Origin of the sequence: uncultured Ruegeria sp. (assembly GCF_947497005.1) — a bacterium.
Classification (GTDB): Bacteria; Pseudomonadota; Alphaproteobacteria; order Rhodobacterales; family Rhodobacteraceae; genus Ruegeria.
The window spans coordinates 1-57005 of record NZ_CANMFF010000011.1 but is presented as its reverse complement, the minus strand read 5'-3'; the positions used below and the strand labels follow the sequence as shown (position 1 = coordinate 57005).

The window sequence follows — 57005 nt, the reverse complement described above, 5'->3', positions numbered from 1 at the left end:
ATCTGAATGCAGTTCGAACCCCTGAAATGCGATGCCCTGTTCCTTGAGCACCTTGGCCGCGGCCAAACCCATCGGCCCCGCCCCGATCAGGGCGAATGCGTCGCGCGTCTCTGTCATGAACCCTCCCAAAGTTCGTGAGGCTTAACTTGAACGAACGACCAAAGTAAGGCAAGATGAATTTCATGACGCTGAAAAACCCAGAAAAACCAAGGCAAAGGGCACCGTCCAAGCGGTCTCTGGAAACCAGGGCACGGATCATGAATGCGGCCGAGACCGTCTTTGCCGAACGGGGATTCGAAGGCGCGTCGATCCGGGATATCGCGGCGCTTGCGGGGGTTCAGATCGGCCTTGTGCATCACCACGGCGGCGGCAAGGAGGAGCTTTTCTATCGCACCGTCGCGCGGCGGGCGGGGGAGCTGGCGCAGCTTCGGATCGACGCGCTGAACAGGGCCAAGGCAGCAGGTCCGCTGACGCTGCACAGCATCTTGGACAGCTTTATCCGCCCCTATGTGGAACTGGCTGAAACGGGTGGATCAGGATGGGTGGCGTATGGGCGGCTTGTGGCCCATGTGTCGGTCGACCCCAGATGGCGAGGTATAGCAGCCGAATGCTTCGATCCCACCGCGCAGCTTTTCATCACCGAGATTGCCGCGCTTTACCCGGATGTCGATCCGGCCGTGTTGGCCAGCGGTCAGGTCTATTCCGTCTCGGCGATGCTGGCCCATCTCAACAGTGGCTGGCGGGTCGAGGCCCTGTCGCAGGGCGGTGATCTGTCGGGCGTCGAGCGTCTGGTGGATTTCTGCTGTGCCGGGATCGGCGCGATGGTTCGATCCGGCCGCGATTGAACGCGGCTCATGACCCGCCCCGCAGTTCTCTTGGCTGATGGTAGAGACATCCTTTGGTTTCAGGACTGACCATTTTTCCAGCAGCAGAGATTAACGGAGGCACGGCCGTAGTTTCCAAATCGGCGGCAATGATCGCAAATGACGCTATTGTTTTGAATTTTGCTGGGTATTGAGTGGAAACTGCCTTGATTGCGGTGAAAACGTGGCGTCAATGTGGCGCTCTTCATTAAGGTGTGATTAGTTTGGATGGCACTCGTAAAGGGTGTGAGTTGTAAATGGTGTTTCTGTTTTGAGGGTTGGGGACATGGTATTTAATCGAAAGATGGCGGCGATTGCAGTCGCAGGTATGATGGCGTCAAGCGGCGCTTCGGCACTGACTATTTCCGGCATTACACCGTCCTGGCAAAATGTCACCCCGACCAGCGGCGTTACCGAAAGCGCCTCAGGTTCGACGATCTCTCTTCGTTGGGGAAGTGGCAGCAGCCCGAGTGGTTATGATTTCACCCCTATTGGCACACCGATTTCCGGCCTGTTGCCCGACACGGCATTTGCACTCGGACAATTCACCCACCTGAATTTTCCAATCAGGGGCACAACTCTAAGTTCCGTTGACCTCATGGTCGACATTCTCATCAATGGCGGACCTCTTGTGTCATCGACGTTCGCGATTACACATGATGAAACGCTGAACCGTCCGAGCAACTGCCCTGCAGATACAACGCCGTGCGACGATATCGTGACCATTACCAATACGCTGGGTTCAGAAACTTTCAGCTTCGGTGGGCAGAATTATGTGTTCTCGGTGCTTGGATTTTCTCAGGACGGCGGCTCTACAATTTCCAACGGCTTCATGACGGTGGAAAACATGCAAAATCAGGCATTGCTTTACGGCCAATACACGATTGCCCCGGTACCGTTGCCTGCCGCTGGTTGGCTGCTTCTTGGGGGCATTAGTGGCCTATTCGCAGTAGGTCGTCGGAAAAAACGTGCAACGGCTTAACCTGGCTTTATCGTGCCCTAGCCATTTCTGGTGGTGTGACATTCCAGGAAGCTTGTCGCTCTGATAAAACCTCATGCCTTCGCTCTCGTAGGGCATGATCCTCAGGAATTTTCACGTGCTAATGACTCGCAACGATACGTGTGATCGTTGCGAGCTTTGCGCTGCGGGCGCTCGGCATTCCTCTTGAACGGTCAGAGTGAGAATTCCCGGCTTCTTCCCGGCCAACCTTTCGACGCAGCCGCAAGTCGAGGCAGGGCGAATAGAATTGGTTCTCGTGATTTTCAAAGGAAAGCTTAAGCCGCCGGAGGATAAGCACAGCACGTCTGACCATTCATCAGTTTTGCTGCAAGTGTTCGAACAATATCTTGCTGAACACGGATGGCGGAGACGTTCGAACAGCACTGGGCGAGACAAAAAACCCGAACATCACGATCAGCAAGATCATGGCGGCACCAGCAAGACACACTGCCGAGAGGTGAAAGACCGAACGAACCATTGTGATAATCCCTGTTCTGAGTACCGCCTTCAAGTGAGATCTGACGCGTCAACCGGACTTGGCCAGCTCTTGCTTCAGCTTTTCGTTTTCCGCCTGCAACTGCGCCAATTGCTGCCCCAGTTTGTTCAGATGGGGGCGTAATTCGGCCTCGGTGAAGCGTGGAGTGATGTGGCGCGGGCAGTTCCAGTCCAGCGCCTCGACACGGATGATCGCAGCGCGTTCCGCCGGAGCTTCGGCCCCCTCGGGGTAGAGACTGGTGGCCGCCGTTTCGCCTTCTGTAAACTCGACCCGCCCCAGGATCTTAAGGCGGCGTTGGTTGGCGTAATCCATCAGGATCATCGCAATGCGATCATTGCCGTCCAGATTCCCGCGCGAGATGTATTGTTTGTTGCCCGAAAAATCCGCGTAGCCGATGGTCTGCGGCCCCAGCACCTTCAGAAATCCCACCGGACCGCCGCGATATTGCACATAGGGCCAGCCGGTTTCCGAAACGGTGGATTGATAAAATCCGTCCCGCGCCTGAATGAACTCTTTCTCTGGCTCTCCGATCAGATGGCCTTGCTGCGGGCCGCCTTCGATGAACTTGGCATAGGTTTTTGCCGATCCCATCCGTTCCTGATGGTCACGGACGGTAGGGGTGAAGGTCAGTTCTGAAAAAGCACGTGGCATGAAGTGTCCTTTCAGAGACCCAGTTCGGACAACCCGGGATGGTCATCGGGGCGTTCACCCAAAGGCCAATGGAACAGGCGGTCGTCTTCGGTAATGGGCAGATCGTTCAGCGAGGCATGGCGATGTGACATGCGCCCGTCCTCGGCAAATTCCCAGTTCTCGTTTCCATACGACCGGAACCACTGGCCGCTGTCATCACGCCACTCATAGGCATAGCGCACTGCGATCCGATTTCCGGCAAAGGCCCAAAGTTCCTTGATCAGGCGATAGTCCAGTTCCTTTCGCCATTTTCGGGTCAGAAACGCGTGGATGTCAGAATGCCCGGACAGGAACTCCGCCCGGTTACGCCATTGACTGTCGTCGGTATAGGCCGGCGTCACGCGGTCGGGATCGCGGCTGTTCCAGGCATTTTCAGCCATGCGCACTTTTTGAGTGGCTGTTTCGAATGTGAAGGGGGGCAGAGGGGGGCGAGACATTATGCAGGGGCTTTCAGGTGAGTGAAGCGGCCAGAAGGGCCATGGTCAGAAGGAACGGGACGTACTGAGGTGGAAAAATGCTGGCGCGGCGTTTCATCAGTCAAATCCTCGGGTGTACAGATCGGTAAACTCATGAACTCAAAGTGTACTGATCTGTTAACTTAAGCAAGGGGAATTTTGACAAAATTTCACAATGAGACCGAGTGGTTCAAAAAGTTTAATTAAAACAGCAAGTTGAATGGATGCCATTGTACTTCGCGCCCCAGGATAATATGTACAGAACGGTACACCATGGAGCCGAATCATGCGCCCAAACAAAAGGGATGAACTGGTCAGCAAGGCCCTGAAGGTCTTTTACCGCGATGGGTTTCACGCGACCGGCATGGACAAGCTGGTGGTGGAAACGGGCGTGTCCAAGACGTCGATGTACAAGCACTTCCGCACCAAGGAAGACCTGATCGTGGCTGCGCTTCGTCTGCGGGATGAGAATTTCCGCAACTGGTTTTTTCAGCGCGTCGACGCAATGGCGGAAACACCGGCCGAGCAAATCATCGCCAGCTTTGATGCCCTGAAAGAATGGTTCGAGGAAGACGGCTTCCGGGGCTGTCTGTTCATCAAGGCCGGGGCCGAGTATCAGGATAAGGATCACCCGATCCATGTACAGGCCGCGGAACACAAACAGCTTTTGCTGGAACATTTTACGATAGTAGCCCAACAGGCCGGCGCGCATGATCCTCAAAAACTCGCGTGTCAGATCGTGCTGTTGCAAGAGGGAGCAATCGTATCCGCCGTTCTGCTCAAGAACTGCGATCCGGCTGAAGACGCCAAGGATGCGGCCAAACACCTGTTGGCCAAAGAACTGGCTTAACCCCGCCAGTCAAAAGGATTCTCTGACATTGCAGGCTGAGGAACGTTGCGTTGTTCCTCAAAGGGACGCCGCGTCACAAGGATTGGCGTGAATCGAACACAGCGCTAGCCTTTCAGGAAAGATTGATTGGAGAGCGTAAGATGTCACTTTTCACTTCGACTGCGGCATGGGTCACTGACGAACACCGCATGTTCGCGGATATGGCGGGTCGGTTCATGGATGACGAAATGTCACCCAATATCGATACCTGGGTCGAAAACGGTGTTGTGGATCGGGATTTTTGGCGCAAGGCGGGTGAAACCGGGCTGATGGCCGGGGCGATCGCCGAGGAATATGGCGGTGTCGGTGGTGGCATGGGCTTTGACGCCATCACCGCTTACGAACAGGGCGCGCGGGGAGATGCCGGTTGGGGATATGGCATTCAGTCGATCGTGACGCATTACCTCACTGCCTATGGCAGCGAAGACCAGAAGCTGAAATGGCTGCCCAAACTGGCCACGGGCGAAATGGTCGGTGCGCTTGCGATGACCGAACCCAGCACCGGCTCGGACGTTCAGGCGGTTCGAACCATGGCCGAGAAAGACGGAAACTCTTACCGGTTGAATGGCTCGAAAATATTTATCACCAATGGACAGACGGCAGATCTGATCATTGTCGCCGCCAAGACGGACAAGTCCTCTGGTGCCCGTGGTGTTTCATTGATCGTCGTAGAAACCGACGGGTCCGAAGGATTTCGCCGGGGGCGGAACCTCAAGAAGCTGGGCATGAAAGGCAACGACACGGCCGAGCTGTTTTTCGAAGATGTCAAAGTGCCGATGACCAACCTTTTGGGGCCCGAGGAAGGGCAGGGCTTTTACCAGCTGATGAAACAGTTGCCCTGGGAACGGCTGAACATCGCGATTATGGCGCTAGGCGCGATTGACTTCGCCATCGCTGAAACGGTGAAATATGTGCAGGAGCGCAGAGCTTTCGGGCAGCGGGTGATGGATTTCCAGAATACCCGGTTCAAGCTGGCGGAATGCAAGACCAAGGCCGAGATTCTGCGCAGCTTTGTCAATGATTGTATCGGCAAGCTGGAAGCAGGTGAGCTAGACGCGGCCACGGCCTCGATGGCCAAATACTGGGGCTCGGAAGTGCAGAACGAAATCATGCATGAATGCCTGCAACTGTTCGGTGGTTATGGGTTCATGATGGAATACCCGATCGCGCGCCTTTATGCGGATGCGCGGGTGCAGATGATTTATGGCGGCACCAATGAGGTCATGAAAGAGTTGATCGCGCGATCACTCGACGTCTGAGGGTATCTGGGCGGCCTCCCGCCCGTCGTCATCATTCCTGACGGAATGCTTCCTCCGGTTGGGCCGGGCAGGCCCGGGCAAAGCCTGCGCCTGCGGGGTCTTTTTCTTCGTGACCACCCGGATAAATGGCCGCTTGCAAAGGGGTGGTATCGGTATGATGATCCGCCGAAAAGATTCAGAGGCCCAACGTGAACGATCCCGAACATGCCCTGTGGCGGACCACTTGCGCCGAGGCGGTTACAGCTCCGCCTCTGACCGCTGACGCTACGGTTGATCTGGCCGTCATTGGTGGCGGATACACCGGATGTTCAGCGGCTTTGGCGGCAGCCCGCGCCGGTGCCTCGGTCTGTTTGCTGGAGGCTCAGGAGATCGGGTATGGCGGATCGGGTCGCAATGTGGGTCTGGTCAATGCCGGGTTGTGGCTACCACCAGTCGACATCCGCGCGCATATCGGTACAGAGGTGGGAGACCGCCTGATCGATTTGCTGGCCAAAGCTCCGTCAGACGTTTTTTCCTTGATCGAAGAACACGGCATCGCATGTGAGCCTGTGCGCAACGGAACACTCCATTGCGCGCATTCCGCCTCTGGGTTGAAGGACCTGCAAAAGCGTCATGAACAGCTGAGAGTGGTCGGTGCGCCGGTGGAGTTGGTGTCAGCGGACCAGGCCTTTGAACGGACCGGCAGCGCAGCTTTTCACGGTGCCTTGTTCGATCCGCGTGCAGGAACAATACAGCCTCTGGCCTATGCGGTGGGTTTGGCGCGTGCGGCGTCACAGGTGGGGGCCCAGATACATGCGCAAAGCCCTGTACAGGCGATGCAACATCAAGGCAGTCAGTGGGTCCTGACGACACCGGGTGGGAAAGTTCGTGCCAAATCGGTCATCCAGGCAACAAATGCCTATCATCTTGCGTTACCGGATACCGCGCCTGCCTATGTGCCGGTCTACTACTTCCAATACGCTACGACCCCTTTGTCCCACAACTTGCGCGCCAGCATTCTGCCGCAGGAAGAAGGGTGCTGGGACACCGGGCTGGTCATGACGTCTTTCCGACTGGATCAGGCGGGCCGGATGATTATTGGTGGCATGGGCGATCTGGGAAATGCGGGCCAAGGTGCACATTCTGGCTGGGTTCGACGCAAGCTGGCCGAGCTCTATCCGCAGCTGGCTGATCAGCCATTTGAACAGGGATGGCACGGGCGCATCGCGATGACTTCAGATCACATCCCGAAGATCACGCAGATTGGCCCCAACGCTTTGGCTGCGCACGGGTATTCAGGGCGCGGCATCGGACCGGGCACGGTGTTCGGTCGCATGATGGCCGAAAGCCTTCTGGCGGATGACCTCTCTCTCTTGCCGGTTCCAGCCGTGTCCGAGCATCACGAAAGCTGGACACGCGTGCGCCGCGCCTTTTTCGAATCCGGCGCGGCACTGACACATCTGATAAAGGCGCGGTTCTGAGTTCAGACAGACCGGGTGATACCCCCATCCACCCGGATATTCTGCCCGGTGATATACCCGCCCCCTGCTGATGCCAGCAAAGCGACGACCGAGGCAATCTCGTCATAGCTGCGCCCATAGCGCCCCATCGGGATGCGGCTGCGGAACTCTTCTTTTTCGGGCAGGCTGTCGATGAAGCCCGGCAGGACATTGTTCATGCGGATATTATCGGCAGCGTATTTGTCCGAGAACAGCTTGGTGAAGGCGGCCAGTCCGGCCCGAAAAATGCCCGAGGTTGGAAATACCGGGTCGGGCTCAAACGCGGCAAAGGTTGAGATATTGATGATCGAGCCGCCACCTTGTGCCTGCATGATCGGGGTCACCAGCCGTGTCGGACGGACCGCGTTCAGGAAATAGACGTCCATGCCGGTGTGCCAGTCCTCATCCGTCAGCTCAAGGACCGGGGCACGGGGACCGTGACCGGCGGAATTGACCAGAACGTCAACGCGCCCCCAATGGGCCATAGCTGCATCGACAAGCTTCTGTAAGTTCTCGGTGGATTGGTTCGAGCCGGTAACGCCGACGCCACCCAGCTCATGCGCCAAGGCTTCGCCTTTGCCCGAGGCGGACAGAATGCCCACTTTATATCCGTCCGCCGCCAGCCTCCGCGCGGAATCCGCACCCATGCCGCTGCCGCCTGCGGTAATTAGAGCTACTTTTTCCATCTGATCTCTCCGTTTTCATTTGATCCCAAGATGGCTGCCGAAGCCCGGTTTGACCAATCAGTTCTGCTAGCTTTATGCTGTAGAAAATCTACAGGACAAAACCATGGCAGCCCTTCCACCCCTGAACGCCTTGCGGGCTTTCGAAGCTTCCGCACGTCACTTGAATTTTCGACTGGCCGCCGAGGAATTGGGCGTGACCCAAGGTGCCGTCGCGCAGCAGGTGCGCGGGCTTGAGGCGCGACTGGACGAAGTGCTATTTGATCGTCTGCCACGCGGCTTGAGGCTGACCGAAGCCGGGCGCAGGATTCATGCTCCTTTGCGCCGGGCCTTCAGATTGATCGAAGAAGCTGTAGAAGAATTATCTCCGGATCGTCGGATCATTTTGTCAGTCACACCCAGCTTTGCCTCGAAATGGTTGGTGCCGCGATTGTCGGGGTTCACCGACCTGCATCCGGATATCTCGGTTCAGGTGGATGCGCGCGAACGTCTGGCAGATTTCAAATCGGACGGGGTTGATCTGGCGGTCAGGCAGGGCAGGGCACCCTTTGGGTCTGAACTGGATGCTGTGCCATTATTCTCAACCGAATTCATCCCGGTGTGCAGCCCTGCCATCGCTCGGCAAGTCACCAATCCCAGCGATCTGCTGGGACAAGTGCTGCTGAATGATACTCACGGGCTGTGGCCCTTGTTTCTGGAACGGGTGGGCGTAAGTGGCAAGCCTCGGATGATGAGCTTCAGTCAAACCAGTCTGGCTATTGATGCCGCACTTTCGGGCCAGGGAATTGCGCTGGCCAACGCGCCGCTGGTCGCGCCTGAGGTTGTCGCAGGACGCCTTGTCCAACCGCTGGAGGACGTCTTGATTGAAGATCTGGGATTTTACGTTGTCGCGCCGCGCAAGCCGCGTCAGCCACAACTGGTCGATATCATGCGCAGCTGGCTGTTGTCTCAGGTCTGAAGGGTGGCCGCGATGGCTTCGATTCGGGCGCGTAACCAGCGGTGCGCGGGGTCGTTGGTCGATCTTTGATGCCAGACCATGTAGATGGACACAGGTGCGCACTCGAAAGGCAGTGGCGCGCAATCCAGCGCAGCCAGCGGACCTTGCTTCATTAGTGCGGTGTCTGTCGAGATCAGGTCGCTGCCCTGCACGAAGGCCGGGATTGCGTTGAAATGCGGCAGGGTCACAACCGCTGGCCTGATCTGGCTTTGATCAACGCCGCGCATGACGGCGCGGGCGTTGCGGCCATCAGCAAAGCGCACCTCGACATGTTCGCTGTCGCAATAGGCCTGCCAACTGTCCGGCGGTCTTCGTTGTGCGGCGTCATAGAACACCATCAGAGGGCTGGTCATCAGGCGTTTCTGAAAGATATCCGGCCCGTCCGGCGGCAGCGGCGTCAGCATCAACTGGCACCGGTCACTGCGCAGCAGATCGAGGCCCGGCACGCCGGAGGCGATGAATTCCAACCGCAGACCTGCGCCTTCAGCGCGGGTTTCGCGAAGCAGCTGCGGAAAGATCAAATCGCGCGGCATGTCATTGGTGGCAATGCGGAAATCGATCTGTTCAGACAGTAGGTCGAATGGCCGTCCTTCGGTTAGCGCGCGCATCCCATCCAGCACTTTCTGCGCAGGCTCTTTCAGGGACAGGGCGCGTTCAGTCGGGGTCAGGCCTTGTCCGGAACGGACAAACAGTGGGTCGCCCAACACTGTTCTCAGTTTAGCCAGTGTATGGCTGATCGCCGATTGCGTGACACCTAACCGGTCCGCGGCTTTTGAGACAGAGCTTTCCTCGAGAATGGTAAGAAACGTGCGCAGGACTTTGCCGTCCAGATCAGTGAAATCAATTCTTCTCATATCGTTTATGATTAAGCATGAATGGTTTTGCTGTCCATGGCGGGTTAGGGGTCGTGCAGCATCAGGAGGCATACGATGGGGATCCGCTTTTTCTCGGATAAAAACCGACCCGTTCACATGGGTCGTTACCCACTGGAACGGCTGGCCCGGCAGGATGACATGCCTGACCTGTCGCTTTTACCTTCAATGCCCGACCTGAGTTTTCACCGTCCGGAACAACCCGACAGCATCGTCAACGCGATGGGAGAGTTTCAGGCGATGATGGACGCCATCCGCGACGGGCTGGTGAACCCGGTTGCGTCAGAGATTCCATCAGACCCACTTGAGCGTGCCAACCATATGAAAGCATTTGGATATTTCAACGATGCGTCGATGATGGGCTGCGGACATTTGCCTTCTGATGCATTGCTGAATGAACCGCGCCGCAATCCCGATATCGATCGGCTTGCCCATGCGTTGCGCACCCGGCAGACCAAAACACTGGCCTCCGGGATCGACATTATCATGGCCGATCTAAAAGACAGTATGGAGGCCGCGCCCAAGCCGATGGGCAGCCATCGACACAGCATTGTCTTTTTGTATGAACACAATCGCGACCCCGACCCGTCTGAACCCGGTGCGGATTGGATAATCGACGCGCAGGATCACCGGGCCTGCCTGCTGGCGACCGAGAACGCGGTGGTTATTGCCAACTATATCCGCCTGCTGGGTTTTGATGCACGGGCGCATAGCATGATGTCGACCGAAGTTGATCTGGGCAAGCTGGCTGTGGCCAGCGGGCTGGCCTCAATTGAAGGTGGCGAGATCGTCGCGCCATGGCTGGGCAAGCGTTTTGGTCTGGCCGCTGTGACAACCGAGATGCCGATTACCCATGACCGACCGCTTCAGCCTATGGCGCAACAGCCGTGGTTTCAGACGCAGGGCCCAGCCTGGTGGTTGGGAGCGGGCTTTGCCAAGAATGCCCTTAACCGCGATCCTTATACAAAACGGCGCTATGTGGATGGGGCGCATCCCTTCGAGAAGCTCAAGCGGGTCGAGACCCCTACTACTTATATCGACGAAGCCAATGTCGCTCGCGTTCCCAAACGCGCCGATATGTTCGCCCGTGCCCAATTCGGGGATATGGGCAGATCGCTGCAAGACGCTGCGAAAGGTGGATATTACGTCCGCAAGGCCGCGCCCAGCTTTGCGCAACGCCGCGCTTTGGGGGCCTTCGTGCTGTTACAGGATGGCGAAAGCACGGATGTGCCCCTGCCAACTGATGCCCAACGAAATGCAGCAAATATCAAGGCAGCGACCTATTTCCTGGGAGTCGATGCCGTGGGCCTCAGCCGGTGTCCCGAATGGGCGTGGTATTCCCATGACGCAACGGGCGAAGAAATCGTGCCGCCCCATGATCAGGCCATCAGCATGATCATCGATCAGGGCTATGAAACGATGGAAGGTGCCAGCGGCGATGACTGGATCAGCGTCGCCCAATCCATGCGTGCCTATCTGCGATTCTCGTTGCTCGGGGGTGTGATTGCCCAGCAAATCCGTAACCTGGGTTACAAGGCCAAGGCTCATACGGTGATGGATGGCGAGGTTCTGCAACCTCCGCTGCTGTTGCTGTCTGGTCTGGGTGAGGTCAGCCGGATTGGTGAGGTCATTCTGAACCCCTACCTTGGCCCACGCCTGAAATCCGGTGCAGTGACTTCAGATATGCCGATGGATCATGACCAGCCTATTGATTTCGGCCTGCAAAGCTTTTGCGAAAGCTGCAACAAATGCGCGCGCGAATGCCCCTCGGGCGCGATCACCGCCGGGCCGAAACTGATGTTCAACGGCTATGAAATCTGGAAATCCGACAGCCAGAAATGCGCCACTTACCGCGTAACAACGCCGGGTGGCGCGATGTGCGGGCGATGCATGAAGACTTGCCCATGGAACCTCGAAGGCATCTTCAAGGAACGCCCGTTTCGCTGGGCCGCGATGAACATCCCCTCTGCTGCGCCTGCACTGGCCAAACTGGACGACGCAGTCGGCAACGGTGGCCTGAACGACATCAAGAAATGGTGGTGGGATATCGAGCTTCAGCCCGACGGTGCCTATCGCCCAACATCTCATCCGCTGAACCGGCGCGATCTGCAAAAAGACCTGGACCTGAAATACGAGAATCAGACGCTGGCTGTCTATCCGGCCTATCTGGCGCCGCACCCGTGGCCTTATCCGTTCGCAATGGATCGTGAGGCCGGGATTGCCGCCTACGAGGCCATGGTCACGGCCGATGAGTACAAGGCGCGCAAAGCGACTGGCGATATGACGATCATCCACCGTTACCAGATTGCCGGTGACGCGCCGGTGATGCGGGTTGCGGTGACCAAAGTCGACAAAATGACTGCGGATGTAACGAAATATGAATTCTCACCACTGGACGGTGCGCCCCTGCCGGGATGGACAGCGGGCGCACATCTGGACGTATTGGTCGCACCGGAATTCCTGCGGCAATATTCCATGTCCGGAGATCCGTCGGATCGCGCAACCTATCAGATCGGAGTGCTGCGCGAGGATGAAGGGCGCGGCGGGTCGGCCCTGCTGCATCGTATTTTCAATGAAGGGCGCAAGGTGTTCATCTCGAAACCGATCAACCACTTTGAACTGGATGAAACGGCAACCAAAACCTTCCTTATGGGCGGCGGCATCGGCATCACTCCGATGATTGCCTTTGCCCATCGCCTGCACGCTTTGGGTCAGGAGTTCGAGTTGCACTACTCAGCCAGCACCCGGGACGGGGCAGGGTATCTGGCGGATCTGGCCGCGATGCCTTGGGCAGATCGCGTTCACTACCATTTCTCGGATGAAGGTACCCGCGCCGATATGGATGCGATCTTGTCGGGGCACAAGGAGGGCTGGCACGTCTACACCTGCGGTCCCGACCGTTACATGGATGGGGTGATACAAGCGGCAGAGCGGCAAGGTTTCCCTGAGGAGGCGCGGCATCTCGAATATTTCTCGGTTCCCGACACGCCCGAATATGAAAACCACCCGTTTTCTCTGAAGCTTTCGCAATCGGGCCGGACATTGCCAGTACCAGCCGAGAAAGATGCCGCGCAAGTTCTGAATGAGGCCGGTTTTCACGTTGATGTGAAATGCTCGGACGGCATCTGCGGGGTGTGTAAATGCAGTGTTCTTTCAGGTGAGGTCGAGCACCGGGATTTCGTTTTGTCCAGAAAACAGCGCGAAGGAGCCATGATCCTGTGTCAAAGCCGCGCTGCGGAACCGGACGGGGTGATCGAAATCGATCTCTGAACCCTGCCTAAAAGCGACATCTGAAAATTGAATTTTGGTCGTTCGGCCCATGGACGCCGGGTGAGGCGTGAATTAACGTCGCCGCGAACCCAGATATTCCTGACAAACAGGTACGAGGTAGCTTCATGAATTATCACAGCCCCGCCAGCTTTGCCGAAGCTTCGGCTCTGGCCGCAAACGCGACGGGCATCACACGCTTTTTGGCAGGCGGTACCGATGTACTGGTGCAGCTGCGCTCGGAACTGGTGACGCCTGACACACTGATCGATATCAAGAAAATCAACGGGGTACACGACATCACCCGCAATGCCGATGGCAGCTGGACGCTGGGCGTGGCCACAACCGGTGCAGAGATGAGCGAGCACCCAGAGCTCGGCAAGGATTGGCCCGGCGTGGTCGAGGCGATGGACCTGATCGGCTCGACGCAAGTGCAGGGACGTGCGACGCTGACCGGAAACCTGTGCAACGGATCACCGGCGGCTGATTCCGTTCCTGCCATGGTTGCAGCTGGTGTGACAGTCACGGTCACCGGACCGGATGGCATGCGTGAGGTCGCGGTCGAAGACATTCCGACCGGTCCCGGCAAGACCTCATTGACCAAGGGTGAGGTGGTCTCGGCCGTCAACATCCCCGCCCGCGGCGACAATGCAGGCGATGCGTATTTGCGCTTCATCCCGCGCACCGAAATGGACATCGCAGTGGTCGGCGTTGGTGTAGACTTGCGGCTGGACGGCGATACTATCACCGAGGCCCGCGTTGCGCTGGGCGCGGTCGCTCCGACCGTTCTGCTGGTTGAGGACTGCGCCAAGGCCATCCTTGGCAGCACTTTGGACGATGCGGCCCTGGATGCACTGGCCGCTGCCGCGTCTGCGGCCTGCAACCCAATTGACGACAAGCGCGGCACGATCGAATTCCGTACCGAAGTCGCTGGCGTTTTGGCCAAACGCGCCGCGAAAATCGCCTATGCCCGCGCAAAGGGAGAAAACGCATGAGCAAGCTCCACGTATCCACCACCGTGAACGGAGACGCGGTTGAATACCTCTGTGACCCGCGCGAAACCCTGCTGGACTGTCTGCGCGACAAGCTGAACCTGACCGGCGCGAAAGAGGGCTGCGGCACCGGTGATTGCGGTGCCTGTTCTGTCACAGTTGATGGCCGTCTGGTCTGTTCCTGCCTGATGCTGGGGGTCGAGGCCGAGGGTAAGCAGATCGCTACTGTTGAAGGCATCGCCGAGGGCGACGTTCTGCATCCGCTGCAACAGAAGATGATCGAATACGCCGCGCTTCAATGCGGCATCTGTACACCAGGCATTCTGGTGGCGGCCAAATCGCTGCTGGAAAAGAACCCGAACCCGACCGAGGAAGAGACCCGGTATTGGCTGGCAGGCAATCTTTGCCGTTGTACCGGCTACGACAAAATCATTCGCGCCGTAATGGATACGGCCGCTGAATTGCGGGAGGCGTCATAATGGCTCTGGACGATCGTAAATCGGATTTCACATTTGTTGGCACCCGTCCAAACCGTCCTGACGGTCTGGATAAAGTCACAGGTCGCGCCAAGTTCGGTGCGGATATCTCGGCCCCGGGTATGTTGCACGGCGCTGTTTTGCGATCCCCGCATGCCCATGCGCGGATCGTGAAGATCGATACGTCGAAGGCCGAGGCACATAAGGATGTCAAAGCCGTCGTGACCCGCGCGGATTTTGCGGAAGTGCCTTTCAAACCCGGTCTGGAAGGCGAATTCTGGAATGTTCTGGAAAACGTCATGGCTGGCGAGAAAGCTCTTTACGACGGCCACGCGGTGGCTGCGATTGCGGCATCCTCTGCCCTGGCTGCGCGTGACGCACTCAAGCTGATCGAAGTTGAATACGATGTGCTGTCACACGTCACCGATGTGGACAAGGCAATGGCCCCAGACGCGCCGGTGATCCGTGAAGGTGCTGCGGACTATTCCGTGCCGGAAGGGATGCATCCCAATGTGGTTCGCTATCACGAAAGCGGCCATGGTGATGTCGAGGCTGGCTTTTCAGAGGCCGATCTGGTGACCGAAGACAGCTTTGTCACCGAGGCGACCCATCAGGGCTATATCGAACCCCACGCCTGTCTGGGTATGCTGGGCAATGACGGCAAGGGTGAGCTGTGGTGCACCACACAAGGCCACTGGATTGCGCAGAAGACCTGTGCTGCGTTGCTGGGCATCGAAACGTCGCAGCTGCGCGTTACTGCGTCCGAGATCGGCGGTGGGTTTGGCGGCAAGACGACTGTGTTCATCGAACCTGTCGCGCTGGCGCTGAGCCGCAAGGCCAACCGTCCGGTCAAGATCGTGATGACCCGGTCCGAGGTGTTCCGCGCCACCGGACCGACCTCATCTGCGTCGATGGATATCAAGATCGGCATGAAGAAGGACGGCACCATTACGGCGGCCCAAGGCGTCTTCCGTCTCCAAGGCGGGGCCTTTCCGGGTGCGCCCGGTGATATGACTGCGATGTGCGCCTTTGCGCCTTACAACCTGACCAACGTCAAGCAAATCGGATACGACGTGATGTCGAACCGGCCAAAACAGGCGGCGTACCGAGCTCCGGGCGCGCCGATGGGGGCGTTTGCGGTTGAATCGGTGATTGATGAGCTGTGCAACAAGCTGGGTCTAGACCCGGTCGATGTACGCCTGAAGAATGCCGCGCATGAGGGTACCAAGGCCAGCTATGGCCCGACTTATGAGCGTATCGGTCTGGTCGAAACGCTGGAAGCCGCCAAGGCGCACCCGCATTACACGGCACCGCTGAAGCCGGGGCAGGGGCGCGGGATTTCCTGTGGCTTCTGGTTCAACCATGGTGGTGAGACCAGTGTGTCCTTGGCCTTGTCCGAAGATGGCTCGGCACAGCTGATGGTTGGTACACCGGACATTGGTGGCTCGCGCGCATCCATGGCACTGATGGCGGCCGAAGTGTTGGGCATCCCGTATGAGAATATCCGGGTCACCGTCGCTGATACCGCTTCGCTGGGATATAACGACGTCAGCCATGGTTCCCGGGTGACTTATGCGTCGGGTCTCGCGACTATCAAAGCGGCCAAACACGCGGTTGAACGGCTGTGTGAACGTGCAGCGACCAAGTGGGGTATCCCGACTGATGCGGTGAAATGGGAAGACGGCTGCGCGGTGCCTTCGGGCCCCAACGCAGGTGATTTCGATCCGATGCCGCTGGCCGATATCACTGCCGATATGGGCTCCACCGGCGGCCCGATCTCGGGCCATTTCGAAGCGACCCCGGAAGGTGCTGGCGTGTCCTTTGGCACCCATATTGTCGATGCCGAGGTCGATCCGGAAACCGGGAAAACCTGCGTCACACGCTATACGGTCATTCAGGATGCCGGTAAGGCGATCCACCCGACCTATGTCGAGGGCCAGTATCAGGGTGGCGCCGCGCAGGGTATCGGCTGGGCGTTGAACGAGGAATATGTCTATGGCGAAGATGGACGCCTACAGAACTCGATCTTCCTCGACTACCGCATCCCGGTCGCAAGTGACCTGCCGATGATCGACACGGTGATCGTCGAAGTGCCAAACCCCGGCCACCCGTTTGGTGTGCGCGGTGTGGGCGAGACGGGTATCGTGCCGCCTCTGGCCGCCATCGCAAACGCGGTGTCGAACGCAGCTGGTGTGCGGATGAAGCAACTGCCGATGTCCCCGCCGCGTATTCTGGCCGCGCTCAAGGGTAATGGTTGAGGTCCATCTCTGGTCCGGCCTCCGGTCACTGACCGGGGGCCAGCAGGTGGTTGAGGTCAAAGCCAAAACCACCGGAGAGCTGTTGCGTGCCCTTGTCCACGCTCACCCGCAACTGCAGGCGCCCATTGATGCCGGGGTCTCCATCGCGATTGATGGTCGTGTAATTGCGACGGGTTTGACCGAACCGATCCCCGAAGGCAGCGAAGTCTATCTGATGCAACGCCTGAGGGGCGGTTAGGCTCTGGGGAACCACGGCTCACGCCCGACCATGCGATCGGCTTCCGCGGTGATGTCGTTCATGTGCTGTTCAAGGTTCAGGCGTAGCGCTTCGAATCCCTCTTCGCTCGCTTTGCGCGGAACCGCTTCGGTCCACTCGCGGCAGAGAAACACTCCTTGATTGCGCCAAGGGCGGGGCATCAGCAGGCGATCCCATGTTCCCGCTTCGCGACCGTGTGTCGCGGAAAAAGTAATGCAGAACACTCGCTTGCCTGATGTGCGGGCCCAAACCAGTGGCACGGTTGACAACACCCGCTCTGGCCCGCGTGGCCCGTCTGCGGCGATACCGATGGAAATACCCTGTTTCATCTTCCCCAGCACTTCGCGTGACAAAGCAACGTGCCGCTTGTGGCTGGACATGGCAATCGTATCCATGCCGAACAGTTGCTGCACCCGGCCCACCATGCTGCCCGCTCGTGCGGAAGACGTGATCGAACAGATACGACCCTTGTCCAACGGAAAAAAATACGGCGATTGCGCCAGCCGTTGGTGCCAGAGCACAACGATGACCGGTTCACCCTGTTCGGCCAATTGGTCCAGCTCTTCATACCCGATGCGCTGCCAGCGCGTGTTGCGGTGGACCAGCCGGATGTAACTGGCAATCCAACGTGCCACCCAGTTCAGCACGATTTCGCTGTCTGCGATTTTCTTGCGGAGGTTCACGCGGGGTTCCTTTTGCTGACCGGACCTTGTCTTATCGCACTGCACATTTTGCGCAACTTGTTTGTCGGATCAGATAGTGGTGTGGAATCTAAAAAAGCCTCTTGAGTCCGCCGCGCGGCTGGCATATCTGGGGCGCACCACAGGGGTATAGCTCAGTTGGTAGAGCGACGGTCTCCAAAACCGTAGGTCGCGGGTTCGAACCCTGCTGCCCCTGCCATCCAAATCAAAATGTTAATCGGCAATCGTACATAGCGCGGCTTTGGGTTGCGCCGATTCTGATCGCGGTTTGGACAGGTCGGTTACTTCAAACGCGACGCGCATCGTCTTTGAGAGTCGCGGTGCAGAGCTATCAAGTACAGTAAACCGGTAACAAAACTGCCCTGAATGTGAACAGCGTCACTGAATGTCTTCGGGACGTCTGGTTAACTCGGGGTATTAACGAGTTGGCGCTCAGGTTCGGTTCAGAGCGCAAGTTTTTCAGTCTCTCCCTTGTGACTAGGGCGCGCTTGTGGTTGGGCGCGCCCTTTCTGTTTCTGGCCAATAGAGCGATACGGTTGAGACCTGCAAAATGTGGCAAAGCCTCAACCTTCCGCAAGAGATCGTTTCTGTTCAACAAAGTCAGAAGCAAACGGCGGGTCCAAACGATTGAATTCGGCCAACTGGGGTTAGAAAACAGAGTAAATCTGTCAACGTCCGATTTCGCGCAAAACCCGTCAATACAGGCCGTGCGTCAGTGACCGGGCGTTGGCTGAGTGGTCTGTCAGGCCAGCAGCGCCTGATCCCCTATGTTTGTCTTGTGCCGGGTCGGCATTGTTTTTGCCGGATGGCCGTCGATCGTCAGGGCAACGTCTTGGTAAAACCCGTCGCTGTCGAACCACCAGCGATGGGATTTCATCATCTTGCGCTGTCCCTTGGGCACGTCTCGCATGTATTGGTCGTCGCAATAAATGTCCCAATGACCTTTCGAAGTCAGCTTTGGCATTCCAACACGACCCGCACGCCGACGCCCGCCGTGAACAAGCCCACCGGCCAGGGCCAGAACCTTGTCTTTGCGGCTGTAATAGTTGGTAAACCGCTTGCTGCGTTTCTTCAGAACCAGATCCCCCCAAGCGCCTTTTTCCAGCCAGTCCGCATCGACATCGCCCGATGCGAACATGACCTGATCCGCGGACCAGATCTTGTTCCCCGGTCCGGCCGAATCCCCGAATTCCGAGAAGGCGCGCAGCACAACAAGCGCGCCCATGGAATGCGCGATGATGTGAACCTTGGGTCTCGGAGACATGCTCAACAGTGGCAGAATCCCGTCCCCCACCAGATGAGGGGCCACCGCCTTGGCATCGGAGCGATCCGAGTCATAGGTGTGGACAGACCCGTCGCTTGGCCAATCAAAGGCGACAACAGCCCCCTGAAACCCTTGGGCCCTTACGCCGTTTTCAATTTTCCCCAGCCGGTCCAGCATGTCCTTCTGGCTGGTGTTGAAACCGTGGACATAGATCAGGATGGCCGAATCTCCGCCCTCCTGGCGCACAAGATCCAGCCATTTTGCCTTTTTGACGATGCTGCCCTTGCGGATTTTACCACCCGGGCTTTGATGGGTGATGTGCACATATCTGGTTTTTGCTGCCGGCTTTAAAGTGAATTTCTTCTTTTGCGCGTTATAGGTACGGCGCGAAAAAAACAGTGCCATGTGAGAAACTCCTTTCTAATCAATCTTTGAAATGTGGCACGAAGCGCCATTTCCACAAAGATCTATCTTGCAGCCCACTGTGTTCAAAGAGGCAGGCCTGCGATTTGAGAACCCATCGCACACAGACAGTCCGTGGTGCCTGATCACTGTTCCCTCTGCTGGCGGAATACCCTAGTGTCCGCTGCAAACGAACACACGCACGAGGGCCCATGTCGCGTTTTGATGGATATTTCCTGCGGCAATTGCTGATTCTGTTTGGCTTTTTCACCCTCGTACTGGTCGGTGTCTTCTGGATTACCCGTTCGGTCAGCTTGTTTGACAGGGTCATCAGCGGTGGTCAGTCGGCGATGGTGTTTCTGGAATTCACGGCACTGACCCTTCCGACCCTGATCCGCACGGTCATGCCCATGGCAGTGTTTGCCGCAGCCGTCTATGCCACCAACCGACTGAGTCGCGAAAGTGAGCTGACTGTAATGCTGGCCACCGGGTCCAGCCCCTGGCGGCTGGCCCGTGCGGTTATGCTGTTTGGGATGATCACCGGGGTGATGATGGCGATCATCAGCGTGTTTCTGCGTCCGGCCTCGGTGGAACAGCTTGAATTCCGGCAGGCCGAGGTTGCGGGGGATGTCACCGCGCAGCTGCTGAACGAAGGTGAATTTCTGCACCCTGCCGAAGGTGTCACAGTTTACATAGGCAATATCGATCTGGACGGCACACTTCATGAGGTCTTCGTCTCGGACCGGCGCGATCCTGAAAACGTGGTCAGCTATTCCAGCGTGACGGCCTATCTGGTCAACAACGGAAGCGGCATCCACCTTGTGATGGTTGACGGGGTTGCGTTGCGACTGAACCAAGAGGGCAAAGTATTGTCCTCGACGCTGTTTCAGGATGCCTCCTACGACATTTCGGAACTGACGAACTCAAGCCCGATGGCCCGTCGCAGTCTCGAGGCGATCCCAACCGTCGATTTGATCCGCGACCGCGAAGCGATTTCAGCCGAGGAAGGGTTCAGCCCGGGGAAACTGATTGAAGAACTGCACCAGCGGTTTTCGTGGATCGCAATTTGTATTGCCGTGGCTCTGGCCGGATATTCGACCCTGATGCTGGGCAGCTTTTCCCGGTTTGGATTATGGCCTCAGATTTTGGGTGCCTTCACCATTCTCGTGCTGCTCGAAGGTGTGCGCGGGTTTGTATCCCCAGTGGTGATTGACGACCCGGAGCTTTGGATCCTGCTTTATCTTCCCGCAATCATAGGCGTGCTGATCTCGGCTCTCTTCCTGCTTGTTGCCGGCCGCCCGCTTTTGCGAAAACGCGCGCGCGAGTCGCAAACCATGCCGACACCGGCCTGATTCCTAGCTCCGAAGATCCTCCAGGCAGCTACGAATGTCGTCAAATTCCTCGTGATCTCCGCGAGCGACCAGATACATCGGCAGCGGCAGGCTGACACTGTTCCTGACCCGGATAAGCTCGCCCAGGGCCAGATGCTCGGAAATGACGTAGTCGGGAAAATAGCCGCTTCCGCCTCGTTGCAGGACATATCGCAGCGCCATCATGCAATTGCCCAGAAACACGGTCTGCCCAGATGCCCGTCGCGCAGCCGATCTAACGTGGTCCTGATAAACCTCGCCCAGTTCAAGGTTGGCGAAGACCAGATTATCTTCCGCCGATACAGCTTGCGGCGTTCGCACCAGAGACAAAAGCTCCGGTTCCAGCTCGTGCCACGTGACACGTCGATCCGATGGCTTCTCATGCGTGATTGCCGCGTCCAGCACATGGGTCGCCACAGCCTCAACCATGTTCAGATCGTGATCATAGTTCAGCGTCAGCAACAATTTGCCAAAGCGCTGTTCAAACCGAACGGCCAGGTCCACCAGCAACGGGTCCCAGATGCTGAGCTGGGCGCCCAACCGCAGCGCCGGGCGGTTCTGTGCCTGCAGCGGCAGGTCGCGCGATGCAAATTCCCAAAGGGACAGCATCTGTTCCGCGTAGGGTTTGAACTGTCTGCCAAACTCTGTCAGCCCAGTGCCCCCTGCACCGCGCGTGAACAGCGCCCTGCCGGTTTCCTCTTCGATCAGACGAATACGCGCGCTGACTGCCGTCTGGGTGACATTCAGCTTACGGGCGGCGGCATGAAAGCCACCAGCCTCAGCCACACAGAGAAAAGTTTCCAGAGCTTTGGTTTGCATGTCGAAAGTATTTTTTGATCAGAGCGATAAAATCAATTCATTTTTTTCCAGACCAGACTCAGAGTATCCTGAAGACAAGGAAACCCGCCAAAGGATCAGTCATGCTGGACAAAAACCACAAACCCACCTGGACCAGTTTTGAAAACGCCACCAAGGAAGATTTCCTGGCGGTCATGGACTACGAAGACGCCTATAATGCGGCCCTGCCGGATCGTATTCTGGACGCCATCCGGTCTCTGGACGAAGAGTGGACGCCGTATCCGGTCAACCGGTATCAGCACAGCCTGCAGGCCGCGACCCGAGCCCATAATGATGGTGCGGACGAAGAGATCATCATCGCAGCCCTGGTACATGACACCGGCGATATCCTGTCGCCCTATAACCATGGAGAGCTGTCAGCGGCTATGATGAAGCCTTATGTCAGCGAGAAAACCTATTGGATCCTCAAACACCACTGTGTGTTCCAGGGGTACTATTACAACCACCATCTGGGCGGTGACCGCAATGCACGGGATAAATATCGCGACAGCCCCTATTGGGAAGATTGCCGCTATTTCTGCCACGAGTATGATCAATGCGCCTTTGACCCGGATTACCCGACCAAACCGCTGGAATTCTTTGAACCGATGCTGCGACGGGTGCTGACCAAGGGCGGCGGCCATATGGAACTGAACGAAACCGCCGATGATGGCAAAACCGACTAGGAACCAGATCAGGCGGGCCAGTTCGGCCCGCCAGCCCGTTCAGCAGCTTGCCATCAGGCGATAGACGATTTGCGCTGCGGTAAAGTCCCAAGCGGCATTTCCATTCGGAGCCAGTTCGACCACGTCAAAGCCCACGCATTTGCGCCCTTTCAGCGCATGTTCCACCAGACGCAGCGCTTGATAATAACCCAACCCGCCGGGGACCGGTGTGCCGGTCGCGGGCATCTGCGCCGGGTCCAGCCCATCGACATCAAAGCTGACATACACCAGCTCGGGGAAATCCTCGGGCAGATCGACCGAATGGATATGGCCTGTCACCAGTTCCTCGGCATCGACATGGAAGACGTGGTTACTCAGACGGCTTTTTGCTTCCTCGATGGAAAAGGCGCGCACGCCGAACTGAGCCAGCCTGATACCTTCCTCGGCCAGCAGATGCATGACCGAGGCGTGGGAGTGTTTTTCACCCTGATACGCGTTGCGCAAGTCGGCATGGGCGTCGATCTGCACGATCCCGACAGGCTGTCCTAATGCGCGTGCTACACCCATCACTGCGCCGTAGCTGAGTGAATGCTCGCCCCCCAGTGTCACCGGCACCTTACCGGTGCGAGCGGCCGCCTCGGTCCGTTGGGCAAGGCGCTCCATGATTTCGGGCAGTGCCGCGTCACAATCCAGCGGCTCTTCGGTGAAGATGCCTTCGACACACGGCTCGGCGTGACCAGTGATGCGTTCCAGCTCGTTGCTGGCCTCAATGATCGCTTCGGGGCCTTTCGCGGTGCCTGACCCGTAAGACACTGTGCGCTCCAGCGGCACAGGGATCACGCGAAACCGGGCGTCTTCAGTGCGCTCGGATGCGGTCAGTTCACTGTCGAGGAAAATGCTCATGAGAGTCTGTCCTTAAAGTCGTCATAGCCGAACTGTCTGATGATCCTCAACTCGTCCGTTTCGCTGTTCCACAGGGCGATAGTCGGTAAGGGAACACCGTTGAACGTGTTGGTCTTGACCATCGAATAATGCGCCTGATCAAGGAAGGCAAAACGCTGGCCTATCTCCAGCGGCTTGTCCCACGTGTAATCTCCGATCACGTCGCCCGCCAGACATGACGGTCCGCCCAGACGATAGGTGTGACCTGCTTCGGCCTCGCCCATCAGGGCGGGGCGATAAGGGGCTTCGATGACGTCGGGCATATGGCAGGTGGCCGAGATGTCGGTGATCGCAAGGGGCATGTCGTTGCTCGGCAGGTCGAGGATTTCACCAACCAGAATACCTGCGTCCAAGGCCACGGCCTCACCGGGCTCGAGATACACGTCGATGCCGTAGGTTTCGCGGATTGTCTTGATGAAAGCCACCAGCCCGTCGCGATCATAGTCGTCGCGAGTGATGTGGTGGCCGCCGCCGAAGTTCAGCCATTTAAGTTGGCCAATGAACGGGGCGATTTTGGGTTGAACGGCCGCCCACGTGCGCTGCAAAGGTTCGAACCCTTGTTCACAGAGCGTATGCATATGCAGGCCGTCTACTCCGGTCAGCGTGTTTTTGGTCAGTTGGCTGACGGGCGTCCCGAGGCGCGAACAGGGCGCGCACGGATCGTATTTGGGAATCTCGCCTTCGGAATGTTCCGGGTTGATGCGCAATCCGACCTGAACGCCCACAGCCTGTGCCTTGGTAAGGAACCGATCCTTCTGCGCCGGTGAGTTGAATATGATGTGGTCTGACAGAGACAGGATTTCGTCGATGTCGGCGTCTTTGTATCCGGCACAGAAGGTTGCGACCTCGCCGCCATATTCCTCGCGGCCCAGCCGGGCCTCGAAAATTCCGCTGGCGCAGGTGCCGCCAAGGTGCTGGCGGACAAGCGGGGCCAGCGCGAACATCGAAAACGCTTTTAGAGCACTCAAAACATAGGCACCGGACCGGGTACCGACATCTGCGAGGGTGCGAAGGTTTTGCTCTACAGCCTTCTCATCCACCACAAAGCAAGGCGTTTGCACGCGACTGAGATCGAAGTCGCGAAAAGCTCCGGCGTCACCGGCCTGTGTGGTCATCATGTCGGACATGTCCGGCGTCTCCGATTGTGGAGAGGCCGGGGGCTCTGCCCCCGGACCCCCGAGGTATATTTTTCCAGATGAAGTTCTGGACTTAGAACTCGACCGGGCCGTCGAGCTCGTGGACTTGCCATGGAAGGCCATGAGTGTTCAGCATGTCCATGAAATCATCGGGGTCGAGCTGTTCCATGTTCCACACACCTGCCTCGCGCCAATTGCCTTTCAGCACCTGCGCCGCGCCGATCATCGCGGGGACGCCGGTGGTGTAGCTGACGGCCTGGCTGCCGACCTCGGCATAGCATTCCTCGTGGTCGCAGATGTTGTAGATATAATAGGTCTTTTCGCCCGAGCCGTCCTTGGCCTGACCTGTGGCAATATCACCGATGCAGGCCTTACCTTTGGTTTCCGCCCCTAGATCGCCGGGATCGGGCAGCAGGGTTTTCAGGAACTGGATCGGGATGATTTCCTTGCCGTCGTGCATCACTGGGTCGATGCGGGTCATGCCAACATTTTCCAGCACTTTGGCATGGGTGATGTAGGCGTCGCCGAAGGTCATCCAGAAGCGGGCGCGTTCGAGCTCGGGGAAGTGGGTCGAGAGCGACTCCAGTTCCTCGTGATACATCAGATACATGTTCTTGGGTCCGATGGCGGGAAAGTCGAACTCGACCTTGTGAGTCATCGCCGGGGAGTGTTTCCACTCGCCGCCTTCCCAGTGACGCACCTCTGCCAGCACTTCGCGCAGGTTGATTTCGGGGTTGAAGTTGGTGGCGAATTCCTGATCGTTTGAGCCGCCATTGGCGTCCAGCACATCGATCTGGCGGATCGTGTCCAGCTTGTGTTTCTTCAGCCATGTGGCGAACACGGATGTGACACCCGGATCGAAGCCCGAGCCAAGGATGGCGGTTAGACCGGCCTGTTTGAACCGTTCCTGATAGGCCCATTGCCAGTGGTATTCGAACTTGGCCTCGTCCTCGGGCTCGTAATTGGCGGTGTCGAGATAGTGGATACCGGCCTCGAGGCAGGCGTCCATAAGCACCAGATCCTGAAAGGGCAGGGCGAGGTTCACGAGGATTTCGGCGCCGGTTTGCTTGATCAGCTTGACCGTGTCTTCGACCTTGTAGGCGTCCAGCTCGGCAGTCGCGATATCAACGCCTACACGCTCTTTCACCGCTTTGGCAATGGCGTCGCATTTCGATTTGGTGCGGCTGGCCAGCGTGATTTCGGTGAAGATGTCCGAGTTCATCGCCATCTTGTGCACGGCGGCGTGGGATACGCCGCCCGCGCCGACAACCAGTGTTTTGCCCATGGTACGTCTCCTTCTTATTCGTAATAGGTGTAACCGTTGATCGAGTCTCGATAGGCGCTCATCAGGGTTTTGCGGTCCTTGGCCATCAGAGTACCGGTCGAAATCGCCTCGTCCACCATTTTGCGGAAGGCGGCGACGCAGTCGGCCGGGTCAAACTCGACATAGGACAGGACCTGGCTGATCGTGTCGCCCTCTTGTTCATGCAGCAGATCAAAGCCACCGTCCGCGCGCAAATCGATTGTGACGACGTTGGTGTCACCGAAGAGGTTGTGCAGATCGCCCAGCGTTTCCTGATAAGCGCCGACAAAGAAGACGCCCATGAAATATTCGCTGTCTTCGAGCAGGGAATGCACCGGCAGGCTGGGCGAGACGCCATCCGCCAGAATGAACCGGTCGATCTTGCCGTCGCTATCGCAAGTGATGTCAGACAGGACTGCACGGCGGTCCGGGGTCTGGTTAAGCCCCTGCAAGGGTACGATCGGATGCAGCTGATCGATGGCCCAGACATCGGGCAGCGACTGGAACAGCGAAAAGTTGCAGTGGTAGATATCGGCCACTTTCTCAAGCTGGTCATCCACATCCGTGTCCAGATCATCACTGGCTGCAAGCGCCTTCAGGCGGGCCATCAGGCACAGGTATATGCGCTCGGCCCGGGCCATCTGGCGCAGATCGACATAGCCACGACGGAACAGGGCGCGCAGCTCATTGCGGTAGAATGTGGCATCGTTCCAGCATTCCTGAAGGCGATCGCTGGATAGGTATCCATGCACGGCAGCAAGGTCCGAGACCAGATGGTGATCATCCGCTTCGACCTCGGGGCCGCTTGGTGCGTCGTAAAGCGTGCTTTCCAGTACATTGAACAGCAGCATGGACGAAGTTGCCACCACAGCCCGCCCACTTTCGGTGACCAGCGTGGGATGATCCACCTCGGCCTCATCCATTGCGTAGGCCACGGTTTCCACGACATTGGCGCAGTATTCCTCGACCGTGTAGTTGATCGAGTTCTCTGCCGCCTTTTTCTCGCCCGTGTAATCCACACCCATGCCGCCGCCGAGGTCCAGATGGGTCAGTGGTACGCCCTCGCGAATCAGTTCGGTGTAATACCGGCAGGCCTCGCCAACTGCGCGGCGCACATCGTTGACGTCCTGTACCTGCGATCCCAGATGCGAATGCTGCAACTTCAGACAATGCAGCAGACCGGCCGCATTCAGCTTGTCCACCGTGGCGACCAGCTGATCGGTGTTCATGCCAAAAGCCGAGCGGTCGCCCGAGCTTTCTTCCCACTTGCCGCTTATCTGGTTTGTCAGTTTCACTCGGACACCGATCAAAGGTTCGATGCCCAGCTCATTGTAGACCTCAATAACCGTGTCGGCTTCTTTTGGGCTTTCCAGAACGATGACCGTGTTGAACCCGATTTTGCGCGATAGGATTGCCAGCTGGACGAACTCGGTATCTTTGACACCATTGCAAACGATCAGCGCTTCGCTGGCCAGACGGTGCGCCAGCGCAATCACCAATTCCGGTTTGGACCCGGCCTCGAGCCCATAGTTGTACTTTTTCCCGAATTCGACGATCCGGTCGACCACCTGAGCCTGCTGGTTCACCTTGATCGGGAACACACCGCGATAGCTGCCCTTATAGCCCACGCGCGCTATTGCATCGCGGAAGCTTTCATTCAGTTGCGCGATCTCGTGTTCCAGATAAGGCGAAACGCGCAAGACCATGGGTGCTTTGATACCGCGATCGTCCAGATCGCTGAGAATACCGGGTAGGCTGATCGCTTCGGCCTCGGGTGCCATGGGATTGCGCAGACCGATCTCGCCCTGCTCCGTCACCTCGATGAGGCCTTTGCCCCATTTCTCAACCCCGTAGATGGAATGCGGTGCGTCGGGCGTCTGTTTCAATCAAGTCGGTCCTTAACGTAGGGGTGCCAGTTTCGCGCCCGCCAATACGGCAGCAGTTTGATTCTTCCAAGCCTAAACTATGTGACAGAAAAATCCGAATTTCACGCGGGCGAGTGGATCGGGATCAAGTGATTGTCCCATTGGCACTTTGCGCGGGTCTGGATCACAGGGTCGGTATTGGTCAATTCGCCAAACACACCGGTTCCTGTGGTGAAAATCAAACCGTCTGCGCCGGAGCCAAGCCCGCAGACGTCTTGCAACTCAAACGCATCCTTAAACGCGCCGTAGGCACTGTCGAACCGATGCAGCGCGTTGCCGCGTGGGCAGGTGATGGCAATGGTTGCACCATCCGCCGAGAACGCAATGCTGCCCGCATAGCCCTGCAGTGTGCTCTGATCCTGCTCGGGTGCTGACAGTAGACGCGGATCTTCTCCCCGACGGTGAAGGCCCAACAGGGGCGGGTGCTCGGCTTTGCTGCCCTGCCACTGCATCGCAAAGCCCACCAACCCGTCCTGACGTACCGCCAGATGGCGGATCGAGTTCTTGTGGAGCCTGTGCGAAAGAGACATCTGATCCTGCACGGTGCCGGACAGGGTGAGATATGCCAGATTGGGCTCCATCGTCGGTAGGTTCAGCTTTGTACGCCCGGTCTCGGGATGAGTTTCGATCCCGCCATTAGCAATCACAAGCGTATTCCCGTCCGGCATCAGACGCATATCATGAGGACCCACTCCCCCGGACGGGAATTCGCCCAACCGGGCAAAGGTCTCGGCATCCCAGATACCAATTATACCTTCTCCGGCCTCGTAATCGTTTTCAGTGACAAAGAAATACATACCATCTGCTGAGAAAACGCCGTGGCCAAAGAAATGACGACCTTTCGGAGCCTCCAGTTGTGCAATCGGTGAACCCGTCCCGCAATCAATCACGACGGCAAAGGTGCCCGGACGGCGCGCAAAGGCGACAGCCTGTGCTTTGAACGGATGTGCCGCCGCCGCATGCCCACGCGCGGGAAGGGGCACAGAAAAGAGGATCGTTCCCTGTGCATCCAGTCCGGCCAGCCGATAGGAACCGTCCGGAAACAGCCCGGCTGCCAGAAAATCAGGCGCCCCGACTGAAGCCCAGCTGCGGATCGGCGAGAGGGTGGTTGCGGCCAGACCAGCTAGAAATTGACGGCGGGATGTCATGGTTCAGTCCCCGTCCAGTGAATTAAAGCCTGCGCTGATGCCCAATGTCGGGCCAAGTTCAGTCGAAGCAATGGCACGAATATCGTGGATAGACTGTTGCAGGGCCTCGATGCGGAACCGGGCCTGTGGATCCGCAACACCGGCCAGCGCCGGGTCGTCAATGGATTGGGCATTCTCGATGGCTCGCGCAAAGGCGGCATCCAGGTCGGCGGCAGTTTCGGGATAATCAAAGGACAATCGCGCCGCAAGATCACGCAGGGCTATCAATGACAATTCCACATGACGCAAAGACCGCTCTGACCGTCGCGCTTCAGCCCGGTTCGGGCGCGGGCGGTCGAACGTGCCCAACGGTCGGCCCAGCCGTGTGTCGGCTGTGAACTCAAGGCCCGTGGACAAAGCCTTGAACAATTCCTGCATCGCTTCGTCCTGCGTCCGGTAGCGGCTGTCCTCTCCGGGGCGGGTCAGGTTAGGGGCATAGCTTTGCCAGTCCTCGGCCATCGCCCGGGCGTTGGCATCAATATCCGACGTGATCGCTTTGATTAGCGCGCAGCGGTATTCCGCATTGCCCGGTTCGGCAAAAGCGGGATCGTACAACATCCTTTCGAGTGCAAAGAATCCGCGCCCCGCTATGGATGTCTCGGCATAGGCCTCCGGGCTTTGCACAGCGTCATCTTCAATCGCGATGTGCTGCGAAAGAGCCTTGGAGGTGAACCCTTTCGTATCGGGCCAGAATGCCAGGGCAAAGGCGCGGTCCTCAACCTCGGTCGGACCGAACCGCAGGTGGCTTGCGGAAATCCAGCTGTCGAAGGCAGCATCATAAGACGCGCGCAGCGCTGGTGAGGTCGGGTCGCAATCCACCAGCGAGGCACTGACCAGAGCACCCGTCGTTTCCGGCAGTTTGTCGAACCGGGGCAGGATATGCGTCTCAGTCACGTCCATCAGGATCGGCGCGCGATCCTGAGCCTGCGCGGCAAGCGGCACGATCAACACTGCAACAAGGGTAAGAATACGCATGGGTCAGAGGCTCTCCAGAAATTGGATCAGGGCGTCTCGGTCAGCTTTCGGCATTGACACAACTGTATCACGGGCAACCCGAGCTTCACCCCCATGCCACAGGATTGCCTCAAGCAGGTTTCGCGCCCGCCCATCGTGCAGAAACTGTGTGTGGCCCGAGACACGTTCGGTCAGACCAACGTCCCACAACGGTGGCGTGCGCCATTCTCGACCCGTGGCGCGGGCCTCGGGGCGATGATCCGCCAGATCTTCGCCCATGTCATGCAGCAGCAGGTCGGTATAAGGCCAGATCAGTTGAAAACTGTGTTCGGGGCGATCTTCCATGCGGTGGGTGACATGGGCCGGTGTGTGGCAGGATGCGCAGCCGGTCGTGTGAAACACCTCTTTCCCGCGCAGCACTTCCGGATCGTCCGCATCGCGGCGACCGGGCACGCCCAGATTGCGGCTGTAGAAATCAACCAGATCCATGCCCAACTGATCGATCTCGAACCCGCGCACGTCATTGTCGCCATGCGGGGCCTCAACGCAGTTCACCTGCAAATCGGTGCAATCGCCGTGCGAAGCCGGATAGAGCGGGTTGGAAATGCCGATATCCCCGGCAAAGGCCGCAGCCGATTGTTCCATGATCGTCGGCATCCCGGCCTTGTACCCAAACCGGCCCATCATCGGTGCGCCGTATTCCACGGACCAGACGATGTTTGGACGGCCCGAAATGCCATCCCCATCCGCATCGTCAGGATCAGCTTTGACCAACAGATCCTCGACCGGAATCGCCTCTAGCAGGCCAAGCCCGATCATCTGAGGCGCGACCCGGGGGCTCAGCATTGCGTCCGGGTGCAGCGGGCCGTAGCCCAGATCGACCACCTGATAGGTCGGGCGCCGCAACGTTGCGGTTTCGCCATCTGACAACTCTATCGGGATTTCCTCGTACGAGATATCCAGCCGGTACTCTGCCGGATGCCCCGCCAGCGCAAAATCCTGCATCTGCCCGCCATAGTTAGGTTCGGGCAGGGTGGCGATGTAATCTTCGATCTCGGCATAGCCATCTTCCTGCGTGCCGGGAATCGAGACCCGAAGGAACATCGAGATTGCGTTGTCATCAGGTCCGTTTGGCGTGTGCCCACGCCCGTCCTTGATATGGCAACGCTGGCAGGACCGCGCATTGTAAAGCGGCCCCAACCCGTCAGAGGCCAGCGTTGATGATGGCGACGAGACCCAGATTTTCTTGAACAGCCCGTTTCCGACCTTGAAATCCAGTTCCTGATCGAAACTCAGATTGCCCGAGGGTTGCGAAAACGCATCCGCGTCATTGCGCACCCGGACTGTCGCGGCCCCGGCAGTGAGGTCTTCAAACGGCTGCGGCGTGCTGAAATCCTGCGGTGGCGCAGTCACAACGGCAATTCGAGCGCGCTCATCATCGGTGCGGGGGGTGATGTTCAAATGCAGATCCTGCAACTCGGCTGACAGGGAAGGGGTGGCCGCAAGAACGGCCACCGACAAGGTAAGAAGGCTACTCGCCTTCGTCCATTTTCGATGCGTTAAGTTGCGCATAATTGGCTTCGCCGATCCTTTCGTACAGGTCGAGCTGCGTTTCGAGGAAGTCGATATGCCCCTCTTCATCGGACATCAACTGCTCGAACAGCGACATGGAGACATAGTCGCCGGCCTCCCGACAATATTCGCGCGCTTCCTTGTACAGGGCCCTTGCATCGATCTCGGCCGCAAGATCGCATTCCAGCGTTTCCTTGGGCGTCTGACCTATCCGCAGCGGGTCCAGTTTCTGAAGGTTGGGGTGACCTTCCAAAAAGATGATCCGTTCGATCAGCTTGTCCGCGTGGCCCATCTCTTCGATGCTTTCCTCGCGGCTTTTCTTGGCCATATGGCCTAGACCCCAGTCCTCCTGCAGGCGGTAATGCAGCCAATATTGGCTGACGGCTGTCAGTTCATGCCGCAGAGACTTGTTTAAGTATTCGATGACCTTTGGATCGCCCTTCATCTGCTTTCTCCTGTGTTACTCCGGCGCGCAAGGCGCAGAGTTGCATCGGTACTTCCAGATTACTGCTTGCCCGCATTGTGTCTAGGAAGAGAGGCATACACCCGCCGCAATCCGCCGATTTCCCAAGTGCATGGTAGATTTTACCGGGGGTGATGATGGTTTGCGGATCCGCCGTGCGCATCCAGTCGATGACCGCGCGGATGTCGTGATCGGATATGTTGGTGCAGTGGCAGACAATCATTGTTTTTGGCTCGTTTTCTGCGTCTCGGCGGGTAATCAGGAGGGTCTGAATGGGCCGGGGGAATGTCCCTCCCGGCCCGCTCGGTGGTTACTGGAACACCGCGCTTGGGTCATCCAGGCTGTCCGACCCTTCGAACTCGATCCCGTCCAGCTCCAATGCGGTCACGATGCGTTCGATGGTCTTGGTCTGATCGACCAACCCGTTTACGCCGCCCATGATCAGAGCCTCACCGCCCTCGTTGCCGCGCTCCAACATCTGGTCATAGGCAAAGCCTGCCTCGGCGGTGGATTTGATCTTGCCAAGTGCCTGCATTGTGGCCGCCAGTTTCGCTTTCATCTCGGTATCCAGCGCCGGATCGGTTGCGATGACCAGATCGGCCAGCGACGCGCCCGAAACCAGGGTGCCATCGATGCGGGTATAGCTGCCCAGATAGACGTTCTGGATGCCCAGGCCGTCATAGTAATGGCTGTTGTGGGTGTTGTCCGAGAAGCAGTCATGCTCTTCTTCTGGATCGTTCAGCATTAGCCCCAGACGCATCCGTTCACCTGCCTGTTCGCCATAAGACAATGAGCCCATCCCCGTCAGGATCGTGTTGACGCCATCCTCTTCTTTTTCCATCAGGGCCGCGCGGGCCGGGCCGCCTTCTTTCCACTGATCTGCCATCCAGGCCAGATCGCTGACCAGCAGGTCTGTTGCAGCACTCAGGTATTGGGCGCGACGTTCGCAATTGCCACCGGTGCAGTCATCACCCTGCACATAATCCGTGGCCGGGCGGTTGCCCGCACCTGCACCGTGACCGTTCATATCCTGACCCCAGAGCAGGAATTCGATGGCATGGTATCCGGTTGCCACGTTGGCTTCGATGCCATCCGCCTCGTGCAGTGTTTCGCTCAGCAGTTCAGGGGTAATTTCGCCAGCATCAATGGTTCCACCCGACAGCTCAAAAGTAGGGTTGGCGATAACGTTCAGCACGGCAAATTCGTTCTCATCCGTCGCGCCGCCATAGGCCGCGTCAACATAGTCGATCAGACCTTCGTCCAATGGCCACGCGTTCACCTTGCCTTCCCAGTCATCAACGATTGCGTTGCCAAAGCGATATACTTCGGTTTGCTGATACGGCACACGCGCCGCAACCCACGCCGCGCGCGCCGCATTCAGTGTTGCGTCCGACGGATCTGCGATCAGCGCGTTGATTGCGTCCTGCAAGGTCTTGGCCGCAATCAGGCTGTCATCAAATTTGGCTTCGGCAATATTGGCATAGGTGTTCAGAACATCTGCTTTGGCGGGCGTGTCACCAGATATAGCCGCGGTGGCTGTGCAAAGCGTCAGGGCGCTGACGGCGGCAAACAACTTGGTCATAGGATTTGGTACTTTCCTGTCAGAATTGTCAGATCACGCGGGAACAATCCGCGGGTTTTGCAATGGAATAACTGAGTGAATTAGTCATCAATGTCAACCTGAGTAATATTGTCAGAATAACAAGGAAATGTTTGGCATCTCGCGCGCCTCCCCATATCTGGCGGGCTTCAGACTGCCGGTTAACATTGCGTAGCGGGTGATTCGCGCTAAAATCGGAATTGTGATTCTGTTAAAGGTGGTTGTTGGTTAATGAAGTGCTCTGTTCTGGCATTGTCCCTCTTTCCTGCGGCACTTGCAGCCCAAGCGACGCAAATCTCGACCCCTCATCAACACGGTTCCGGCCAGTTGGATATCGTGTTTACCGGCGCGGAATTTTCGCTGTCGCTCAAGGTGCCAAGCATGGATATCATCGGGTTCGAGACCCCGGTGGCAACCGATGACGAACGCACGCGCGTTGCCATCGCGATTTCAGAGCTGTCCAAACCGCTTGACCTGTTTGTCGTCCCGACCGAGGCCGGATGCTTTACGGCATCTGCAAATGTGATCCTGACACATGAGGTTTCGTCACACCAAGAACAGGCGGGCGAAGGGGTCGATGTATCCGCTTCGGACGACCATTCAGAATTTCAGGCGGACTACGTGATCCAATGTCAGGATATGGGCGCCCTCAACTCGATGGAATTCGCATATTTCGAGCGTTTCAGCGGCACCGGGAAACTGAACCTTCGCATCGGCTCGGACGCGGCGACCAGTACGCACGAAATCTCGCGTACCGCGCCCAGTCTGGATATGACGCAATTCCGTTAGAATCGACACTTGAGCGTCCGATAAGCTTTTGAACGCAGATTTGACGGAACTGATTCCAGAAAACCCGGTCCAAACTTGGTGCGTCTCACCTTTGAGGAGCGCGCCAGATAGGATTCCGGATACTTGTTCCCTGAGTGCCATTGGAAACATTAAAAGCACGAAACAGCGCGCTAAGTATCTTTTGGTCAGGTTTTTCCTGCGATAAGGGGCTTTGCTGCTGCTGTCTTTCGTCAAAACAAATGTCGCGAATTGAGGCAAAGATTAACGAATAAGGGCATAAGAAACTCATGTCTGACAAGTTCTGGTAAAACTTATGCCAACATCCATATCTATTGGTACATCATCCTGCCGATCTGTTGACTAGTCCGGTTTTAATGAGGGGGTATCTCGGCAGGGTTAGGGGGATGCCCGTTCAGGCCCGCTTAGGGCCGCCAAAGCGCGGCATCCCCTGCCGTATCGGATGCGGCATACTCACCGCCAGTCAGATGTCAGTCGATCTTGTTGCGCTGCGCATGTGGCGTGACGCCAAAGCTTGATCTATACACGCGCGAAAAATGGCCTGGGTTTTCAAAACCGCAGGCCACGGCAACCTCGGTGACAGACGCTTCGGTTTGCAACAACAGCTTCTGAGCCCGTTCCAGCCGCATTTCCATGAAGTATTTCTTGGGTGACGTGTTCAGGTATTTGCCGAACAACCGCTCAAGCTGTCTTGTGGATATGCCAAGATCTTCTGCGATGAAGGACGGGGATACCGGGGTTTCGATGTTGTCTTGCATGATGGTGATCGCATTGGCGAGGTGCGAATTGCGCATGCCGTTGCGCGATTGTAGCGAAACGCGTTGTTTGGCCGTGGCATTGCGCACGGCGTTGTAGACCATCTGATCCGCCACATCGATGGCCAATTCCTCACCGTGATCGCGTTCAATCAGGTGCAGCATCAAATCTGCGGTTGCAGTTCCGCCGGACGCGGTAATGTGTTTTTCGTCGGCCACAAACACACTGCGAACCAGATTGACCTCTGGAAAGGCCTCCATGAACGCATCGTGGTATTCCCAGTGGATCGCCGCCTGCATTCCGTCGAGAAAACCAGCCTCTGCCAGCAACCACGCTCCGGAGCACAAAGCTCCGACCGGGGTGCCACGGACGCGTTCACGTCTCAAAGTGGCCAACAGAGATCGGGTGACGTGGTCGCGCATGTGAATGCCCGACAAGACGAACAACTGGTCGCTTTTGGTCAGGCCATCCAGCCCGGAATGCACCAGCGTGACAGACCCGTTGGAACAGATCGCCTGTTCTCCATGTTCGGACACAAAAGACCAGCGATACAACTCTTCGCCGCTCACGAGGTTTGCAATCCTCAATGGCTCGACCGCACAGGAAAAGGCGAGGTGAGAGAACTCCTCGATCAGTATAAATGTGATGTGTCGCGTCTGAGGCATGTGTCGTACCGTTTTCAAGCTGGGGCGACGCCCGAAGGTGAGTCTAATTTCCAGGCGCCCATGCTGCACGAAATATTTATGTATACAAGTTGTATTTTAGTAGAATACATAACGGTGACCACGCGCGATTCGAGCGGGGCTGCCACTGGGAATGATGAGGCTAAAGGATGAAAGACGACGCTAGATCACCAAAAGCCACGCTGAAAGAGCATTTGAAGACGGCGGTTTTGACCCTTTCGATGAAACCTGGTGCTGATCTGGATGAGGCGACTCTTTCGGATGAATTCAGCCTGTCGCGCACCCCGCTGCGCGAGGTGTTCCGGCAATTGGCGGGCGAGGGTTATCTAGAGTTGCGGGAAAACCGGGGCGCCCGCGTGTCCGAGATGTCGTATACCACGTTGCGCGATTTCTTTCTGGCTGCGCCCATGGTCTATGGGGCGATCCTGCGGTTGGCCGCGCTGAACGCGACAGCGGCACTGATTGACGACCTCAAGGGCGCACAACAGACGTTCGAGGCGGCTTTGCGGTCCGGGTCGGGCGCGGACCGGGCGCTGGCCAACAACCGCTTTCACGAGATCACCGGCGATATGGCCGACAACACCTATCTGCTGCCATCGTTCAAGCGGCTGTTGATCGACCATGCCAGGATCGGCATGACCTTCTATCGGCCGAAGGATCAGGTGGTGGCCGACAATCTATCTGTGGCCAGCGCCCATCATGATGCAATCATCGCCGCCATCGAGGCGAGCGATGAGGCGGCGGCCGGGCAACTGGCCATTGATCACTGGAACCTTTCCCGCGACCAGATCGAGCTGTTCGTCACGCCCGCCGGGCTTGACCTGCCGCTGGGGACTGTGGCGCATAAAACCCCTGCATGAGGACCTAAATGACCCCCCTGTTCAAATTCGAAGGGATCTACACCCCCGTGGTGACCCCTTATCACGACGACGGCAGCGTCAATTGGGACGCACTGTCGGATGTGATCGAGTATCTGATCGAAAACGGCGTGCACGGCCTGATCTCGGGTGGCTCCACCGGCGAGAATTATGCCCAGCCCGTGGCCGAACGTTTGGAACTGGCCCGGTTCACGCATGAACGCCTAAAGGGCCGCCTGCCTCTGGTCGTTGGGACCGGCGCGATGATGACGCCGGATTCGATTGCGCTGGCCTCGGGCGCGCGCGAGGTCGGGGCGGATGCGATCCTGCTGGCCAGCCCCGCCTATTCGGTGCCCACCGACCGGGAAAACGCACTGAACGCATTGGCCATCGACAAGGCCGCCGATCTGCCGGTGATGCTGTATAACTATCCGCACCGCACCGGCACCATGATGGGTCCGGAATTCCTTGACCGTGTGGGCCGCAGCCGCAACTTCTGCGGCATCAAGGAAAGCTCGGGCGATATCAACCGGGTGCACCTGCTGGCGCGCGACTATCCGCATATCCAGCTGGGCTGCGGCATGGACGATCAGGCGCTGGAATTCTTCGCCTGGGGCGCGCCATTCTGGGTCTGTGGCGGGTCGAACTTCTTGCCGGTCGAACACGTGGCGCTCTACAACGCCTGCGTGGTCGAGGGCAATTTCGACAAGGGCCGCCGCATCATGAGCGCGATGCTGCCGCTGATGCATGTACTGGAACAGGGTGGCAAGTTCATCCAGACCATCAAGCACGGCGTCACCATGAACGGCATCGACGCAGGGATCATGCGGCCCCCGCTGAAGGGTCTGAACAAGGATGACAAGCGCGCGCTGGAACAGGTGACGCGCGTGCTGAAACGCAAAATCGCCGACATCGTGGCAGAAGGATAAAACACATGGCTCTGCTGACTCAGGACGAATACACATCCATCGCAGCTGGTCTGGATTTGCCGACCGGCGCCTTCATTGACGGCGCGTTCCGCCCGGCGACCTCGGGCAAGACCTTCACCAGCACCAATCCGGCGACCGGCGACAAGCTGGCCGATATCGCCGCCTGTGGCGCCGAAGACGTGGACTTTGCCGTCGAGAAAGCACGTGCCGCGTTTGACGATGGCCGCTGGAGCAAAATGCACCCGTCCGAACGCAAGGATGTGCTGATCCGGCTGTGCAAGCTTATGACCCGCAATGCCCGCGAACTGGCGGTGATGGAGAGCATCGACAGCGGCAAGACCATCTATGATTGCGAAACCGTCGACGTGCCAGAGACCATCCACTGCCTGAAATGGCATGCCGAGGCGATCGATAAAATCTATGATCAGGTCTCGCCCGCCAGCGACGATCACATCGCGATGGTGGTGCGCGAACCGATCGGTGTTGTGGGTCTTGTGCTGCCGTGGAACTTCCCGTTGCTGATGCTGGCGTGGAAGATCGGCCCGGCGCTGGCGGCGGGCTGCTCGCTGGTGATCAAACCGGCCAAGGAAACCACCCTGACCGCACTGCGCGTGGCGGAACTGGCGATGGAAGCCGGTGTGCCTGCCGGTGTTCTAAACATCGTCCCCGGCGGGGGTTCCGAGGTGGGCGAACCCATCGGCCGCCAAATGGATATCGACATGGTGTCTTTCACCGGCTCGACCGTGACCGGCAAGAGGTTCCTGACCTATTCGGCGGAAAGCAACGCCAAGGAAGTCGTGCTTGAAATGGGGGGCAAGAACCCCGCCATCGTCATGGAAGACGCCGAGAATCTGGACCGCGTGGCCCAGCATATCGTCAATGGCGCGTTTTGGAACATGGGTGAAAACTGCTCGGCCTCGTCGCTCCTGATCGTGCATAAGGACGTAAAGGCTGAACTACTGGAGCGCATCGCCCATCACGCCAAACAGTGGAATATCGGCGACCCGCTGGATCCGGAAACGCGCATGGGTGCGCTGGTCAGCGAAGGCCATTACACCAAAGTCTGCGGCTATCTGGAGCAAGCTGAGAACGTGTTGATCGGCGGCAAGGCGGACAAGGGCTTTGTCGAGGCCACAGTTGTCGAAGTGTCTGGCAATGATACCACTTTGGCCCGGGAAGAAATCTTTGGCCCGGTCCTGTCGGTGATCGAAGTCACGGGCTTTGACGAGGCCATCAAGATCGCCAATGATACCGAGTATGGCCTCTGCGCCTCGATCTTCACGGCCAATGCCAAACGCGCCATTCGCGGCGCGCGGGCGATCCGGGCCGGGACCGTTACAGTAAACAGCTTTGGCGAGGGCGACATCACCACACCATTTGGTGGCTACAAGCAATCCGGTTTTGGTGGTCGTGACAATTCGGTCCACGCGCATGACCAATACACCCAGCTAAAAACCATCTGGATCGATCTGGCCGATGATGCGGACGAGGCCGTGGATTGACACGGTTCGAGGCCAAAAGACTGCCTCGGCAGACAGGCCCGGCGGGATGGAATGCCATCCTGCCACCCAAGATGCCCCTGCCGGTGCTTGAACAGGACCTCACTGCTGACATCACCATTATCGGTGGTGGGTTCGCCGGGCTCAGCACAGCGCGGCAGTTGCATCAGCTGGACCCTTCACTGAAGGTTGTTCTGCTGGAAGCAGGCCGATTTGCCGATAGCTCTGCGGGGCGGAACTCGGGGTTCATGATCGACCTGCCGCATGATCTGGCCTCAGACAATTACGCAGGCGAGGGATTGGAGGCGGATCGCGCCGCAATCGCACTGAATCGCAAGGCCATCGCTTTTGCGACCGAAGTGGCTGGGGATTGCGAGTTACCTCAGGAAACGTTCGACCCTTGCGGCAAGTACAACGCCGCTGCCACAAAGGCGGGCGACGCGCATAATCGCGCCTTTGCTGAGCATCTGACCAAACTGGGCGAGCCACATACGCTTTACGACCAGCAGCAGATGCGCCAGATCACGGGCAGCCCACACTACACTTCGGGGCTCTTTGCGCCGGGGACAGTGATGATCCAGCCCGCGGCTTACGTACGGGCGTTATCGGAGCGTCTGGCAGGCCAGATTGACATTTTCGAGAACTCACCCGCAACCAGCTTTGAAAAACAGCGCGCAGGCTGGATCGTCAGTACGCCAAAGGCCAAGGTCAGCTCCGGGCGGATCATTCTGGCCAATAACGGCCATCTTGAAAGCTTCGGGTTCTACCAGCGGCAACTGATGCATATCTGTCTCTATGCGTCGATCTCGGCCCAGCTGACCGAAGCGCAGATCAAAGTATTGGGCGGGCAGGCGCGCTGGTCGGTGACACCGGCTGATCCGATGGGTACATCGGTACGGCGCATTTCCGGCAATTATGGGGATCGCATTCTGATCCGCATCGGATCAAGCTTCCATCCGACCATCGAGACCAGCCGGATGCGCCTGCGTAACGCGGGCTGGGTACATGATCGCAAGTTCAAGGAGCGCTTTCCACATCTGCCAGATGTACGGATGGAGCATCGCTGGGCCGGGATGCTGTGCCTCAGCCGCAATGGGTCTGCCGCGTTTGGCGAACTGGAGGACGGAGTGTTTTCGGCCTGCTGCCAGAATGGTCTGGGCATCGCCCGAGGCACCTTGCAGGGCATGGGCATCGCAGAATTGGTACTGCAAAATGGCTCAGAGATTGCAGACCATTTCCTGGCGCAGCCTGACCTGCCGCGCCTGCCGCCAGAACCATTCGCCTCGCTTGGTGCGAACAGCTACCTGATCTGGAAAGAATGGCGATCCGGCAAGGAATGATCGTCAGGGCAGGCTGAGTTTCGCCATGCGCCCGCCATCCACCGTGTAAACCTGCCCGGTTATGAAACCAGCATCTTCTGACGCCAGAAACGCGACGAGCGCCGCAACCTCCTCGGGATGTCCCGTCCGGGCGACAGGATGGATTTTGGCAATGTCGCGCCGGAACGCAGCGGGGTCGGGCATGGACTCGACGAAGCCCAAATTCAGGTCGCTTTCGATCCATCCCGGTGCAACCGCGTTGCAGCGGATACCCTCGGACCCGTGATCCACGGCAACAGCGCGGCTCAGGCCGTGCAGTCCCGCCTTTGATGCGCAATAGGCGGCGTGGCCGGGATTGCTGCCCAAGCCTTCGATTGATCCGGTGTTGATAATGCTACCTTTGGTTTCGCGCAGATGCGGCAGGGCAGCTTTGATCAGCAGGAACGGTGCAGTGAGGTTGATCGTCAGGTTGCGGTGCCAGTCATCCAGGCTCATATCCTCGACTGAGGCTTCCTGCATCATCCCTGCGTTGTTGACCAATACATGCAGACGCCCGGCTTGAGCGATCACTTCGCCAACCACCTGCGCAGGGCTGTCAGGATCGGTGAAATCCGCAGCGATGCCGTGGAATTCCGTGTCCTCGCCACGTTGGGCGGTGAAGACCCGCGCGCCCTCGTCCTGCAATCGGCGGGCAATGGCCTGACCAATACCACTGCGCCCACCTGTGACCAGCGCCACTTTTCCATCGAACCGCATCATGAAACGGGCTTCCCTCCGTTGACCTCAACCAGCGTGCCGCAAACATAGCGCGACGCGTCCGAGACAAGAAACATGATGACATCGGCGATATCCTCGGGCTCGGCGATCCGGCCCAGCGGCACGGTCTGGCCCAGCTCGGCCACGGCGGTATCGGGATCAAAGCCGCGTTTTTCAAAGCCAGAGCGCAGCATCGGCGTATTCACCTCGTTCGGGCATACCGCGTTGATGCGAATGCCTTGATGTGCGTGATCCATGCCCATGCATTGGGTCAGGGACGCGATGGCCGCCTTGGTCATGCAGTAGATGGCGTGATTGGGACCCGGGCGCAGCCCCCAACACGACGCGGTGTTGACGATGGCGCCGCCCCCGGCTTCGGCCATGATCGGAATTGCGGCACGGCAAATGCGAAAGGGGGCTTCTACATTTACGCCAAGCGACAGGGACCAGTCCGCATCAGATGTGTCCGCAACTGACCCGCGCGTGATGACGCCAGCATTGTTGATCACGATATCGAGCCCGCCCAACGACGACGCCGCTGCCCTCGGCAATTGGTCGGCATAATCGGGATCAAGCAGATCGCCGGGCAGATGCGCCTCGGCCTCGATGCCATCCACAGATCGGTCCGCGACAGCGACCCGCGTTCCTGCCTCTCGCAAACGTTGAACGATTGACGCCCCGATGCCACCGGCAGCACCAGTGACCAGAGCTGATTTTCCATTCAGATTCATGCGGTCATCCACAGTTAGAAAGACGCAACAGGGGCGCCGAATTGACTTTCATCGGGGACCACGCCCAGCCCCGGCCCGGTCGGCAACCCGATATACCCGCCTTTGATCTGAATGCCGTTTTCGGGATCGTAGTTGCCTTGGATGTATGGCGCGGCCAGCCAGACGCCTTCCAACAGGTCGGGCCGAACGGTTGCGCCCATATGTGTACAGGCGGCGGCAATTACGTCGCCGCCCCAGCTGTCATCGCAGGTATGCGGCAGGTTGCGGGCCTCGCAGATGTCGCGGAAGGCGCGCATCAGGTGCAGCCCACCGATGCGGGTGACCTTCATGCCGAACCCATCGACCAAACCGGTGCCTGCCGCTGAAATTACGGTGTTCAGGCTGGTGCTATTTTCGTCCATGTAAATGCCGTGCGTGACCTGAGGCCGGATCTTCTGCAGATCCTCGATCGTGTTGCAGGGCTGTTCCATAATGAACGGGATATCAGGGCATTCGCGGCTGACGCGCAGGGCGTCGCGCGTGGTCCAACCCCTATTGCCGTCCACGGCCAGACGCATTCCCGACCCTTTGACCACGTCCCAGACCTTGCGGATGGTTTCGATGTCGATTTCGACCGGGCGGCCTCCGACCTTGATCTGCAGACGGGGATAGCCCTCGGCCAGCTTTTCCTTTGCAAGACGGGCAATTTCGTCAGGTGCGCCGACACCGGTGGCATAGTAGGACGGCACTTTGTCCGTGGACGCCCCGCCCAACAGGTCGCAGACCGGAACGCCCAGATGCTTGCCCAACAGATCATGCGCGGCGATGTCGATGGCCGCCTTGGCATAGCTGTGACCGTTCAGCAGCCCCTCCATCTTGCGATGCAAGGCCAGGGGCAGCGCCTCGGTTCCGATCAGACCGGGGGCCATTTCGATCAGAGCGGCGCGAGCACCTGTCGCGTGCGCCTCGGCATAGGTCGGACCAACTGGGCAGGTCTCACCCCAGCCGACCAGACCGTTGTCCGCCACGACTTTGACCAGCGTGGTATCGAGCGCCCAAACTTCGGCATTGGCCATCGTGTAGGGCCCGTTTTTGACCGGCAGATCGTGGCTGTAGATGTGCAGTTCAGCTATCTTCATCTTGTTCTATTTGTCCTAAACTAAAAAAGGACCCACCCGGGATGCGGGCGGGCCAGTACGGGGAGTGTTTATCAGTATGTCTGGTTCAACTCATCTGCTGCCGGTATTTCCCTTTCTCGGCGGGCGATATAGTCCAGAAGGGCTTCGTTTTTAGCGTCGTCCAGTTTGGGTTCTTGATATTCAGCCAGCAATTTTCGGGCATGTTTCAGGGCGCGCTCGGTGATTTCAACTTCACCTTCCGCCACCCATTGTTCGATTGAGTTGTTGTCGAATAGTTCCGGCATGAAGAACGCGGTCTGGAAGTTTTCCTGCGTATGCGGGTGACCCAGATAATGGCCGCCGGGGCCGACATCCGGAACCGCTGCCAAAGCCTGATCGAAATCGTGCCATTTCGGACCCTCGGCCATGCGATAGGCCATCGCGCATTGTTCCGCGTCGACGATGAATTTGGCGGTCGAGCAATGCATGCCCGCCTCATTCCAGCCAGCCGAGTGCCAGATATAGTTCGCACCGGCATGCATGACGGCCTGTAGCGTGGTGGCAGATTCATAGCCTGCCTGCGCATCGAAGGTCTTGGCCCCGCCCAGTGTGTTCGAGGTACGCCACGGCACATCATAAAAGCGCGCCATCTGACCGATCATGAAGTTCATCAGACTGATTTCAGGCGTGCCCGCCATCGGCGCGCCGGACTTCATCGACACGGTCGACAGGTAATGCCCCCAGATCGCCGGGCAGCCCTTGCGGATCACCTGCGTATAAGCCAGCGCCGACAGCGCCTCGGCGGTCAGTTGTGCCACGGTGGCGGGCACCGAGGCGGGCGTGTTGGCACCACCCAGAACGAAGGGCGAGCACAATACCGGCTGGTTGCGGCGGCAGAAGGCACGCATGGCGCCCAGCATGGTTTCATCCCAGACCAGTGGGCTGTTGCCGTTGCAATTGCCGGTGGTGACAGGGTGGCTGTCGATGAACTCGTCGCCAAACAGGATGGCGCACATATCCATCACATCCTCGGCGTTTTTGGGCGAGGTTGTCATGCCCATGAACATCTTGTCTGAATACTTCATCGACGAATAGGTAATGCGCAGATGGCGCTGGCTGATCGGGTGATCATACGGTTCGACAATATGGTGGGCCGAGCTGTGCATCGCGGGCATCATGTGCGACAGCTTGTGGAACATCGCGAGGTCTTCCAGCAGCGGGTTGCGGCGCACGTCATCCAGATCGCACAGGAAAGGCGCGCCGGTCATCGGAACAAAAACCGCGTGTTTGCCACCGAGCTTGAGGTTCTTTTGCGGATCACGCGCGTGATAGGTAAATTGTGCCGGGATGGTCGAGATCAGCTCGCGCACAAGATTGCGATCCAGATATACCAGCTCTCCTACGACTTTGGCGCCAGCCGTCTTCCAGTCGTCCAGCGCAATCGGGTCGCGGAACTGAACACCGACGTTTTCCAGAATGTCCATGGCCGCGTTGTCGATCAGTTCCACTTGGCTGCCATCCATCACCTCGCAATGCGGCAGGTTGTTGGTCAGGCCGGGCAGCATATCGAATTTGGGCGCAGTCCGAAGGGCGCGGCGCGCAGACCGACCGCCAGAACGCGCGGCAGTGCGAGTAGTCAAAATACAATCCTCCAGTTTTGAAACAAACTGACGGATTCGCAACGCGACCGCCTCTCTGATTGCGATATGTGTTTGCAGGAAGCGACACGGGTCTCATCAATACGTATTTCCTGTAAGCTTGGTGCAATAAGACGTTCGGTCACTATCTCCTGTGTGACCTACTTCACAGCCAATCGAGTGCATTCATCCGCAACAGGTAAACGTATGGTTGTTTCAGGAGGCGCGCATTCATGCACCACGTAACAGAGATGCTGATCGTCGGCGCCGGGTTTTCAGGACTGACGATGGCGCTTGAGGCGCGCAAACGCGGCATCGGGGATATCGCGATTCTGGAAAAAGCCGACGATATCGGTGGTACGTGGCGGGAAAACACCTATCCCGGTGTCGCTTGTGATGTGCCGTCGCATCTGTATTCCATGGCAACCCATCTTAATCCGAACTGGAGCCGTGCTTACGCCGGTGGCGCTGAAATTCAGGCCTATCTGCAAGACGTCGCGCGTAAGGAGGGTCTGTATGACCTGTGCCACTTTGGGCAAGAGCTGAAATCAGCCAAATGGGATGGTACGCGCTGGCAGGTTGAAACAATGGATGGCCAACACTGGTCGGCGCGGTTTCTGGTCTCTGCCATCGGTGCGCTACATTGCCCCAGCATTCCCGATATCCCCGGTGCAGACAGTTTTCCCGGCCCTTGTTTCCACTCTGCCGAATGGAATCACGATGTCGACCTGACCGGCAAACAGGTTGCTGTCGTCGGTACCGGGGCGTCGGCCGTGCAATTCGTGCCTGAAATTGCCAAGATCGCGGGTCACGTCACAGTCTTTCAGCGCAGTGCGCCGTATGTCATGCCGCGCCCGGACGGTCCGATTGCATCCTGGGTGCGCGATCTTTATGCCCGTTTTCCCATTTTGCCACGCATTCGGCGCAAGTTGATCTTCATGATCTTCGAATTTCGCCATCGGGTCTTTCGCGGTGAAGAACGCGCAGTTAATTTTGCCCTAAAGATGTGGCGAAAGGCACTGGAGCGCGCCATTCCCGATCCGGCAGAACAACAAATTCTGATCCCGGACTATCGGATTGGCTGCAAACGCATCCTCAGTTCGAATGATTGGTACCCGACTCTGGCCCGCGACAATGTCAGTGTCGTACCGCAGGGCGTTGCAAGGATCGACGGTGACAAAGTCATCGCTGCAGATGGCACCGAAATTCAGGCGGATGCCCTGATCTGGGGCACCGGGTTTCACGTAACCGACGTGGTCGAGCGGCTGGACATAACCGGTTCAGATGGGCTGACCCTTCGTTCTGCCTGGTCGGATGGCATGTGCGCGCATCTGGGCACCGCAATCACGGGCTTTCCCAATTTCTTCCTCCTTCTGGGCCCGCATACCGGGCTGGGGCATAACTCGGTTGTGCTGATGATCGAGGCTCAGGTCGGACATATCGGTCGGGTCCTGAGCGAGATGCAACGCACAGGGTTGTCTACGATCACGCCCAATGCAGCCAAACAGGCAGCCTTTACGCAGGAAATGCAGGACCGTCACGCCGATAGTGTGTGGCAGGCCGGGGGCTGTTCATCGTGGTATGTGGATGCGGATGGCAGGAACACGACCCTTTGGCCCGGCACAGTTGCCGAGTTCCAGAAACGCATGGCACAATCGGGACTGGAGCAATACAGTTCCACCACCCATGGCAATGGAGAAAGTTGAATGACAACCGTTCTGATCGTGATCGCCGTCTTTGCCGCCTTCCTGCTTGTCATGAATTTATGGACCCGGAAGATAACACGCCATGGGCTTGAGACCGTGCCACAGCTGGGTCAGATCACGCCCGTTCGCGGCGGCAGCATCCATTACGTTGAAAAGGGTAACCCCGAAGCGCAGACCATTGTCATGGTTCACGGTCTGGCCGGGCAATTGCAGCATTATACCTATGCACTGGTAGACCTTTTGGCGGACGACTACCACGTCATCGCACTGGACCGGCCGGGATGTGGGTATTCGACACGCGACGCGGCAGAGCTGGCGCAATTGCCGAAACAGGCCAGCATGATCGCAGAATTTTTGGAAGCCAAAAGCGTGGATCGGGCTATATTGGTCGGGCACTCGTTGGGCGGCGCGGTTTCATTGGCAATGGCACTGGACCACCCTGACCGGGTCGCCGGGCTGGCTTTGCTAGCACCGCTGACGCACAAATTGCCCGAAACACCCGCGATCTTCAAACCGCTCGAGATCCGGGCCGAGTGGTTGCGCAGTCTGATCGGAAACACTCTTGCCGTACCTCTGGCGTCTAAAACTGCGCCACACACGCTGGGCGCCGCGTTTGACCCGGAGATCCCGCCCGATGACTTTCTCGACCGGGCAGGCGGGGCGCTTGGCCTGCGGCCTTCCGCCTTTGTCACTGCGTCCCAGGACGTTATCGGTGTCGACGTCAGCATAAACGCGCAGGTCGCGCGCTATCCGGATCTGACCGTACCCGGAGGCATCTTGTATGGCCGTCAGGATGCAATACTGTCCCCGCCATTACATGGGCCCTCAATGACCGACTTCGGATTAAGCTACGAAGAACTTGATAAGTTCGGTCATATGATCCTGATCACAGAGCCAGAAACCTGCGCCGCCTTCATCCGCAGGATGGCGGACGCGACGACATCCTCCCAAATGTCCCTGCGGGACATGCCACCCGAGCCTGTGTGAAAGAATTCTTCTGGTCAGATGATTTCCCTCTTGACCCTCCCCGACCCCTCGCTTACATCGCCTCTCACTCAAGGCGGAGTAGCTCAGTTGGTTAGAGCAGCGGAATCATAATCCGCGTGTCGGGGGTTCAAGTCCCTCCTCCGCTACCAAACCACTCACATCAAGCATTTGATAATAATGTGAAAACTGTGAGCATAGAGTATCTGTCCCGCCATCTTTCCCACCACTTGGTTTCTCAAACACCATTTTGGAAAGGAAATGAGATGAAGACCGATTCACCTAAAGAGATCTTCGATGAGATCCTGGGCGTTGCCATGGAAACAGCTGGTCTCGCCGTAGCGTTGGACAACGCGATCTTCTATGACAACGGCGGTTTGCAAGACATGCATCCTGAAACACGGAAGGCCGTGGACGGGATCGCAAAGGCCCTTCGGCGATCCACTGACATGATCGTTGATCAGGTCGAAGCACTCGAACACAAAATAGAATGGTCCAAGGATACAATGCCCCACCCTAAGTTGGTGCAAAGCTGATCAACACAATGCCTGGCCGAGCTTGTTGGTTCGGCCGGCCTTTCTCGCGCAGTCAAATCGCGATACCCCCACCCCCTTTTGAACCCGCCTTCAGAGACCCCCGCCCCCAAAAATCGCCGCGCGTGTGTGGTCATCCATGCAACCGCTCACGACATTGGCTGAATGCTTCGTAGGTTCACCTGTTCACCGAATTCTTAAGTTTGTTGGTCCTAGTTTCTCCAATCGTCCTTCGCGCATACAACCATTCAAAGAATCCAAATCTAAACGGCATTGTACAATAGTTGCTTAGTTTCCTTGTACTTCGCCGCCGGGCGATGTTCACTGATTGCATTGAGTCGATTTTTTTTGGGAGTGTTGTCACACAAAATGGAAAGTGCCAGAGTAACTCGAATTGGCCCAAACTCGGCAGCTAGATTTGCAGCGGATCTGGAAATTTTTTTGCCAAGGCAAGGGGAAAGTAGCTTTTCTAATATACCGTTCGAGGTTGAAGCATCGTTTGGTGAACAAGACTTTACGGATGAAGGCGGATTTGGTTTCAAGCTGAGCTTTCGTAGAGTGTTTTTGGAAGTCATTACCGTTGGTTGTGAAATCTTAAGGGACAACAGATACCAACGATCCCTTCCCAGGGATCAGTTCCAACACCTTCTGAAGTCGGTAAGCGATAGTTCTAGCATGAGAAAGGCCAGCGCAGGTGCGGGCGTCTCGCTACAGCTTTCACGAGTGCTCTCAGCACTTGGCATAGAAAGTTCCGCACATGTTGAAGCTCAGAAGAGCATTAATACAGGCGACTTTCAGTCGCTCGAGAGTGATTTAGAGTTCAAAATTGTCCGTTGGGTTGGAGCAAACAGATGGCAGATTGGGCATGAAGTTCTGGGAGACCCCAGCGAATTGAGCGGTGAACTTCGCGGCGGGTACTTGTCGCCGATAGGCGATGGTAGAGAAGAAGACTCCTCAAACCCGCTTTGTAGTCTAGGCCCGACAAAAAATACGAAGTATTCGGCGATTGTTGAACTCCGAGCACGCAAACGAGACTGCGTCTATAGGCCTTTGGGTAAACAACGAAACGAAGATCGTTGGGCTAGTAAGAACAGAACACAGATCGAGCGCCTTTTGACCCTAAAAATGCTTGAAGAACAAAATCGAAAAGATGGGCTGTCGCCTCCAGAGGGTGAAGTTGTTCTAGCCAGGGGTAGCATTGAAGTAGCAAAGCCCAGAAAGCCTAAGAAAAAAAATGAAGAAAATTACTGAGTTCTCACCCAATTTTCCTCTTTTGAAAGCTATTAGGTTTTCAAACTCAGCAAACCTAAGCGACCTTTGCGCAATCGCAAACTTGGATCCGAGCGTTGATTTTAAAGTCCTCTCGATTTCAGATATTGACTTTCGCGGTTCGGACTTGGCGGATTTTGTCGTAAGCTCTGATCTTCCCGATCATCTGACCGCCCAGCAGATGAAAGAATTGGTTGATCAATTCGCCGTCGACCAAGATAGTGGCAATAAGAATGAACCTGATACCGAGATTGAAGGCACTTTTGAAGTACCAAAACAATCTGAAGAACAAGGTTTTAAGTCCTTCTCAAGCTCTGTTGCAAATGCCGTTGAAGCAACTGGTTTTACCTATTCAAGGGCCGGTCAAGCGCCCTTAATTCCGACTGGTTTTGCAGATCTGGACTTCACGCTTGGTGGGCTCCGAAAGGCTCAACTGTTTTTACTGGCGGCAGTTCCGTCCGCTGGTAAAACTGCGTTTGCAACTCAACTGGCAAAAAATATTGCGGACAGAGTCGACACCAGCGATGCCTCGAATGATAGGGCACTTGGCGGCGTGGTAGGGTACTTCTCTTTACAGCAGTCTGCCGAACAGATAGCTCAACGGATATTGGCAGTTGAAACAGAGATTAAAAATCAGAGAATTCTGCAAGGAGACATGACCGAGGAGGAGTTTCGCCGGTTTGTTAATGCCGCAAAGGGTTTTGAAGACACTCCTATCTATATCAACGATACTTCAAGCAATATCGAAGACTTGGTCAAGGGAGCGGAAAAGCTTAAAGAACAGCATGGATTGGATGTTCTTTTTGTGGATATGTTGGATGATTTTTCCGTTGAGCGACCAAGTTCAGCAAAGTTCAAAAATGAAATTGCCGAAAATCTTAAGGTTCTAAAAGTACTGGCAAGAAGGTTGGACATTTGCGTTTTTGTTGTTTCTAGCCTCAGTCAATCCTTAGCGCTACGCAGCAACAGACGGCCAACGCTTAATGATCTTGATGACCCTGCAGCCGTCAGCCAAATCGCCGACACCGTACTGTTGTTGCATCGAGAGGAGTTCTTTCTCGAACAAGAAACACCGGAAGAACATGATTTCGAAAATCTAGAAATTTGGAGAGACAGGATGGAGCGCACTCACGGTAAAGTTGAGGTGATTGTCGCAAAACACAGGAACGGCCCAATGGGTACGGTGGAGTTGGCTTTCGATGCCGATCTCTTGCGCTTCGGAAACCAGGTGAAACCATGGCAAGAGTCCAATCTTGAGGATTACTGATGCTCAGCTGTGCGAATAAATTGCTCCGGGGAACGACTTCCAATAGCTCTCGGGAAACTTAACAACGCTACAGGGAGGAGATGATGGGCGGAACCGAATCCAAAGCAACTGTTTCAAAGGTCCTACACAAAGGCGTACGCATCGAAAGCCGCGGGTCGGTTCTTTCTGAATTTGACACGATGAAGCGAATTTTGGATTCAATGCCGGAATTGATGGCGCGTCGTCTGGACGCGATTTGGTGCGATTCATACGCCGGGGCCAGCTACACAGTTTCTGTTCGCGATGGACTTTGGACACCCGAACTCAAATGTGCGCTTTCCGATGGGGTAATGGAAGGCGCAGGAGGTCACAACGGTATCGTAATTGAAGCGAGCGACGGAAGTGTTTACCATTTAGAACCCGATTGGGGCGAACCTATTGGTGACACCTGAGCATGTAAGCATTGGTGAAGAGACCAAGAGCTAAACTGTCCAACGAAGATTGTTTGTCGCTCGAATACCAATTTATGATTGGATATTGGGTCATTTAATCGCGTCAAAGATCACTTGGCGCCAACGTCAGCGGCGACACTCCGCTCGACGTTGCGCAACAAAGGCAGAAGATACCACAAGTTGTTGCCTGGTAACGTGCGGCCGATCTTGTCGATATCGCGTGTCGAAAGCTTGCCGATCCCGGCGACGTGTTGAGAAACGGCGTTGATCCCTTCGAAAGCGCCTTTGGCAATATCGACGGTCGGGCCAGCAAGACCCTCGAATTCCGACCTTGCGCGCCACCGCGACACGACCTCACCTGACGGTGACAATGCGCCACCCATCAGAGCATTCACCGGGTTGTAGATCTCAAACAACCAACCCGCCAAACCAGAGCGGTCAAGCGCATCTTCCCAAAGTGCTGAACCGGTTTTGCGATCATATCCGCCAACATCAGCTTTGATATTTGATGTGAGCGCCCCCAGCGTGAGCATCGTAACAAAGGTCGCCAACGTGGCAGCGTCGGCCCGCTGAATACCAGCCAAAACAATGCGGTGATGCGCGGACCACGCGAAGTTCTTGAACTGGAAAAAGAACTTTCCCAACTCGGTCGAGAATGCCAGCGGCTTGTCCTGCCCTGGCGTGATCACCATCAAATCGAACTCACGGTTCATCGCATGCTGAAAAGCCCGAAACGCGTCTCGATCATCCCATTTTCCAGCGTGTGGTAGCCACAATAGATCATCGGTGTCACCGTGTTTGTCTATCTGCTTGGCAATCCGCTCCGCCATCCACGGCTCTATTCCATTTGCTGCGAGGTGCCGCAGTTGTTTTTTTGAGGCTGACCCACCGCGAACTGCATCCGCGGCTTTCGCGATACGAGAAGAAACGAAAGCACCTCCCACGGTCTTCCAACCTGCGTTCCATGGGATGACACCGTTGAGGTAACTAAAGCCGTTGGTGACATCCCCAACAATCCGTTCGGCACGCGTCACGCTGCCATAAGGATCTATGAGATTGGAGATCTCCATAGCCCGCCCGTTCAAATACCATTCAGATGCAGCGCCAAGTTCGGACGCATCTTTCAGCGCGACACCGAGCTTCTTTGGATCGGTCAATGCAGTGATCGACCCAAACGCCGCTTCAATTCCAGAGCGATGCAACAGCGTACCCAGATCCGGAAGGGCCGAAAGCATGAAGCCACCGAGTAGAGACGTATACGATAGCGAACGACCGATACGGCTGCCGACGATCCAAACGTCACGGGGGTTTTCAGGCAGTTTGTAGGAGCCGCGAATACGATCCCGCATCGCCAACAAATCCCGGCGAGAATTGTTGGCCTCTTTGGAAATCCGACTGCGCTCTTTCTGAGACTTTGCAGTTTTCAAAGCCCGTGCTTCTTCCTCATTGATGCGTGTTAACGCATCGTTCATTTCGATGTCACCAAACTCCCGAATGATTTCGAGATCTGGCACCATCGTTTCGAAATACCTCGCCATAACAGCACGAACGTCTGACTCCAGCCACGGCTCCAATACCTCGTCAGGAACATCGAGAACTCTTGCACGCGTGGGAGAGCCCAGAGCCACTCCCCACGCGGCCTGACCGGGTTTCAGCCCCTTAATTGCCTGAATGGTCTCAGCAACCACTGTGGCAACTTCCTCGTCGCTCTGGTTCGCGTATACCAGATCCTTGTCCTTCAATTCGGCTTTGGCAGCGATGCGCCTTTTGGAGGCTTGGCGCCGTTTCAAAAACTCACGTTGAAGCACAGGGAAAATATCGTCGGCGCTGTCGTCACCATAGTGAGCGTTGATTTTTTCAATGTTGTAGATTCGAGAGAGGTAACTGCCGGCATCTGACAATTCCACGCCGTCAGGGACCAAACCCAACTCTTCCGCTTCCTTTTTTACCGGATCGAAAAGGTTGCGTCTGACAGCATCAGCGACCGACTGGACCTGTGGGATAGGGTGCTTGTCATCACGGCGCATCGCCTTAGCGACTTCCTCAGAAAACTCGCGGATTGATAGCTTGCGGTTCTTTCCCAACAGATGTGCCCATTTCCCCGTAAGCGGGGCGGTCATGGTACCGATTGCGCCGACCGGGCCATCGCGTTCGTACTCAGCGTAGAACCGGGTCAGATCTGCCATCAGCGATGTCAATTCAGTGTTTCGACGCGTCTTCACCCTAGTTTCGACTGGCACCTGACCACTAAACGCGGTCCGGCCCTCCTTTGCGATGTCAAGTTCAAGAACCGGCTCTGCCAACCGCGCGGTCGCCGCTCGAACCTCACTGAATTCACTCAAAGTTGTTCGGAGTAACGGATCAGACCCAACAAAAAAACGGCCGAAAAGAGGAATGCTTTTAATGCTTTGGAACACATGCTCTCGACGCAACTTAAAATCGTCACCCGAAACCGTTGCCGCAGCGTTCAGCGACCGTATTCCCTGATCAACATCATGCACTGTCTTGATCGCGGATTCCGTACGCAACGAAGCAGCTTTGAACTCTGCCGAAGCAACCTTTCCGGCGGCGGCGCCAAGAACACCACCTAGAACAAATGACCCTCCTATGGCGAACGCACTTTCCGTGGCCGTACGGGTTTCCTGTGTGCCCTGCAGAACGGTTTCATCTAGTGCCGCCGCAAATGCAGCGGAGCCCGCAACGGTCAACCCGGTTCGCGCAATGGAAACACCCTTGGCCCCTTTGACGACGGCACCACCGGGGATCAGCGATGACGGCGATAGAAGAGCCGCGCCCATTTGAGACAATACGCCAAGACCACCGGCCGCATCCAGAACCCCGCGGTCATCACGTTCCCGGTCGATCTGGGCTTTCATCGCCACCACATCTTCGACGTCACGGGCGCCAGCGAACCGACCGGCATAACCTTCATACTCGGTGCCCTGGATATCATCCCACGGCCGATATTCGGGATCGAATGGTTTGAGCGGATCATAGTTGAAACTGGTCAACGCTGAAACAACAGGGTTTTCCGTGCGAAAGGCGGCACCAAGGATATCACCGATCCCGTTTGGTGTTTCCTCTGTCGGGGTGACGCTCAACCCCTCAGGCAGAGCCAGAGGCCCATAAAAATCTTCGGTGTCTTTGAAGGGCATATCGGAGCATTCCATTTAAAAGGCTATTATAAAATGGCGGTTACTCAACCAAGCGGGCAATGCACTTACGGTCACACGACTTGAGGCTATCCGTTTCGTGCGTGTGCATTTCGCGGTTCGGTTTTTTCACTCACACCAAAGGCATGGAGACACCGAATATATCAAAAGCCTTGCGGGAGCGCGGGTGGCGGATCGCTTCTATCAAAGGCACCGAAATGCATCTGCAATGTGCTAAAGTTGGCTGTCTGAAAACCACAAAAGTTTCGCTGGCCGAGCCCGTCGAGCTACCTGCCCCATGCACTGAAAAGCACTTCAACGGCTACGACGCTCAGACTTTCGAGCTGTATCTCACACTTGTTGGAACCCTCAGGGACAGGCGCAGCGCGCTGGGGCTCAGTCAGGAGGACTTGACGGCTGCGATGGGTATCGCCGACGGTTATGTTAACAAACTGGAAAGCATAGCACGGGTGGCCGCTTTCCCGATGCTGCAGCTGTGGGCGCAGACCCTCGGACTATCGATCACAACAACACCAGCACCGCTGCCACCGGCAACAACCAGGGCCATAGAGGCGCGGGAAAGCCGCCCGTACCAGCCAAATCAGGCGAGATACAAACATGCCTATTAAGAAGCCCACAGACGGGAGAAAAACGCTGCACGCGCTTGACCCGCGTAAATTTTCAATTGACGCCCCCTGCAATGCCTCTGCGCCTACGCGGACGGCCATACAGATCCAACAAACACCCCAGATCCTAATAAACCCCAGAAAGGCAATCTGATGACGTCGCTCGCACAAACAGTCAGCGCACCAAACTTCGATGGCTTGCGTCTGGGGAAGAAAACCGTTGAAGCACTTGAGGCAATGGCCTGGCAAGGCATCCCCTTGCACGAGGCCGCCAAGACAGTTGAAATGCGCCGCGGCAACCTTGAACGGGCCTTCAATCTCCTGCCTGTCCGCCAGCGCTATAACCAACTCACCCAGTATATACGCCAGAACGAGGGACAGGCCGCTATAGCACGCATCGGGGAATTGGCGCGGAGCGCGAAGAGCGAGCATGTAAGGCTTGAAGCCAATCAATGGCTCGCTGGTGTACAGGGCGTAGCCCCCGTCAGTAGGGTTCACGGTATATACCAGCATAGCCACTCTTTTGGCGGCTTTGAGTACGACGACGACGATCCGTCCGAAGACGACGAAATAATTGATGGGACAGTAGCCGAAGACGACATCGGGCAAACCGCCGAAGGTACGGTATATACCGATGAAGACTAGATCCAACACGCTCATAAGCCGTAGGAAATCACTCATTGGTGGTGATCGGCCCTCACGCCACCGCACAAAGCCCCGGCGGAAATTCACGCTGAAAAAGGGACCCAAAAAACCAGCGCGAAAATATAAAGATTCTCAATTGTTTGAGCTGTTTTTGGACATGCTAGATTAAGCGCAAAAAGACGGGCATTCTCGGGTGAGAGACCGAGAGGTTTTGCCTGCATTGGCCCTCGCGCGCGTCAAAAAGGGTCGTCGCCAACTCCAAAATCCCAGGCTTTCGAGTCGATTACGAACACCCCCAGTGCATGGCGCTGAAACCGTCCGACCGAATAACCTGGTTACGATAACAACGCCAATTTGGAGCGCCATCATGAACCTCTGTTCAACCGAAGAAGAACGTATCGCGGCCAAGGTGAAATTTGCGGAGGCCGTACTACACGTCTGGCACAAAGCAGATGGTCGGTTTCGAACCGCTGCCACTGAAGCTGCCGGAGCCATAGCCCGCAAAAACAGCAAAAACGAACAAAACGCGATGTTGGAATTTCAGATCGCGGCCGACGTGTTGTCGAGATCAGCGGGTGATGCACTTAGAGCCCAAACCGAAGAATCGAAGCGGCAGGGTCAAATTCTCCGGGAGCAGCGCGAGAAGGAAGAAGCAATCCGGCGTCAGATCCGTAGCGCTTAACATCCCTAAACTGATCAGCTGTAAAATGCTGTGTATATGGTATATTAAGGATGTCATAGAAACTCGGACGGGAGCGTGTGCCAATTCGGCAGTTTCCGTCCTAGTTCTTCGGACGGCTTGTCATAGAATCTAGGACGGCGTTCTTCAAACCGTCATAATTTTTGGGACGGTACTGTCCTAATCTTTATGACGGGATTTCGCTTTCCCGTTGGACCCTTTGGGGTTGTGGTTCGGGGCACGAACTACCGGTTGGTCATTGCCGCGCCGCCAGTCCTTGTACAGTCGCCTTCCTTGGTTTGTCTCTGCTGTTGGCAATGCGATCTCGGTGATTTCATAAAGTGGACAAGATGCGACACCGCTCAACCCGATTTCTGGGGGTTTGGTACAGACAATGAAACCGCGGGATTGCAAATCCCAGAATGCTTTGGAGGCCGTGTCTTTTGAGATACCTATTCGTTCAGCAGCCTGGCGCACTGACAGGCTTATTCTGCCGTTGTTATTGTTGTTGGGCCCTCGCCACTCCAATAGCAACCATGGATAAAGCGCTTGCGCTACAGGTGGCAAAGAACGCCACGCTTCCGTTTCCATGATTGCGCGCTTCATTGATGCAAAGTGTCCACCGCGGTTTTCGTTTTTTCTGTCGCGCCCCATCGGTCACCTCGAGACCGCCAAGGGGATCAAACTGTCCCGCAGATAGTATTTGACACTGCCTGCGATGCTGACGTTTTTGTCGATGGTCACGCCTAAGAGGCGCAACATGCGTACGCTTTCAACCCAGGCTTCATCAATTGGGAAGCATCCTTCGAAATCTGCGCATCGCAGATCCTCGAGAACACTGAGCGCCGCCCCATAAACCGAGACTTCAAATGGGTCCCGAGTCGGTACCCCGGTGCGATCGACTTTCAAGACGCTGTATTTCGCGCCACCATGTTGTTTGTTGCCTGATTGCATTGGCCTACTTCTTGATTTGAAGCGGCGGGGGGGGTATCCTGCAGTTATCGAGAACAAAATACCGAGCCCCCGCCGAGCTTTGCTGGTGGGGGTTTCGTTTATGAATGCGCGTGGTCATCCACCCATTTTTGGATATCAGTCGCCCGCCATCTTGCCATACCACCTATTTTCATTGGAGCTGGCATGTGTCCGTTTTTGGACAAACGCCAAACCGTGGACACGCCGCAGGAGAATAGATCAGCTACTTCTCTTACGCTTAAGAATTTCTTTCCATCTGTTATCAACTGCATTCGCATCATCCTAAATTGTCTTGATGACGCCAAGCTGTCCCAATTGGTTTCCTTCAGCCACGACAATGATTATGACCTGCCCCCCGAGGCTCCCTCATTCATAACGAGAGTCTGCGGGTCTGGTCTTCATATTCGTCGTCGTTGGT

Annotated in this window: 53 protein-coding genes and 2 tRNA genes (1 of these 55 running past the window's edge); 29 read left to right on the top strand and 26 right to left on the bottom strand. The window is 57.0% G+C overall.

The annotated features are described in order from the left end of the window. Window positions 1-117 carry the start of an NAD(P)-binding domain-containing protein gene (locus Q0816_RS15980; RefSeq protein WP_298852320.1) on the bottom strand. Its footprint begins 1200 nt before the window's first position, so the window shows 117 of its 1317 coding nt (coding positions 1-117); it begins with the start codon at window positions 115-117; its stop codon lies off the left edge, out of view. A 65-nt stretch (window positions 118-182) separates the two neighbouring features. On the opposite strand from Q0816_RS15980, the gene Q0816_RS15975 reads away from it, so the two are divergent. Both Q0816_RS15975 and Q0816_RS15970 read left to right on the top strand, forming a co-directional pair. After that, entirely contained in the window at window positions 183-845 is a 663-nt protein-coding gene (locus Q0816_RS15975; RefSeq protein ID WP_298852318.1) for a TetR/AcrR family transcriptional regulator, read from the top strand. A 304-nt stretch (window positions 846-1149) separates the two neighbouring features. Beyond that, on the top strand, window positions 1150-1845 hold the full coding sequence (locus Q0816_RS15970) for a THxN family PEP-CTERM protein (protein WP_298852315.1): 696 nt from the start codon (window positions 1150-1152) through the stop codon (window positions 1843-1845). Window positions 1846-2389: 544 nt separating this feature from the next. On the opposite strand, the gene Q0816_RS15965 is transcribed toward Q0816_RS15970, so the two are convergent. Continuing rightward, window positions 2390-3010, bottom strand: a complete 621-nt coding sequence (locus Q0816_RS15965; RefSeq protein WP_298852313.1) for a pyridoxamine 5'-phosphate oxidase family protein — start codon at window positions 3008-3010, stop codon at window positions 2390-2392. An 11-nt stretch (window positions 3011-3021) separates the two neighbouring features. Next, on the bottom strand, window positions 3022-3486 hold the full coding sequence (locus Q0816_RS15960; RefSeq protein WP_298852311.1) for a nuclear transport factor 2 family protein: 465 nt from the start codon (window positions 3484-3486) through the stop codon (window positions 3022-3024). Between the two features lie 304 nt (window positions 3487-3790). On the opposite strand from Q0816_RS15960, the gene Q0816_RS15955 reads away from it, so the two are divergent. From Q0816_RS15955 to Q0816_RS15945, 3 genes are all read left to right on the top strand, one after another. Next, window positions 3791-4354, top strand: coding sequence for a TetR/AcrR family transcriptional regulator (locus Q0816_RS15955; protein WP_298852308.1), 564 nt, complete (start codon window positions 3791-3793; stop codon window positions 4352-4354). A gap of 140 nt (window positions 4355-4494) precedes the next feature. After that, window positions 4495-5652, top strand: a complete 1158-nt coding sequence (locus Q0816_RS15950) for an acyl-CoA dehydrogenase family protein (RefSeq protein WP_298852305.1) — start codon at window positions 4495-4497, stop codon at window positions 5650-5652. Between the two features lie 188 nt (window positions 5653-5840). Then, entirely contained in the window at window positions 5841-7112 is a 1272-nt protein-coding gene (locus Q0816_RS15945) for an FAD-binding oxidoreductase (RefSeq protein WP_298852304.1), read from the top strand. A 2-nt stretch (window positions 7113-7114) separates the two neighbouring features. On the opposite strand, the gene Q0816_RS15940 is transcribed toward Q0816_RS15945, so the two are convergent. After that, entirely contained in the window at window positions 7115-7816 is a 702-nt protein-coding gene (locus Q0816_RS15940) for an SDR family oxidoreductase (RefSeq protein ID WP_298852302.1), read from the bottom strand. Between the two features lie 103 nt (window positions 7817-7919). Between Q0816_RS15940 and Q0816_RS15935 the strand changes: the two genes are divergently transcribed. After that, window positions 7920-8771 (top strand): LysR substrate-binding domain-containing protein, encoded by an 852-nt coding sequence (locus Q0816_RS15935; protein WP_298852298.1) that lies wholly within the window; start codon window positions 7920-7922, stop codon window positions 8769-8771. Here Q0816_RS15935 and Q0816_RS15930 read toward each other — a convergent pair. Next, window positions 8762-9664, bottom strand: a complete 903-nt coding sequence (locus tag Q0816_RS15930; protein ID WP_298852295.1) for a LysR family transcriptional regulator — start codon at window positions 9662-9664, stop codon at window positions 8762-8764. The two genes, Q0816_RS15935 and Q0816_RS15930, sit on opposite strands and share 10 nt — an antisense overlap. Window positions 9665-9739: 75 nt before the next feature. Here Q0816_RS15930 and Q0816_RS15925 point away from each other — a divergent pair, with 75 nt between their 5' ends. The 5 genes from Q0816_RS15925 (at window position 9740) to Q0816_RS15905 (ending at window position 16913) form a co-directional block, all read left to right on the top strand. Beyond that, the gene (locus Q0816_RS15925) at window positions 9740-12952 is read left to right on the top strand and encodes a 2Fe-2S iron-sulfur cluster-binding protein (RefSeq protein ID WP_298852293.1); all 3213 of its coding nucleotides are present in this window, start codon (window positions 9740-9742) and stop codon (window positions 12950-12952) included. A 125-nt stretch (window positions 12953-13077) separates the two neighbouring features. Beyond that, window positions 13078-13944, top strand: coding sequence for a xanthine dehydrogenase family protein subunit M (locus Q0816_RS15920; RefSeq protein WP_298852291.1), 867 nt, complete (start codon window positions 13078-13080; stop codon window positions 13942-13944). Next, window positions 13941-14420, top strand: coding sequence for a (2Fe-2S)-binding protein (locus Q0816_RS15915; RefSeq protein WP_298852289.1), 480 nt, complete (start codon window positions 13941-13943; stop codon window positions 14418-14420). The genes Q0816_RS15920 and Q0816_RS15915 overlap by 4 nt, the downstream gene beginning before the upstream one ends. Further along, window positions 14420-16675 (top strand): xanthine dehydrogenase family protein molybdopterin-binding subunit, encoded by a 2256-nt coding sequence (locus tag Q0816_RS15910; RefSeq protein WP_298852285.1) that lies wholly within the window; start codon window positions 14420-14422, stop codon window positions 16673-16675. Before Q0816_RS15915 ends, Q0816_RS15910 begins: the two co-directional genes overlap by 1 nt. After that, window positions 16668-16913 carry a MoaD/ThiS family protein gene (locus Q0816_RS15905; RefSeq protein WP_298852283.1) on the top strand — a complete coding sequence of 82 codons (246 nt, stop codon included), beginning with the start codon at window positions 16668-16670 and terminating at the stop codon, window positions 16911-16913. The genes Q0816_RS15910 and Q0816_RS15905 overlap by 8 nt, the downstream gene beginning before the upstream one ends. On the opposite strand, the gene Q0816_RS15900 is transcribed toward Q0816_RS15905, so the two are convergent. Beyond that, window positions 16910-17614 (bottom strand): DUF374 domain-containing protein, encoded by a 705-nt coding sequence (locus tag Q0816_RS15900; protein WP_298852281.1) that lies wholly within the window; start codon window positions 17612-17614, stop codon window positions 16910-16912. The genes Q0816_RS15905 and Q0816_RS15900 overlap by 4 nt on opposite strands. Before the next feature lie 141 nt (window positions 17615-17755). On the opposite strand from Q0816_RS15900, the gene Q0816_RS15895 reads away from it, so the two are divergent. Continuing rightward, window positions 17756-17831 (top strand) — tRNA-Trp (locus tag Q0816_RS15895). Window positions 17832-18374: 543 nt separating this feature from the next. On the opposite strand, the gene Q0816_RS15890 is transcribed toward Q0816_RS15895, so the two are convergent. Then, window positions 18375-19301 carry an alpha/beta fold hydrolase gene (locus Q0816_RS15890; protein ID WP_298852280.1) on the bottom strand — a complete coding sequence of 309 codons (927 nt, stop codon included), beginning with the start codon at window positions 19299-19301 and terminating at the stop codon, window positions 18375-18377. Window positions 19302-19510: 209 nt separating this feature from the next. Here Q0816_RS15890 and lptF point away from each other — a divergent pair, with 209 nt between their 5' ends. Further along, the gene (lptF, locus tag Q0816_RS15885; protein ID WP_298852279.1) at window positions 19511-20650 is read left to right on the top strand and encodes an LPS export ABC transporter permease LptF; all 1140 of its coding nucleotides are present in this window, start codon (window positions 19511-19513) and stop codon (window positions 20648-20650) included. A 3-nt stretch (window positions 20651-20653) separates the two neighbouring features. On the opposite strand, the gene Q0816_RS15880 is transcribed toward lptF, so the two are convergent. Continuing rightward, a complete protein-coding gene (locus Q0816_RS15880; RefSeq protein WP_298852278.1) occupies window positions 20654-21487 on the bottom strand; it encodes a LysR family transcriptional regulator in 834 nt (277 codons plus the stop codon). A 101-nt stretch (window positions 21488-21588) separates the two neighbouring features. Here Q0816_RS15880 and Q0816_RS15875 point away from each other — a divergent pair, with 101 nt between their 5' ends. Then, the gene (locus Q0816_RS15875; protein WP_298852277.1) at window positions 21589-22191 is read left to right on the top strand and encodes an HD domain-containing protein; all 603 of its coding nucleotides are present in this window, start codon (window positions 21589-21591) and stop codon (window positions 22189-22191) included. A 39-nt stretch (window positions 22192-22230) separates the two neighbouring features. Here the strand turns inward: Q0816_RS15875 and speB are convergent, their stop codons facing one another. The 10 genes from speB to Q0816_RS15825 all read right to left on the bottom strand — a co-directional run bounded on the left by speB (window position 22231) and on the right by Q0816_RS15825 (window position 33234). Continuing rightward, window positions 22231-23073, bottom strand: a complete 843-nt coding sequence (gene speB, locus Q0816_RS15870) for an agmatinase (RefSeq protein ID WP_298852276.1) — start codon at window positions 23071-23073, stop codon at window positions 22231-22233. Next, window positions 23070-24239 (bottom strand): carboxynorspermidine decarboxylase, encoded by a 1170-nt coding sequence (locus Q0816_RS15865; RefSeq protein WP_298852274.1) that lies wholly within the window; start codon window positions 24237-24239, stop codon window positions 23070-23072. The genes speB and Q0816_RS15865 overlap by 4 nt, the downstream gene beginning before the upstream one ends. Before the next feature lie 82 nt (window positions 24240-24321). Then, on the bottom strand, window positions 24322-25533 hold the full coding sequence (locus Q0816_RS15860) for a saccharopine dehydrogenase family protein (protein WP_298852272.1): 1212 nt from the start codon (window positions 25531-25533) through the stop codon (window positions 24322-24324). Between the two features lie 14 nt (window positions 25534-25547). Further along, window positions 25548-27437, bottom strand: a complete 1890-nt coding sequence (gene speA / locus Q0816_RS15855; protein ID WP_298852271.1) for a biosynthetic arginine decarboxylase — start codon at window positions 27435-27437, stop codon at window positions 25548-25550. A gap of 101 nt (window positions 27438-27538) precedes the next feature. Next, window positions 27539-28624, bottom strand: a complete 1086-nt coding sequence (locus Q0816_RS15850; RefSeq protein WP_298852269.1) for a DUF1513 domain-containing protein — start codon at window positions 28622-28624, stop codon at window positions 27539-27541. A gap of 3 nt (window positions 28625-28627) precedes the next feature. Continuing rightward, window positions 28628-29638 carry an imelysin family protein gene (locus Q0816_RS15845; RefSeq protein ID WP_298852268.1) on the bottom strand — a complete coding sequence of 337 codons (1011 nt, stop codon included), beginning with the start codon at window positions 29636-29638 and terminating at the stop codon, window positions 28628-28630. Window positions 29639-29641: 3 nt separating this feature from the next. Beyond that, window positions 29642-31132 (bottom strand): di-heme oxidoredictase family protein, encoded by a 1491-nt coding sequence (locus Q0816_RS15840; protein WP_298852602.1) that lies wholly within the window; start codon window positions 31130-31132, stop codon window positions 29642-29644. 16 nt (window positions 31133-31148) lie between these two features. Further along, window positions 31149-31634: a bacterioferritin gene (gene bfr, locus Q0816_RS15835; RefSeq protein ID WP_050604713.1), complete on the bottom strand. Its 486-nt coding sequence runs from the start codon at window positions 31632-31634 to the stop codon at window positions 31149-31151. Then, window positions 31582-31875 (bottom strand): (2Fe-2S)-binding protein, encoded by a 294-nt coding sequence (locus Q0816_RS15830; RefSeq protein ID WP_298852267.1) that lies wholly within the window; start codon window positions 31873-31875, stop codon window positions 31582-31584. The genes bfr and Q0816_RS15830 overlap by 53 nt, the downstream gene beginning before the upstream one ends. Window positions 31876-31962: 87 nt before the next feature. After that, window positions 31963-33234, bottom strand: coding sequence for an imelysin family protein (locus tag Q0816_RS15825; RefSeq protein ID WP_298852266.1), 1272 nt, complete (start codon window positions 33232-33234; stop codon window positions 31963-31965). 249 nt (window positions 33235-33483) lie between these two features. On the opposite strand from Q0816_RS15825, the gene Q0816_RS15820 reads away from it, so the two are divergent. Then, a complete protein-coding gene (locus tag Q0816_RS15820; protein WP_298852265.1) occupies window positions 33484-34041 on the top strand; it encodes a DUF2796 domain-containing protein in 558 nt (185 codons plus the stop codon). Window positions 34042-34529: 488 nt separating this feature from the next. On the opposite strand, the gene Q0816_RS15815 is transcribed toward Q0816_RS15820, so the two are convergent. Further along, window positions 34530-35480 (bottom strand): GlxA family transcriptional regulator, encoded by a 951-nt coding sequence (locus tag Q0816_RS15815; protein ID WP_298852263.1) that lies wholly within the window; start codon window positions 35478-35480, stop codon window positions 34530-34532. Between the two features lie 167 nt (window positions 35481-35647). Between Q0816_RS15815 and Q0816_RS15810 the strand changes: the two genes are divergently transcribed. Genes Q0816_RS15810 through Q0816_RS15795 form a run of 4 tightly spaced genes read left to right on the top strand, consistent with a single transcriptional unit; the run spans window position 35648 to window position 40123 of the window. Continuing rightward, a complete protein-coding gene (locus Q0816_RS15810; protein ID WP_298852260.1) occupies window positions 35648-36358 on the top strand; it encodes a GntR family transcriptional regulator in 711 nt (236 codons plus the stop codon). Between the two features lie 8 nt (window positions 36359-36366). Next, entirely contained in the window at window positions 36367-37284 is a 918-nt protein-coding gene (locus Q0816_RS15805) for a dihydrodipicolinate synthase family protein (protein ID WP_298852258.1), read from the top strand. A 5-nt stretch (window positions 37285-37289) separates the two neighbouring features. Further along, window positions 37290-38786: an aldehyde dehydrogenase gene (locus tag Q0816_RS15800; RefSeq protein WP_298852255.1), complete on the top strand. Its 1497-nt coding sequence runs from the start codon at window positions 37290-37292 to the stop codon at window positions 38784-38786. Next, a complete protein-coding gene (locus tag Q0816_RS15795; protein ID WP_298852253.1) occupies window positions 38783-40123 on the top strand; it encodes an FAD-binding oxidoreductase in 1341 nt (446 codons plus the stop codon). Before Q0816_RS15800 ends, Q0816_RS15795 begins: the two co-directional genes overlap by 4 nt. A 3-nt stretch (window positions 40124-40126) precedes the next feature. Here the strand turns inward: Q0816_RS15795 and Q0816_RS15790 are convergent, their stop codons facing one another. The 4 genes from Q0816_RS15790 to Q0816_RS15775 form a co-directional block, all read right to left on the bottom strand. After that, a complete protein-coding gene (locus Q0816_RS15790; RefSeq protein ID WP_298852251.1) occupies window positions 40127-40861 on the bottom strand; it encodes an SDR family oxidoreductase in 735 nt (244 codons plus the stop codon). Continuing rightward, window positions 40858-41589 (bottom strand): SDR family NAD(P)-dependent oxidoreductase, encoded by a 732-nt coding sequence (locus Q0816_RS15785; RefSeq protein WP_298852249.1) that lies wholly within the window; start codon window positions 41587-41589, stop codon window positions 40858-40860. Before Q0816_RS15785 ends, Q0816_RS15790 begins: the two co-directional genes overlap by 4 nt. Before the next feature lie 14 nt (window positions 41590-41603). Beyond that, window positions 41604-42707 (bottom strand): mandelate racemase/muconate lactonizing enzyme family protein, encoded by a 1104-nt coding sequence (locus Q0816_RS15780; RefSeq protein ID WP_298852246.1) that lies wholly within the window; start codon window positions 42705-42707, stop codon window positions 41604-41606. A 71-nt stretch (window positions 42708-42778) separates the two neighbouring features. After that, window positions 42779-44329 carry a trimethylamine methyltransferase family protein gene (locus Q0816_RS15775; protein WP_298852600.1) on the bottom strand — a complete coding sequence of 517 codons (1551 nt, stop codon included), beginning with the start codon at window positions 44327-44329 and terminating at the stop codon, window positions 42779-42781. 227 nt (window positions 44330-44556) lie between these two features. Between Q0816_RS15775 and Q0816_RS15770 the strand changes: the two genes are divergently transcribed. The 7 genes from Q0816_RS15770 (at window position 44557) to Q0816_RS15740 (ending at window position 50513) form a co-directional block, all read left to right on the top strand. Continuing rightward, window positions 44557-46029 carry an NAD(P)/FAD-dependent oxidoreductase gene (locus Q0816_RS15770; protein ID WP_298852244.1) on the top strand — a complete coding sequence of 491 codons (1473 nt, stop codon included), beginning with the start codon at window positions 44557-44559 and terminating at the stop codon, window positions 46027-46029. Beyond that, the gene (locus Q0816_RS15765) at window positions 46030-47016 is read left to right on the top strand and encodes an alpha/beta fold hydrolase (protein WP_298852242.1); all 987 of its coding nucleotides are present in this window, start codon (window positions 46030-46032) and stop codon (window positions 47014-47016) included. A 72-nt stretch (window positions 47017-47088) separates the two neighbouring features. Beyond that, a tRNA-Met gene (locus tag Q0816_RS15760) sits at window positions 47089-47165 on the top strand. 114 nt (window positions 47166-47279) lie between these two features. Beyond that, on the top strand, window positions 47280-47549 hold the full coding sequence (locus Q0816_RS15755) for a hypothetical protein (RefSeq protein WP_298852239.1): 270 nt from the start codon (window positions 47280-47282) through the stop codon (window positions 47547-47549). 366 nt (window positions 47550-47915) lie between these two features. Next, a complete protein-coding gene (locus Q0816_RS15750; protein WP_298852238.1) occupies window positions 47916-48797 on the top strand; it encodes a hypothetical protein in 882 nt (293 codons plus the stop codon). Beyond that, the gene (locus Q0816_RS15745) at window positions 48781-50082 is read left to right on the top strand and encodes a DnaB-like helicase C-terminal domain-containing protein (RefSeq protein WP_298852236.1); all 1302 of its coding nucleotides are present in this window, start codon (window positions 48781-48783) and stop codon (window positions 50080-50082) included. The genes Q0816_RS15750 and Q0816_RS15745 overlap by 17 nt, the downstream gene beginning before the upstream one ends. Window positions 50083-50165: 83 nt before the next feature. Next, the gene (locus tag Q0816_RS15740) at window positions 50166-50513 is read left to right on the top strand and encodes a hypothetical protein (protein ID WP_298852234.1); all 348 of its coding nucleotides are present in this window, start codon (window positions 50166-50168) and stop codon (window positions 50511-50513) included. 110 nt (window positions 50514-50623) lie between these two features. Here Q0816_RS15740 and Q0816_RS15735 read toward each other — a convergent pair whose 3' ends face one another. Next, window positions 50624-53668, bottom strand: coding sequence for a hypothetical protein (locus Q0816_RS15735; protein WP_298852232.1), 3045 nt, complete (start codon window positions 53666-53668; stop codon window positions 50624-50626). 143 nt (window positions 53669-53811) lie between these two features. On the opposite strand from Q0816_RS15735, the gene Q0816_RS15730 reads away from it, so the two are divergent. From Q0816_RS15730 to Q0816_RS15720, 3 genes are all read left to right on the top strand, one after another. Then, window positions 53812-54294: a helix-turn-helix domain-containing protein gene (locus Q0816_RS15730; protein WP_298852230.1), complete on the top strand. Its 483-nt coding sequence runs from the start codon at window positions 53812-53814 to the stop codon at window positions 54292-54294. Between the two features lie 150 nt (window positions 54295-54444). Then, window positions 54445-54936, top strand: a complete 492-nt coding sequence (locus tag Q0816_RS15725) for a hypothetical protein (RefSeq protein ID WP_298852228.1) — start codon at window positions 54445-54447, stop codon at window positions 54934-54936. A 367-nt stretch (window positions 54937-55303) separates the two neighbouring features. Then, window positions 55304-55618 carry a hypothetical protein gene (locus tag Q0816_RS15720; protein ID WP_298852226.1) on the top strand — a complete coding sequence of 105 codons (315 nt, stop codon included), beginning with the start codon at window positions 55304-55306 and terminating at the stop codon, window positions 55616-55618. A gap of 654 nt (window positions 55619-56272) precedes the next feature. Here the strand turns inward: Q0816_RS15720 and Q0816_RS15715 are convergent. Together Q0816_RS15715 and Q0816_RS26075 are read right to left on the bottom strand one after the other, a co-directional pair. After that, window positions 56273-56569 (bottom strand): hypothetical protein, encoded by a 297-nt coding sequence (locus Q0816_RS15715; protein WP_298852224.1) that lies wholly within the window; start codon window positions 56567-56569, stop codon window positions 56273-56275. A 98-nt stretch (window positions 56570-56667) separates the two neighbouring features. Continuing rightward, window positions 56668-56859 carry a helix-turn-helix transcriptional regulator gene (locus tag Q0816_RS26075; protein ID WP_367180509.1) on the bottom strand — a complete coding sequence of 64 codons (192 nt, stop codon included), beginning with the start codon at window positions 56857-56859 and terminating at the stop codon, window positions 56668-56670. Window positions 56860-57005 lie beyond the last annotated feature (146 nt).

What these genes read in the sequence shown, in the direction of transcription:
- Q0816_RS15875 (WP_298852277.1), top strand. Translation starts at nt 21,589, where the DNA reads ATGCTGGACAAAAACCACAAACCCACCTGGACCAGTTTTGAAAACGCC.
- Q0816_RS15765 (WP_298852242.1), top strand. Translation starts at nt 46,030, where the DNA reads ATGACAACCGTTCTGATCGTGATCGCCGTCTTTGCCGCCTTCCTGCTT.
- Q0816_RS15880 (WP_298852278.1), bottom strand. Translation starts at nt 21,487, where the DNA reads ATGCAAACCAAAGCTCTGGAAACTTTTCTCTGTGTGGCTGAGGCTGGT.
- Q0816_RS15720 (WP_298852226.1), top strand. Translation starts at nt 55,304, where the DNA reads ATGAACCTCTGTTCAACCGAAGAAGAACGTATCGCGGCCAAGGTGAAA.
- Q0816_RS15955 (WP_298852308.1), top strand. Translation starts at nt 3,791, where the DNA reads ATGCGCCCAAACAAAAGGGATGAACTGGTCAGCAAGGCCCTGAAGGTC.
- Q0816_RS15785 (WP_298852249.1), bottom strand. Translation starts at nt 41,589, where the DNA reads ATGAATCTGAATGGAAAATCAGCTCTGGTCACTGGTGCTGCCGGTGGC.
- speB (WP_298852276.1), bottom strand. Translation starts at nt 23,073, where the DNA reads ATGAGCATTTTCCTCGACAGTGAACTGACCGCATCCGAGCGCACTGAA.
- Q0816_RS15820 (WP_298852265.1), top strand. Translation starts at nt 33,484, where the DNA reads ATGAAGTGCTCTGTTCTGGCATTGTCCCTCTTTCCTGCGGCACTTGCA.
- Q0816_RS15925 (WP_298852293.1), top strand. Translation starts at nt 9,740, where the DNA reads ATGGGGATCCGCTTTTTCTCGGATAAAAACCGACCCGTTCACATGGGT.
- Q0816_RS15815 (WP_298852263.1), bottom strand. Translation starts at nt 35,480, where the DNA reads ATGCCTCAGACGCGACACATCACATTTATACTGATCGAGGAGTTCTCT.
- Q0816_RS15810 (WP_298852260.1), top strand. Translation starts at nt 35,648, where the DNA reads ATGAAAGACGACGCTAGATCACCAAAAGCCACGCTGAAAGAGCATTTG.
- bfr (WP_050604713.1), bottom strand. Translation starts at nt 31,634, where the DNA reads ATGAAGGGCGATCCAAAGGTCATCGAATACTTAAACAAGTCTCTGCGG.
- Q0816_RS15725 (WP_298852228.1), top strand. Translation starts at nt 54,445, where the DNA reads ATGACGTCGCTCGCACAAACAGTCAGCGCACCAAACTTCGATGGCTTG.
- Q0816_RS15830 (WP_298852267.1), bottom strand. Translation starts at nt 31,875, where the DNA reads ATGATTGTCTGCCACTGCACCAACATATCCGATCACGACATCCGCGCG.
- Q0816_RS15860 (WP_298852272.1), bottom strand. Translation starts at nt 25,533, where the DNA reads ATGGGCAAAACACTGGTTGTCGGCGCGGGCGGCGTATCCCACGCCGCC.
- lptF (WP_298852279.1), top strand. Translation starts at nt 19,511, where the DNA reads ATGTCGCGTTTTGATGGATATTTCCTGCGGCAATTGCTGATTCTGTTT.
- Q0816_RS15935 (WP_298852298.1), top strand. Translation starts at nt 7,920, where the DNA reads ATGGCAGCCCTTCCACCCCTGAACGCCTTGCGGGCTTTCGAAGCTTCC.
- Q0816_RS15920 (WP_298852291.1), top strand. Translation starts at nt 13,078, where the DNA reads ATGAATTATCACAGCCCCGCCAGCTTTGCCGAAGCTTCGGCTCTGGCC.
- Q0816_RS15905 (WP_298852283.1), top strand. Translation starts at nt 16,668, where the DNA reads ATGGTTGAGGTCCATCTCTGGTCCGGCCTCCGGTCACTGACCGGGGGC.
- Q0816_RS15800 (WP_298852255.1), top strand. Translation starts at nt 37,290, where the DNA reads ATGGCTCTGCTGACTCAGGACGAATACACATCCATCGCAGCTGGTCTG.
- Q0816_RS15790 (WP_298852251.1), bottom strand. Translation starts at nt 40,861, where the DNA reads ATGATGCGGTTCGATGGAAAAGTGGCGCTGGTCACAGGTGGGCGCAGT.
- Q0816_RS15750 (WP_298852238.1), top strand. Translation starts at nt 47,916, where the DNA reads ATGGAAAGTGCCAGAGTAACTCGAATTGGCCCAAACTCGGCAGCTAGA.
- Q0816_RS15740 (WP_298852234.1), top strand. Translation starts at nt 50,166, where the DNA reads ATGGGCGGAACCGAATCCAAAGCAACTGTTTCAAAGGTCCTACACAAA.
- Q0816_RS15960 (WP_298852311.1), bottom strand. Translation starts at nt 3,486, where the DNA reads ATGTCTCGCCCCCCTCTGCCCCCCTTCACATTCGAAACAGCCACTCAA.
- Q0816_RS15975 (WP_298852318.1), top strand. Translation starts at nt 183, where the DNA reads ATGACGCTGAAAAACCCAGAAAAACCAAGGCAAAGGGCACCGTCCAAG.
- Q0816_RS15865 (WP_298852274.1), bottom strand. Translation starts at nt 24,239, where the DNA reads ATGTCCGACATGATGACCACACAGGCCGGTGACGCCGGAGCTTTTCGC.
- Q0816_RS15965 (WP_298852313.1), bottom strand. Translation starts at nt 3,010, where the DNA reads ATGCCACGTGCTTTTTCAGAACTGACCTTCACCCCTACCGTCCGTGAC.
- Q0816_RS15805 (WP_298852258.1), top strand. Translation starts at nt 36,367, where the DNA reads ATGACCCCCCTGTTCAAATTCGAAGGGATCTACACCCCCGTGGTGACC.
- Q0816_RS15755 (WP_298852239.1), top strand. Translation starts at nt 47,280, where the DNA reads ATGAAGACCGATTCACCTAAAGAGATCTTCGATGAGATCCTGGGCGTT.
- Q0816_RS15930 (WP_298852295.1), bottom strand. Translation starts at nt 9,664, where the DNA reads ATGAGAAGAATTGATTTCACTGATCTGGACGGCAAAGTCCTGCGCACG.
- Q0816_RS15745 (WP_298852236.1), top strand. Translation starts at nt 48,781, where the DNA reads ATGAAGAAAATTACTGAGTTCTCACCCAATTTTCCTCTTTTGAAAGCT.
- Q0816_RS15850 (WP_298852269.1), bottom strand. Translation starts at nt 28,624, where the DNA reads ATGACATCCCGCCGTCAATTTCTAGCTGGTCTGGCCGCAACCACCCTC.
- Q0816_RS15970 (WP_298852315.1), top strand. Translation starts at nt 1,150, where the DNA reads ATGGTATTTAATCGAAAGATGGCGGCGATTGCAGTCGCAGGTATGATG.
- Q0816_RS15730 (WP_298852230.1), top strand. Translation starts at nt 53,812, where the DNA reads ATGGAGACACCGAATATATCAAAAGCCTTGCGGGAGCGCGGGTGGCGG.
- Q0816_RS15770 (WP_298852244.1), top strand. Translation starts at nt 44,557, where the DNA reads ATGCACCACGTAACAGAGATGCTGATCGTCGGCGCCGGGTTTTCAGGA.
- Q0816_RS15890 (WP_298852280.1), bottom strand. Translation starts at nt 19,301, where the DNA reads ATGGCACTGTTTTTTTCGCGCCGTACCTATAACGCGCAAAAGAAGAAA.
- Q0816_RS15915 (WP_298852289.1), top strand. Translation starts at nt 13,941, where the DNA reads ATGAGCAAGCTCCACGTATCCACCACCGTGAACGGAGACGCGGTTGAA.
- Q0816_RS15845 (WP_298852268.1), bottom strand. Translation starts at nt 29,638, where the DNA reads ATGCGTATTCTTACCCTTGTTGCAGTGTTGATCGTGCCGCTTGCCGCG.
- Q0816_RS15910 (WP_298852285.1), top strand. Translation starts at nt 14,420, where the DNA reads ATGGCTCTGGACGATCGTAAATCGGATTTCACATTTGTTGGCACCCGT.
- Q0816_RS15940 (WP_298852302.1), bottom strand. Translation starts at nt 7,816, where the DNA reads ATGGAAAAAGTAGCTCTAATTACCGCAGGCGGCAGCGGCATGGGTGCG.
- Q0816_RS15780 (WP_298852246.1), bottom strand. Translation starts at nt 42,707, where the DNA reads ATGAAGATAGCTGAACTGCACATCTACAGCCACGATCTGCCGGTCAAA.
- Q0816_RS15825 (WP_298852266.1), bottom strand. Translation starts at nt 33,234, where the DNA reads ATGACCAAGTTGTTTGCCGCCGTCAGCGCCCTGACGCTTTGCACAGCC.
- Q0816_RS26075 (WP_367180509.1), bottom strand. Translation starts at nt 56,859, where the DNA reads ATGCAGTTGATAACAGATGGAAAGAAATTCTTAAGCGTAAGAGAAGTA.
- Q0816_RS15735 (WP_298852232.1), bottom strand. Translation starts at nt 53,668, where the DNA reads ATGCCCTTCAAAGACACCGAAGATTTTTATGGGCCTCTGGCTCTGCCT.
- Q0816_RS15950 (WP_298852305.1), top strand. Translation starts at nt 4,495, where the DNA reads ATGTCACTTTTCACTTCGACTGCGGCATGGGTCACTGACGAACACCGC.
- Q0816_RS15715 (WP_298852224.1), bottom strand. Translation starts at nt 56,569, where the DNA reads ATGCAATCAGGCAACAAACAACATGGTGGCGCGAAATACAGCGTCTTG.